Origin of the sequence: Acinetobacter variabilis (genome assembly GCF_000369625.1) — a bacterium.
GTDB classification, from domain to species: domain Bacteria; phylum Pseudomonadota; class Gammaproteobacteria; order Pseudomonadales; family Moraxellaceae; genus Acinetobacter; species Acinetobacter variabilis.
In genome coordinates this window covers 416,394-474,064 of the sequence record NZ_KB850111.1, presented here as the reverse complement: position 1 = coordinate 474,064, position 57,671 = coordinate 416,394, and the positions used below count along the sequence as shown (strand labels likewise).

Below are 57,671 nucleotides of genomic sequence, written 5' to 3'. Positions count from 1 at the left end.
AATATGAGCAGCAAGAAAAAGAACAATCTAAATAATAAGAAAAATAAAAATTTGGGAATGATAGAAAGAGAAAACCCGCATTTAATCATCCTGATCATGCGGGTCTCGATCCAACGTCCAATGTCACATCCATGCAAAACAAACTAAATCTGATAGTTTGTTTTATTTTCTTCCTACGGCGTCCTGTCCTTATGTTGTCGTCCTGACATGTCCTTGTGCCGTAGCGCTATAATGCTATGTTATTACATTGAGATAAACCCAAAAAATACGTCATGTCATGTAAGAGATAAGCCTTAATTGAGTGAACAAATGTTCACTCAATCTTTAGGTCAGTTTTAGATTTTATAGTCAATAATTACGGGTGCATGGTCACTAAACCATTCATCTCTATAGACCCAGGCATTTACAGTACGGTCTTTCCAGTCCGGGGAACAGGCCTGATAGTCAATCCGCCAGCCCACGTTCTTGGCGCGTGCTTGTCCACGGTTTGACCACCAGGAGTATAATTCGGCTTCTTTGCGGACTTCACGGAAAGTATCCACGTAACCGAGTTCATCGTAGATATGATCTAGCCAGGCACGTTCGTGCGGTAAACAGCCCGAGGCTTTCTGGTTGCCCGACCAGTTTTTAATATCAATACGTTTATGCACAATATTATAGTCACCGCAGACAATCACCGATTTATTTTCATCGCGCCACTGTTTCAGGATTTTTGCATATTCTTCCAGAAAGTGATCTTTACGTGCCTGCGCTTCATCGCCCGAAGAACCTGAAGGTAAATACAGGGAACAGATATGCGCTGTTTTTTCCAGACCCAAGTCAAATTCTGCCGAGATAAAACGGCCTTGAGAATCAGCTAGTTCAAAACCCAGCCCATCGGTAATCGAAACAAAAGGCAGACGGCTGTAAATCGCTGTACCGGCATAACCTGGACGCTCGGCAGGGAACAGGTGAGTATACCAGCCTTCAGGCTTGAATTTGTCAGTCCACTGCGCATGGGTAATCCGGCTTTCCTGCATGCAGATCACATCGGCATCAGACTGTTCGATCCACTCTAGCAAGCCCTTGCTGACAGAGGAACGTAAACCGTTGACATTAATTGAAACGACACGAAGAATTTTTTGATCACCTGGATAGCTACTCTTTGGTATCATGCGCAAGTCTTACCCTTAATTAATGGATTTAGGAGCACCTCATGTCAACGCCAGCTCATTTTAACCCGCAAGCTTTTATCGAACTCGCATTATCACGTGGTGTGCTTAAATTTGGTGAGTTTACTTTAAAATCAGGACGTGTGAGTCCTTATTTTTTTAATGCTGGCTTGCTCAATGACGGTGAAGCCTTGTCATTACTGGCTTCTGGCTATGCTGCAAAATTAACTGGATGTGACAATGTTGAAGTGATTTTTGGACCAGCATACAAAGGCATTCCTTTTGTAGCAGCTACAGCAGTGGCACTGTCTCAAAATCATGGCGTAAGCGTGCCGTGGGGCTTTAACCGTAAAGAAGCCAAAGATCACGGTGAAGGTGGTGTGCTGGTAGGTGCTTCAGTGGAAGGGAAAAAAGTCTGGATCATTGATGATGTGATCACAGCTGGTACTGCGATTCGTGAAGTGGTCACTATCCTGAAAAATGCTGGTGCACAAATTGCAGGTGTACTGGTTGCTCTTGACCGTCAGGAAAAAGGCCAAGGTGAATTATCCGCCATTCAGGAAGTGCAAAAAGAACTAGAAATCCCAGTACATGCACTGATTACCATGAAAGATTTAATGAATTACCTAGATGCAAAAGGCGATAATGATGCATTGGCGAAGATGGAAGCTTATCGTGTGAAATACGGAATCTAAGACCTGATTCACCAGATAAAAAGTAAAGTCTTAGTAATCTAAGGCTTTACTTTTTATGGGAAGAAAAATTCTGTTCAGGCGACTGTATTTGAAAGAAATAATAAGATAGAAATTTTGATCTAGATAAACTTTAAATTCGATAAGTTATATTAGACCTCTTGCGAAAGTATCGTTTTACCTAATTTTTGAATTGGCTAAAACCTTATAAAAATGTAGCTTTGGGCTGTTTAAATTTTGACTAACGCAAGAAGTCTAATATATAAATCTTGATCAAAATTTTTCTATCAAAAAGAACAATATTTTTAGGGTCTGTTGACATTTACTGTTCATAATTAAACCTATAAAGGTAGCCATAAAAATATACAGGCTAAGGCAACAGCACTTTGATAATTTCTTTTGAGCTTGTCATATCGAGTAGCTATTCCTCTAAACTGCTTTAATCTACAAAACATATTTTCAACTAAATGCCTGATTTTATATAAATACCAGTCCATATGATCATTGTTCGATTGGCTATTTATTTTCTTTGGTATATTCGCTTTTGTCCCTGTTTTTCTGATCTGTTCACGCAGTGGTTCTGAATCGTAGCCTTTATCTGCGCAGACCACTTTTGTCTCTTTTAAGTCTAATGTTGATATTAAATCAGGTGCAACTTTGACGTCATGTGTGGTTCCATCGGTAATCATGAAATCAACAGGATTGCCATTTGCATCAACAATCAAATATATTTTTGAGGAGTTTCCTCCTACACTTTTAGAAATGGATTGATTCGCTATACCGGCAGAATGTTGATGAGCACGTACGTGAGAGCCATCAATAAAAATCCACTCCATATCGGGGCATGATGCTAATAATTTGAATAATCTAAGCAACTTACCACTGCTTGACCAACGATTAAAACGTTTGAAAATAGAGTTTGATTGACCGAAATAGGAAGGAATATCTCGCCACGGACAGCCTGTTCTAATTCTATAGAGAATAGCTTCAATAAAATTACGTAAGTTTGAGTTGTGATGAATAGATAAATTACGCAAAATAGTTTTCAACTTTTGCCAGTGTTGATCTGTCAGCATGGTACGAGGCATAGCGAATAGTAAAATTGGGTTTGGCGATTTGATTTTACTACTTCGCTATTTTTTAAGCTAAAAGTGTCAACACACCCTAAAAGAAACTCATTAAAGCATGAATTAAACCTCATAAAGCCTCTTTACAAATAAAATGAATAAGATAGTTATGATCATTGTTTACAAATTGTAATCCGTCTATATTAAAATAAACATTAAGTAATTAATTATAAGAATTTCATAATTTTAATTAATTTAAAATAAGAGTGTTAGGAATGGATTACTGGAACAGTGTTTTATTTGTATCGATTATAATGGTGGTAGGTTTAGCCATTATTGTCATGCTAGTGGGCTACAAGATGTGGAAAAACCTAGTGGTGACTTTACTAATCTCTACAACAATTGGTTTTCTGATTATATGTACTATTAACTTTATCTTTGGGGAAAATTTGCATTTGCCTTGGATTCCTGATCAGAGCTGGCATCATAAAATCACCTTGGAAATTGCCCTGATGAGTTTACTGATTGGTGGGGTCAGTACCTTTATTATTATGCTGGGAACCATGATTTCGAAAAATAATCGTTAAATTATAAAATTAGATGCATTTTCAAACAAGGTATTATTATTTTTTATTCAGGTTTTTAATCAATTTTATATCAAGATAAAATACTCAGGGTGAGTATATATACTGATTTGATTTAGAAGATATTAATCTTCGTGTATTTCACATTTTTTGCAGTCCAATAAGACGCCCAGTTTTTCTTTACGGCCTTGTTCGGTCATGACCCAAGGACGGTTTTGCCAAGGTGGATCATGCCGCACATGCTGACCATGACCACAGGTCAGTTCAGCGACCCAATGATTTTCTTCATCCAGATGAAAGCCGACAATTGCCTGCTGCATGATAAATGCTCTTGTTGATTAAAGTCTTTAAGCATTTATACAAAATTAGTCATGCAAAATCACCATAAACAAAAGAAACTGCACAGGCTATACTCCTTGCTAATGTATTTTTAAGAAAGAGCACACAGACATGCGCATACTTGTTGTGATGGATCCCATCGAAAATGTAAACCTGAAAAAAGATTCAACCATGGCCATGTTATGGGCAGCTGCACGCCGTGGACATGAACTCGGTTATGCATTACAGCAAGATTTATATATCGATCAAGGGAAGGCCTTTGGTCTGATCTCGCCTTTGCAGGTATTTGAAGACTATAACCATTACTACGAACTGGGTGAAAAGAAAAAAGAATCGATTGCGGCTTATGATGTGGTGCTGATGCGTAAAGATCCGCCATTCGACATGAACTTTGTCTATACCACTTATATTCTGGAACAGGCAGAACGTGAAGGAGCATGGATTATCAACAAACCGCAAAGCCTGCGTGACTGCAATGAAAAGCTGTTTGCTACTCAGTTCCCGCACCTGCAAGTTCCGACTTTGGTAACGTCGCAACAAAGCCTGATCCGTGAATTTTTAAAAGAACATGTTGATGTGATTGTAAAACCATTGGATGGTATGGGCGGCACCGGAATTTTCCGTATCTATCAGGATGGTATTAATATCGGCTCAACCATTGAAGTTCTGACCAACAATGGTAACCAGCCGATTATGGCACAGCGTTATATTCCTGAAATTGTAGAAGGGGATAAGCGTATTCTGATGATCAATGGCGAACCAGTACCATATTGTCTGGCCCGTATTCCGCAAAATGGTGAAGTGCGTGGCAATCTGGCAGCAGGTGGCTTAGGTCAAGCGCGTCCATTAACTGAGAATGATAGAGCCATTGCAGCGCAAGTGGGTCCTTATCTCAGAGAAAAAGGCTTGGTATTTGTTGGTCTGGATGTGATTGGTAATTATGTCACTGAGATTAACGTCACCAGTCCAACCTGTATCCGTGAAATTGATACCCAGTTTGGTACCTCCATTGCAGATGATCTGTTTGATGTACTGGAAGCCGGTCTGGATCAAGCCTAAGCTTTCAATAATAAAAAAGATCCTCATCCGAGGCTCTTTTTTATTGGGCATAACGCTTGAATAAAAACAAGGTCATTAAGATTCCTAATATGGAGAGGCTGGCGGTAACTGCCGCGATATAAGCCCAATTCTGTGTGGTCGAAACCAGTGCTGCGCTCAAAGGCGGCCCAAAAAATTGAGCACAGGCTGAAAGCTGTAAAACCAGACCCATACTGGCTGCTACGGCATTGGCGCGTGGGGCATGCTGCAAAGTAATAGCAAAAACAGTGGTCGGGATGATTCCACCAATGATAATCTGCCAGAATGAAGTATTTGATGGTGCTGGTTGAGTCGTCCTGTTGGGTGCACATGCTGCTGAATCTATTTGTAGATATCGTTTAATGATGCCTGCAATAATCAAGCATAGACTGCCGAGAATGGCCCAAATATTTTGCCAGTTCAGGTATTCGAGTAAAACAGGAATAATAAAAACAGCCAGACTGACACCCACGCCCATATAGGAACTCCAGAGTCCCATTTTAAAATTCAGTGTTTCAGGCTGGCTGATCCGTTTTACAATTGCAGCGCACACAAGGAAATAGTTAAAAATCCGATACTTTCGGTAAAGCGGAAGAAATATAAGGCTGTGGCATGCTGAATCCAGAGGCCAGCGATACTGCTCAGTCCTAAAATGATTAACGCCAGAATCAGGCAGCGCTTTAAACTCACTTTTTCCGAAAAAGCACCAATACAAAGGGCAAACAGCATCCCAGCCCCTTGCACTAAAGATAGAGAAAACCCGGTTTGTGTAAAACTTAAGCCTAAATCCTGTTGCAGAATGGGAATAACAGCAGACAGTTTACCGACATGCATGGCCGCCAGATAACCGGCTAAAATAATCCATAAGTCACGAATTGATATTTTTGACATCTATAATGCTTGAATCCATTTAAGGAATATGCAGATCAATTTGAAAAAATTTATTTAGATATAGGGATAACATAAAATTTTATTCAGATTTATATGATTTAGGCATAAGTTAATAGGATGAATTAAATGGAAAAACGGACAGTAAATAGTGAAAAATATATAGATTTAGGGGATAGCTAAAAAAAGATCAAATGAAAAATATTCAAAAATTATGCTGATATTTCACTTAAGTCTAAGGAAAAATGCAGACCTTATAATAAAACTAGTTTAAACTTCAAATTAGTATGAAAAAAACAATGAAACGCTTGTTGAAATAAGGTAAATAAACTTTCAAGGGCAAGCGTTTGTGATTACAATTGATGACTTAAATTAGACCTCCTGTTTCATTTTTAAAATTGAAGAATTAGACCGTGACCGACGCTCAGCAAAAACAGCCTAAACATGTCATGATGATGGCCGCAGGTACGGGTGGACATGTGTTTCCAGCGTTAGCCGTTGCAAAAGATTTACAACAACAAGGAATCGAAGTGTCCTGGTTGGCAACACCAGCAGGCATGGAAAACCGATTATTAAAAAACCATAATATTCCAATTTATCAAATCGATATTCAAGGTGTGCGTGGCAATGGTTTTGTGCGTAAAGCCTTGGCCCCCTTTAAAATTCTAAAAGCCACTCTTAGTGCCATGAAGCATATGAAACAGCTCAAAGTCGAAGCTGTTGCAGGCTTTGGCGGTTATGTGGCAGGACCGGGTGGTCTGGCAGCGCGGATCTTGGGTATTCCTGTGATTATTCACGAGCAGAATGCAGTCGCGGGTTTTACCAATACCCAGTTGTCACGGGTCGCTAAAATAGTATGTCAGGCTTTTCCTGATACTTTTCCGGCACAAAATAAAGTGGTGACCACTGGGAATCCGGTACGTAAAGAAATTACAGAAATTTTAAATCCGTCCTGGCGTTATCAGGAGCGGGAAAAAGCTGGCCAGCCGTTACGAATTCTGATTGTTGGTGGTTCACTTGGGGCACAAGCCTTAAATGAACGTGTGCCGGAAGCCTTGAAACAGTTGAATGTGCCGTTAAATGTTTATCACCAGTGTGGTCAAAATCATGCTGAAGCAACGCGCGCACGTTATGCAGACAAACCAGCCTCCTTGCAGGTTGAAGTTCAGCCTTTTATTGAAGATATGGCTCAAGCTTATAGCGATGCCGATCTGGTCATTTGCCGTGCCGGTGCACTAACGGTTACTGAAATTGCAACTGCTGGCGTAGCTGCAATTTTTGTACCGCTACCAAGTGCGGTTGATGACCATCAGACTGCGAATGCCAAATTCCTGGCCAATCAGCAGGCAGCCAAAATCTGCCCACAGCCCACCTTGACGCCAGACAGTTTAAAAACCTTATTAGAGCCGATGCTTGACCGTCAGGTATTGATGGAAATGGCGGTAAAAGCACGCCGTCAGGCTCAACCCGATGCGACCCAGCATGTGGTCCGTTTAATTCAAGAATTGTAATCCGAGTAAATTATGTCTCCAGTAACCCCAGCAGACCAAGCAAAGAAATTAATTAAAGTCCCGGAAATGCGCCGGATCAAGCATATCCATTTTGTAGGGATTGGTGGTGCAGGGATGTGTGGGATTGCAGAAGTACTGAAAAACCAGGGGTATAAAGTTTCTGGTTCAGACATCAAAGCCTCTAAAACTACGGCTCAATTAGAAGAAAATGGTATCAAGGTCTATATCGGCCATGCAGCCAGCAACATCAAAGGTGCCAATGTCATCGTGGTATCTACCGCGATTGATAAGGAAAACCCGGAAATCAAGGCAGCCCTTGAAACCCGTACACCGGTAGTCCGCCGTGCAGAAATGCTGGGTGAGCTGATGCGCTACCGTCACGGAATCGCGGTTGCAGGCACTCACGGTAAAACCACAACCACCAGTCTGATCACTTGTATGTTAGCAGAAGAAAATCTGGATCCAACTTATGTGATCGGCGGCTTGCTGAACCGTACTGGTGTGAATGCCGCTTTGGGTGCGAGCCGTTATATCGTGGCAGAAGCCGATGAGTCAGATGCATCATTCCTGTATCTAGAACCAATGGCTGCCGTGGTAACCAATATTGATGCTGACCATATGGATACTTATGGGGGTAGCTTCGATGTCTTGAAAGACACCTTTATCCAGTTCCTGCAAAAACTGCCATTCTATGGTTTGGCGGTTGTGTGTGGTGATGATGCCAATATCCGTGAAATCATGCCGCGTATTGGTCGTCCATTACTGACTTATGGTTTTAATGAAGACAATGACATTCGTGCTGTCGATGTTGTACAAGAAGGTATGCGCAGCCACTTTACCGTATTACGTAAAGATCGTGAGCCGCTACGTGTTACTGTAAATCAACCGGGTCTGCACAATGTACTCAATGCCTTGGCTGCAATTGGTATTGCGACAGATGAAGGCGTATCCGATGCAGCTATTTGCCGCGCACTGGAAGGCTTTAGTGGTGTAGGTCGTCGTTTCCAGGTACAAGGCCAATTCGAGCTTGAAGGCGGTGATGTGAAACTGGTCGATGACTATGGTCACCATCCAAAAGAAGTAGAAGCCACTATTAAAGCCGCTCGTGCCAGCCATCCAGATCGCCGTCTGGTGATGATGTTCCAGCCGCACCGTTTTAGCCGTACCCGTGACTGTTTTGATGACTTCGTAGAAGTGCTTTCACAAGTCGATCAACTGCTCTTACTTGAAGTGTATCCGGCAGGGGAAAAGCCAATTGTAGGTGCAGATAGCCGTGCATTGGCTCGTAGTATTCGTTTACGTGGGGAAGTTGAACCAATTCTGATTGATCCGGTCGAGGGGAACCTGAGCCAGGTGATGAAAAAGGTATTGCAAGCAAATGACTTGTTATTAACCCAAGGCGCAGGTAATGTTGGAGCAATCTCAATCGAACTTGCTCAAAATCATTTATATGTAAAGTAAAATAGTCATGTTATGACTAATTGAACAGATTCAAAAAGTTTAAGGATATAAACGTGTCAAATGCTTCAAAATTCGGAAAAGTTGCCGTATTGCTGGGTGGTAAATCTGCAGAGCGTGAGGTTTCGCTAGATAGTGGAACCGCCGTACTTGAGGCATTAGTGCGTTCTGGGATCAATGCAGAAGCGTTTGATCCACAAGAGCGTAGTGTTACCGAGCTGGTAAATTATGATCGTGCGTTTGTGGTATTGCATGGCCGTGGCGGTGAAGACGGCCAGATTCAGGGCGCGCTGGAATGGTTGAATATTCCATATACCGGTACAGGCGTACAGGGTTCTGCCATTGGTATGGATAAAGTCAAAACCAAACAGGTTTGGCAGGGTTCAGAATTACCTACTGCGCCATACCGGATCGTGACCAAAAACTCGAATGCTCAAGAAATTGTATCTGCTCTAGATTTGCCGCTGATCATTAAGCCTGTACACGAAGGCTCAAGTATTGGCATGAGTAAAGTTGAAAAAGTAGAAGACTTTGCCGATGCGATTGCCAAAGCGACTGAACATGATGCCGTGGTTATGGCAGAGAAATGGATCACAGGCCGTGAATTTACCATTGTGATTCTGAATGGTCAGGCTTTACCTGTCATTCGTCTGCAACCGCCAGAAGATGTGGCTTTCTATGACTATGAAGCTAAATATCAGCGTAATGATGTGGAATATGGCATTCCATGTGGCTTGAGCGAATCTGAAGAGAAAGAATTGCAAGCCTTGGCCCTACGTGCTTTCCAGGCAGTGGGTGCAAGTGGTTGGGGCCGTATTGATGCAATGCAGGATGAGCAGGGCAAGTTCTGGTTACTGGAAGTGAATACAGTTCCGGGTATGACCAGTCACTCTCTGGTACCAAAAGCGGCTGCAGCAATTGGCTATAGTTTTGATACGCTCTGTGTAGCGATTCTGGAACAAACATTAAACGGTGCGGCATACTAAGTTATGGCTCAACTCCCAGCAACCATGCGCCGTAAACGTGCTGCGATTACCTCAATTCACGACAAGCCGCCGACACGCAAAGAGAAACTGACCAACCTGGGTGGTTGGGCCTTGTTGTGTGTCGCGCTGGTGGTGCTGGCTTTTGGGATTTTTGGCCTGTACAAGGTGATGACTGATGCTCAGGTAGCAGAGCTGAAAGTGGCAGGAACGCGTTCAGCAGCTGAAGAGCGTCAGGTCATGCAGTACGTATCACCGATTGTGACTGAAAACTATTTCACTTCGGACCTGGAATCGATTCGTGACCGCGCACTGGAATTGTCCTGGGTGGACCGTGTGGTGGTATCTCGTGCCTGGCCAGACAAGATTCATGTCCGGGTAATGCCGCATCATGCTATTGCCCGATGGGGTACAGGACGACTGCTGAGTGATAGTGGCATTATTTTCACTGAAGTCAGTTCTAAAGATTATTCAGCTTTACCGTTGCTGCATGGACCCTCTACTCATGCAAATACCATGATGCGACGTTATAATGAAATCAATCAGTTATTTTTACCACAAGGTATTCGTTTAAAAGAATTATATTTAACTGAACGAATGACGTGGTTTATGCAGTTTGATTCAGGTTTGCGTGTAATTGTCGATAAAGACCAGACCATGAGCAAATTGCAACGTTTGAGTCATCTGTCCTATAGCGAACTAAAACCGGTATGGTCAAAAATTTCAGCGATTGACCTGCGTTATCGTAATGGATTGGCGATTCAATGGAAAAATTCAATTCCGCCTAAAATTGTAAATGGTCAATTTATTGTAACCATTAATGACACGGGCGTTGAGAATAATGTGACAGTAAAGCCATAATGACCGGCTTTAAAAACTAGAGGCCTTATAAAGCCATAAATCTAACAAACACGTAATGGTAGTAGTTAATAATGAGTGAAGCTGTTCCCTCGGTTGTGGCGATTGACATTGGGACACACAAAGTTTCAGTTTTGATTGGTAAGGTACACGCGCCAGACAATATCCAAGTGATTGGGATGGCGACCGCTCGTAACCGAGGCATGAATAAAGGAAAAATTGTCAGTCTCGATAAAGTCATTACCGCCATTAAAAACGCCGTACAAGAAGCGGAAGATATGGCTGAATGTCGTGTGCATTCTGCGTGGATTTCGATCCCAAGTGCTGAATTAAAAAGCTTTTATGCCTCGGGTAGTACCACCATTGATAATAGTGAACATTCAATTACGACCAGTGAAGTGGTGCGGGCACTTGAGCTGGCCAAGGCCAGTCATGTCACCTCAGATCACTATCTGGTCAGTGCGGTACCTTTAGGCTTCGAGCTGGATGATGCACCGGAATGGGTACTCAACCCGATCCGTATGTCGGCACATAGCATGACCGGGCATTATCATTTGATGATGTTACCGATCAGCACCATGCAGAATATTGACCGCGCTTTAAAAGGGGCCAATATCGGTGTGGAGAAAATGGTGGTGTCCTGTCTGGCTACCGCTGAAGCCAGCCTGCTCAAAGATGAAAAAGAATATGGCGTGTGTCTGGTGGATATCGGTGCGGGAACCACCAATGTCGCTGTTTATCTGGATGGCCGTCTGGCGCTAACCCATACCATCCAGCGTGGTGGTGAACATGTCACCCGTGATATTGCAGCGGTTTTACAGACGACCACAGAAGAAGCAGAACGTCTGAAATTGCTCTATGGCTGTGTTGATCTGAAAGTGGTTAAACCAGAGCATATGATTCAGTTCCAGGGCATTGATGGACCACAAACTATCAGCCGGATTGAACTGACTGAAATTATCATGGCACGTTATGAAGAAATCATGGGTCTGGTGCGTGATGAACTGGTGAACCATGGCGCAATGCAAGGCCTTTATCATGGTGTGGTGCTGACTGGTGATGCCAGTCAGATTGAAGGTATGGTCAGCTTTGTACGTCGTACCTTGGGTGTGTCCGCGCATCTGGGCAATCCGCCGGTACAGGTCTATGCGGATGAACAGCACCAAGCAGCTTTACGTCGTTCCCAGTACGCAACAGTGGCTGGTTTGCTGATGTTTAGCCAGAGTGATACCCAGGAAACCCTCGTTGAAACTGAAGACGGGGATAAGTTATCAGTTACACAGCGCATTAAACGGGCATGGTCAGGTTTTAACGAAACGTTAAAAGCGATCTTTTAAGCGATTTTTATTGTGAATATTGTTGGGAAGTTGTAGTTAATTGGGCTTGTACTTGACAAGTGCCTGCTTGAGCAGCATTCTTAAAAACAATTTTTATCAAGATTAAGGCAGTATACGGGCTTAGTGACTGCCAATTATGAATTAGGAATTTTATAGGTCATGGCCTCATTTGAATTTTTCGAAGAAGATCATAGCGATAGCAATGGTCAAGCCCGTTTCACTGTATTTGGTGTAGGTGGTGCGGGTGGTAATGCTGTACAGCATATGTTGCAGTCCGATATCCAGGGCGTAAAGTTCGTCTGTGCCAATACAGACAAACAGGCACTGGATCGCATGGAAGCCGAATTTAAAATTCAGCTGGGTGAGCAAAGTACACGTGGTCTGGGTGCTGGAGCAAATCCACAGGTCGGTCAAGCGGCAGCAGAAGAAAGCCGTGAACTGATCCGCCAGCAGCTTGAAGGTACCGATATGGTATTCGTTACTGCCGGTATGGGTGGCGGTACAGGTACCGGTGCTGCGCCAGTCGTTGCTGAAATTGCCAAAGAAATGGGCATCCTGACTGTTGGTGTCGTGACTACGCCATTCAACTTTGAAGGTAAACGCCGTTTGCAATCTGCCGAGAAGGGGATTGAAGCGCTAGAACAGCACGTAGATTCTCTGATCATCATTCCAAACCAGCGTCTATTGAAAGTCTTTCGTGATATTTCAATGAAGGATGCGTATAAAAAAGCGGATGATGTACTGTTGAATGCAGTACGTAGTATCTTTGATCTGGTGGTACGTCCTGGTCACATTAACCTTGACTTCGCCGATCTGAAAACTGCAATGAGTACGCGTGGTTATGCCATGATGGGTGTAGGCTTGGGGCGTGGTGAAAACCGTGCACGTCAGGCAGCAGAGCAGGCGATTCGCAGCCCATTATTGGATAATGTCACCATCATGAATGCTAAAGGTATTCTGATTAACGTGACTGGCGGTGATGACGTAACCTTCGGTGAAATTGAAGAAATTACTGATGTTGTAAACCAGATCGTGGATCTGGACGAAGGTCAGGTCTTCTACGGTACAGTATTTGATCCGGATGCTCGTGATGAAATTAGTGTAACGGTGATTGCGACTGGTTTGACTCGCCATGCTGCAGATTCGGTTGAGCCAACTAAACGCGCGAATGTACAGGCAGCACGTCCATCATCTCCGGCAGTAGTTGAAGATGATGATGTACCGGCAATTCAGCGTCAGCAAAATGAAGCAGGTGCAGCAGCTAATCCTGCAGCTTCAGTTTCTAGCCCACGCCCAACACCAATGAGCATCCAAGATTACCTTAAAAATCAACAGCGTAAGTAATATGTAACAGCATGTGTTTACTATGATTGCACAGAAAAGGTGGCTTTAGAGCCACCTTTTGTTTTTTATCAATGGCCAAATATGCTAACGTATAGCGGTTTTATTGGTGAACAGATGATAAAAAGCATGTTGAAACAACGTACCCTGCAACGTATCGTGAAAGCGAGCGGAATCGGTCTTCATAGTGGGCAGAAGGTTATGATTAACTTTGTGCCACACCACGCCGATGGGGGCATTGTGTTTCGTCGTATTGATCTGGCGCCACCTGTCGATATTCCTGCGGATGCCCTATTGATCCAGGAAGCCTTCATGTGTTCAAATCTGGTTCAGTCAAATGCCAAAGTCGGTACGATCGAGCATGTGATGAGCGCCATTGCGGGATTAGGTATTGATAACCTGATTATTGAAGTGTCAGCTTCAGAAGTTCCCATTATGGATGGTAGTGCCGGACCTTTCATTTATCTGCTCATGCAGGGCGGCTTGCAAGAACTAGATGCACCAAAGAAATTTATTAAAATTATTAAACCTGTTGAAGCCCTGATCGATGATAAACGGGCAATTTTTAGCCCACATGACGGCTTTCAGCTAAATTTCACTATTGATTTTGATCATCCTGCCTTCAAAAAAGAGCATCAGTCTGCCAGCATCGATTTTTCTACAGAAACCTTTGTTTATGAAGTCAGTGAAGCGCGTACATTTGGCTTTATGAAAGACCTTGACTACTTGAAAGCCAATAATCTGGCTTTGGGTGCAAGCTTGGAAAATGCGATCGGTGTAGATGAAACCGGCGTGGTCAATGAAGAAGGTTTGCGTTTCTCGGATGAGTTTGTACGTCACAAGATTCTGGATGCAGTAGGTGATTTATACCTGCTAGGCCACCAGATTATTGCCAAATTTGATGGCTACAAATCAGGGCATGCTTTGAATAACCAACTATTGCGTAACGTGAAAAGTGACCCAAGCAGCTATGAAATTGTAACATTTGATGACGTAACTCAATGTCCAATTAGTTATGTAACTGTGACATAAGTCCTTGTCTTTGTGTCTTTGTGTTATAACTTAGCCGCATCTAATGTGATACCTGTCACATAAAAACAACATTGGAATTTATTACATCTCATTGCAATGTTACTTTTTATTGCTTGCCAAACGTAGTAAAGCTTGGCTAAGCTTAGGGTCGCTTATAAAGTCAGCAGCACCGCGGAGTAATTCCTGTGTTTCTGGACTCAAGGCTCTTTCAGATTTTTCTGGAACCGGTTGAACAGGGGATGGATTCCTTAAGCAAACTTGGATTTTAGTGAGATCTTTTAATTCGTTTATTTGAGAGAGTTGTGAGATGTATTGCTTTTGAAGATAGGCCAATTGAGAAATCATGGCTTGGTTTTCACCGGTAATCGTTAACACACCATTTTGATAGCAGGCAACTTGCCATTGTTCGGGTTGAGGCAATAGCGGTTGTACGAGTTTCGTAAGCTTCTGCCATGCAGAAACTTGTGATGAGAGAAACGAAAAGTTTCCTGTTTTTATCTGTTTTCTTGTTTTTTGAAAAACGTTGACAGGTTCCGACATACATAATTCCTACATGTTTATGTCTTAATCTTATGCGCTTCTTAAAGTGGATATCAAGGAAGAGATCTTCAAGAAACTCGATTAGCAGTTTAGAGAGGTTTTTTATGCATATGCCTATGCGACGTATCCTATTGGCATTTTCTATTTCGGTTTCAGCTGCTTCAGTAGCTTTTGCAGATTTAGTGGATCTGAATCAACAAGATGCTACACCTGACCGTCTTGAGCAGTTAACACGTACTTTATCGCAGGGTTCTTATACCCATCCTGAAGATATTGATATTCCCGCACAAACCAAATTAAATGTTCAGCTATTTGAAAAACCGGTTGAACTGAATAATCAGACCATTGCCCAAAAATATGGCAATTCTTCATCCAGCAAAGTTGCATCTTCAAATAACCCTTATTCATGGCTAGTGGCTCATCCATTACCAGACATGAAACGTGTCAGCTCAAGTTTCGGTGGTCGTACCATGGGTGGCCGTGCTGAAAATCACTCAGGCCTGGATCTGGCTGCTGCAAGCGGTACACCGATCTACGCAACTGGTCCTGGTATCGTAACCAAATCGGGTTGGGGTACAGGTTATGGTCAGTATGTCGAAATTAACCATGGTAATGGATACCTTACTCGTTATGCCCATGCTTCACGCTTGATTGCACGTGTGGGAGATCAGGTGCAAGCCGGTGATCATATTGCGAATGTAGGTTGTACAGGTCGTTGTACAGGTCCTCATCTACACTATGAAGTAGTAAAAGACGGTCAACGTAAAAATCCTTCAACTTATTTAGCAATGTTACCTTAAACGTAGCTTTGCTCAAAATAACTGAAATACTTTAATGCGTCTGATACTTGATACTCATAAAATATCAATCAAACCGCTTTTAAGGCAATTAGGCTGAACATTTCTTCCAGGGAGTAGAGAAGGAGTTCGGTCTAATTGCTTTTAGATATTATATTATCACCGAGAATTATAACTGTCGTATAAAAAATCGCCATCATTGACTTCTTTTTGTTACTTTGTGTAATAAAGTGTCAATGGATATTTAGATAATAAATAGTACTCCAGAACCGCATTCAGCCAGAGCCATACCTGCATAAGCCGTAAATATGATACATATAAGTGATCAATTTGGCTTTCAGGAACTGTAGATTATGGCGTTTTATGGAGATACCGACGCTCAAGAAACCCAAGAATGGCAAGACGCTTTTGACTCCGTTTTGCAGCACATGGGAACCGAGCGCGCCGCCTTTTTACTTGAAAAACTTTATCAACGCGCAATTGCCAAACATGTTCCTATTCAGCGTTTAAATACTCCCTACTTAAACACTATTTCTGTAGAAGAACAACCTGCGATGCCGGGCGACCAGGATATGGAGCGCCGTATTCGCGCGCTGATACGCTGGAATGCTTTGGCAATGGTGCTTCGCGCAAATAAATCCGGTGATGACCTGGGTGGTCATTTGGCCAGCTTTGCTTCATCTGCCACTTTATATGATGTGGGTTTTAACCATTTCTTCCGTGCCAATAACGACAGCTTCGGTGGCGACCTGATTTACTATCAAGGTCACTGTGCACCGGGGATTTATGCCCGCTCATTTTTAGAAGGCCGCTTAACTGAAGAGCATCTCAATAATTTCCGTCGTGAAGTCGGCGGTAAAGGCCTGCCTTCTTATCCTCATCCTTACTTGATGGCAGACTATTGGCAGTTCCCGACGGTATCGATGGGTCTCGGTCCAATCATGTCGATCTATCAGGCTCATATTCAAAAGTACCTGATGAACCGTGGCCTGATTAAGGAAGAAGACCGTAAAGTCTGGGCGTACCTGGGCGATGGCGAAATGGATGAGCCGGAAAGCTTGGGTGCGATCTCACTGGCGGGTCGTGAGAAGCTGGACAACCTGATCTGGGTGGTGAACTGTAACTTGCAGCGTCTGGATGGTCCGGTACGTGGTAATGGCAAGATCATTCAGGAACTTGAGTCATTATTCCGTGGTGCTGGCTGGCGCGTGATTAAAGTTGTCTGGGGTCGTCACTGGGATCCGCTACTGGATAAAGACAAATCTGGTGCACTCAAAGCGATTATGGAAGAAGCAGTGGATGGTGATTACCAGCGCTATCAGGTGAAAGGTGGTGCCTACGCACGCGCACATTTCTTTGGTAAATATCCAGAAGCAGAAGCTTTGGTCAAAGACCTGAGCGATGAAGATATCGATAATCTGAACCGTGGTGGTCATGATCCATACAAAGTCTTTGCTGCCTATGCAGAAGCGACCAAGGCCAAAGGTCAGCCAACGGTGATTCTGGCGAAAACCGTAAAAGGTTATGGTCTGTCTGATGAAATTGAAGCGGTGAACAAGACGCACCAAATCAAGAAAATGCAGCTAGAATCATTGAAATACGTACGTAATCGTTTCAACTTGCCTTTTACTGATGAACAACTGGAAGAAATTCCATTCTACCGCCCAAGCGAAAACTCGCCTGAAATTAAATATATGAAGGCACGCCGTGAGGCACTGGGTGGTTATCTGCCAGCACGTCGCAAAGAAAGCGAATCTTTACCGATTCCTGAGCTCTCTGTTTTTGATGCTGTGCTTAAAGGTTCAAACGGTAAAGAACAGTCCACCACCATGGTCATGGTCCGCTTAATCTCTGCCTTATTAAAAGAGAAAGCAATCAAGGACCGTGTGGTCCCGATTGTTCCGGATGAAGCACGTACCTTTGGTCTGGAAGGGATGTTCCGTCAATTGGGGATCTATGCAGCGCATGGTCAACAATATACCCCTGAAGATCAGGAACAGTTGATGCATTACCGTGAAGCCAAAGACGGTCATATGTTACAGGAAGGGATTAACGAAGCCGGTGCAATGAGTGCATGGGCAGCCTTGGCGACCAGTTATTCAACCAATAACTTGCCAATGATCCCGATGTACATGTACTACTCAATGTTCGGCTTCCAGCGTATCGGCGATATTGCTTGGGCAGCAGGTGATGCACAGGCGCAAGGTTTCTTGCTAGGTGCAACCGCTGGCCGTACTACCTTAAATGGTGAGGGCTTGCAGCATCAGGATGGTCATTCGCATATTCTGGCCAACACCATTCCAAACTGTGTCTCTTATGACCCGTGCTTTGGCTATGAGCTTGGCGTAATCGTGCATGATGGTCTGCAACGTATGTATGTGAATCAGGAGCGTGTGTTCTATTACCTGACTCTGATGAACGAAAACTATGAACATCCACCAATGCCACAAGGTGCAGAAGAAGGCATCAAGCGTGGTATGTATCTGCTGGAAGAAGACGAAAAGGCGACGGTTCAGTTGATGGGTTCAGGCGTTATTCTGCGTGAAGTCATCAAGGCCGCAAAAATCCTGCGTGAGGAATATCAGATTCATGCCAATGTCTGGAGCGTGACCAGCTTTAACGAACTGGCTCGCGATGGTATGGCATGTGAAGAATATAACCGCCTGCATCCATTGGCTGAAGAAGCGAAAGAGCCATGGGTATCTCAGCAGTTACGTGACAAGGACGGTATTGTGGTATCGGCCACCGATCACATGCGCGCCTATAGTGAACAGATTCGTGCCTATCTTCCAGACAGTCGTCCGTTCGTAGCCTTGGGTACCGATGGTTATGGCCGTTCAGATACACGTGGCAATCTGCGTAGCTACTTTGGTGTCGATGCTGCGCATATTGTCGTGGCAACCCTGAAAAAACTGGCAGATGAAGGTGAAGTCGATGCACGTTTAGTGAAAGACGCGATCTCTAGCTTTGAGTTAGATACTGATCGTCCGGTGGCTTGGGCACCTCAGGCGACTCCTGAATTGCATCCAGTTGCTGACTACAAAGAGGAGAACTAATCATGCAAATTACGACTCCAGATATTGGTGTAGATAAGGCAACTGTGGCAGAAATCCTGGTGAAGGTGGGTGACACCATCGCTGTAGATGAAAGTATTGTGCTGCTGGAATCAGATAAAGCCTCTGTTGAAGTGCCAAGCACTTCAGCAGGTGTAGTTAAAAGCATCCTGATCAATCAGGGTGATGAAGTATCTGAAGGTATTGTCCTGATCGAACTGCAGGCTGAAGATGATGCCGGTACGGTAGAAAGTCAGGAAGCTGATGCTGCTGACAAAACTTCGGAAAATACCCCAACTGAATTGCCTGATGAGGAAATCCTGCAGGAAGTGGCGACACATCAGCCCAAAGCCTCTAGTCAAAATGAACAGTCCTCTCAATCGACTTCTACATCTACTGTAGAAGTGAAATTGCCGGATATTGGTGTAGAAAAGGCCCTGGTGGGTGAAATTCTGGTTCAGGTTGGCGATGAAGTTGAAGTTGATCAAAGCCTGGTCGTGGTTGAATCTGATAAAGCGACAGTTGAAGTACCAAGTACAGTTGCTGGTACTGTAGAGGCGATTCATATTCAGGAGGGCGATTCAGTCAAAGAAGGAGTGCTGATTCTGACAGTGAAAACTACAGATTCGGCACCAGCTGCTGAGCAAGCAGCGCCTCAAGCGGAAGAAAAGCCAAAAGCTCAAGCAACACCTGAAGTCAAAACTGAAACAGCACCACAACAGGCGGCATCCCCTGCAGGCGATATTGAAGTAAAAGTACCTGACTTGGGTGTAGACAAGGCAGCTGTAGCAGAAATTCTGGTACAGGTCGGTGATACGGTTGAAAAAGATCAGAGCATCATTGTGGTCGAGTCAGATAAAGCGACAGTAGAAGTGCCAAGCACGACTGCCGGAGTGATTAAGGCGATTCATGTTGAGCTGGGCCAGAATGTTTCTGAAGGCGTGGCACTGATTACGATTGAAGCTGAAGGACAAGCAGCACCTGCTGCTCCAGCGGAAAAATCAGAAGCACCTGCAGCTAAAGCTACGCCTGCACCAGCCGCAGCGCCAAAAGCTGACACTGCTGCTGTGACGCCTGAAATGCATAGTGCAGACAAGCTTAGCAAAGAGCAGAATGCTGCCAATGCCAAAGTTTATGCCGGTCCTGCTGTGCGTAAACTGGCTCGTGAACTGGGTGTGGTATTGGCAGAAGTGAAAGCTTCTGGCCCGCATGAGCGTCTAATGAAAGAAGACCTGTTTGCGTATGTGAAAGATCGTCTGACTGCACCGCAAACAACAGCTGCACCTGCGGCAGCTGCAGCTCCTGCAGGCTTGCCAAAACTGCCTGATTTCAGTGCTTTTGGTGGGGTAGAAGAGAAAGCTTTGACGCGTCTGCAACAGGTTTCGATTCCGCAGTTATCGCTAAATAACTACATCCCACAAGTGACCCAGTTTGATGCAGCAGACATCACTGAGCTGGAAGCTTGGCGTAATGAGCTGAAAGGCAACTTCAAGAAAGAAGGTATTGGCCTGACCATTATGGCTTTCATTATCAAGGCTGTGGCTTATCTGCTTAAAGAAGAGCGCGAGTTTGCCGGTCACCTGTCTGATGATGGTAAATCAGTTTTGCTACGTAATGAGATCCATATGGGCATTGCGGTTGCGACGCCAGATGGCTTGACTGTTCCTGTATTACGTAACCCGGACCAGAAGTCGATTAAGCAGATTGCTATTGAGCTGGGTGAGTTAAGCCAGAAAGCGCGTGACAAGAAATTGTCACCTAAAGATCTGCAAGGGGCGAATTTTACCATTACCAGCTTGGGTTCAATTGGTGGTACAGCATTTACGCCGTTGGTGAACTGGCCACAAGTGGCGATCCTGGGTATTTCTCCAGCAACTATGCAACCGGTATGGAATGGTGAGGGCTTTGATCCACGTCTGATGCTGCCATTGTCGTTATCTTATGATCATCGGGTAATTAATGGCGCAGATGCTGCACGCTTTACCAATAAGCTGACCAAGTTATTAAAGGATATTCGTACGCTCTTGATCTGATTCATGAATGTTTAAAAATAAAGACCCTGCTTCGGCAGGGTTTTTTAATATGACAATTTGTAAATATAAACACGGTTGGCTATAATGAGCGCACTTCATTGGGGAGTAGCCGCCTTTTGCGCAAAGCAGAAGGGTGATGGTCAACATATTTGCTCAACAGGGCATGGTCATCATAGCAAAGAACCAAATGAGCTTCTCGAAGCTTTCTTTTGTTGGCAAGACCTTTGATTTACCACTCTGCAGATATGGCTGGCAGGAGGGGTGAGTCATAGGTATGTAAATTGCTGGCCAGAGAAACACATCATGCTTTCTGCTTTTCTGATCTCATTAGCTGTTGTTGCCTTATCTGAAATGGGCGATAAAACGCAACTGCTTGCTCTATTACTTGCCGCACGTTTTCGTAAACCTGTTCCAATTCTCTTCGCAATCTTTTTGGCGACAGTCGTCAACCATGGCGTTTCCGCAGTCTTAGGTCAATGGATCACCACAGTGCTTAGCCCAACAGTCTTGCTGTGGATTGTATCGCTTGGTTTTATTGCGATGGCGGTGTGGATGTTAATTCCCGATGAATTGGATGATGAATCAGAAAGTATCAATAAATGGCAAAAATATGGGGTATTCGGTGCCACATTTGTGTTGTTTTTCTTGGCAGAAATCGGCGATAAAACTCAAATTGCAACAGTCGCTTTAGCCGCGCGCTTTGACAGTATTGGTTGGGTCACTTTGGGTACTACGATCGGTATTATGTTGGTAAATGCACCAGCGGTATTTATTGGTAATAAATTGGCAGAAAAATTACCAATTTCGCTCATTCATAAAATTGGCGCTTTGGTTTTCTTAATAATTGGTCTGGCAGCATTGGCACAACACTATTTATTTTGAGTGTTAAAGATATCGTAAATCCTGAGCTAATTGCTCGGGATTTTTTGCCTAAAAATGTGACTTAATTAACTGATATTATAGATAATATTGATCTGATTTTTATTGTAAGTTTCTCTAAATAAATATATGTTATTCACCTATAGAATATACATTTTTTACATAAAAATTTTGGGGAATGGGCATGGCTTTTGAACGTACTACATCACAAGTACTTTATGATGATGGAACGCATAAATGCATCAGTTTTACCAGCTTGGTAAAAGGTGAAGGTGTACAGGCAAACCAATTCCTGATTATTGATAATGAGCGTGCTGCAGTACTTGATCCGGGTGGTGATTTGACCTATGTACCGTTGACCATGGAACTGAACCGCTATACCCGGTTAAGCAATCTGGATTATGTGATGGCATCGCATCAGGATCCGGACATTATTACGTCCATGCCGCGCTGGCTGGTCTATACCGAAGCCAAAGTCGTAGCTTCCAAGCTCTGGGCGCGTTTCTTACCGCATCTGAATTCAGCCTTTATGAGTGACCGTATGAAAGGTAACTGGCTGGATCGTCTGGTTGAATTGCCGGATCATGGTCAGATCATTCCACTCGGTCAATCCAGCATTATTGCCATTCCAGCACACTTTTTACATTCAGTCGGTAATTTCCAGTTTTATGACCCGATTGCCAAGATCCTGTTTTCTGGTGATATGGGCGCGTCAATGGTCGAGGATGCTTCAAAGCCACTGGAAAATTTTGCGGCGCACATTCCGAAAATGAAGGGATTTCACCAACGCTACATGTGCAATAACAAGGTGATTCGTTTATGGGTGCAGATGGTACGTACCATGGATGTCGACATGATTGTGCCGCAGCATGGAACACCATTTGTGGGTAAAGAACAGATTAACCAGTTTCTGGACTGGATTGAAACACTGGAATGTGGCACTGATTTAATGGATGAAACTGTTTTTACTTGTCCTGAATAGTTCAAGAAAATTTTAAATTTTTTCTTGAGTAGAAAAACAACATTTTTTATATTTTCCGCCTGCAAAAAATTGTTTTTGATGACGAGAATTTATAAGAAATGTTGTCTCAAGTTCCTACACAAGATGCATGTTTAAGTTGTGGCGCATGTTGCGCCTATTTCAGGGTTTCATTTTATTGGGCAGAGGGGATTCCCATGCCTGAGCACTATACTGAACCTGTCACTTCCGTCTATTCATGCATGGCGGGAACCAATCAAAAAAATCCGCGTTGTATTGCGCTCGAAGGTAGCATTGGCGAACAGGTGAGTTGTGGCATGTACGAACTACGTAGCTCATCCTGTAAAGAAGTTCAGATTGCTGATGCCCAGTGCAATAAGGCACGGATGGCACACAATATGATTCCATTCATCCAGATTGAGCCGGATGAAGCCGAAAATGATGATAATTTCGAACGGGTGAGCTAAATCCAAACTCAAGATTTAAAAAGCAGGGTATGGACTCTGCTTTTTATGGGAGAAAAAATTAGTAGGGGATTTTGTAAACCGAATAAATATGATGACCGCTCTGGCATATTTAAATTGTTGATTGAATAGTCAAATTTACAGGTTTAGATATTCGGATTAAATCTAAGTCCAGATTTAGACAAAATAAATTTTGCAATTGCAATGAAATTTAGAGCTAAATTTGTTTATAATAGCGCACGGAAATTACCAGTGAGACTGTTATGTTGACCATCGTTCAAGACGCGTTAACCTTCGATGATGTCCTATTACTCCCTGCCTACTCTACTGTTCTCCCAAAAGATGTCTCTCTAAAGACACGCCTGACTCGCGGCATTAACCTGAATATCCCACTTGTTTCAGCAGCTATGGATACTGTGACTGAGTCACGTATGGCAATTGCGATGGCACAAAATGGTGGTATCGGTATTTTGCACAAGAACATGGATATTGCTGCCCAGGCCGCAGAAGTACGCCGTGTGAAAAAATTTGAAGCCGGTATGGTGAAAGATCCGATCACAGTTACCCCAGAAACTACAGTACGTGAACTGATCGCTGTGACTCAAGCGAATAACATCAGCGGTGTGCCCGTAGTTAAAGACGGTAAAGTGGTGGGTATCGTGACAGGCCGTGATACACGCTTTGAAACCAATCTGGAACAGCCGGTCAGTAATATCATGACAGGTCAAGACCGTCTGGTGACTGTGCGTGAAGGCGAATCGAAAGAAAACATTCAGGCCTTATTGCAAAAAAACCGTATTGAAAAAGTGATCGTTGTTGGCGAAAACAACGAATTAAAAGGCTTGATCACGGTGACTGATTTCCGTAAAGCGGAACTTTATCCAAATAGCTGTAAAGATGATTTAGGTCGTCTACGTGTAGGTGCAGCAGTCGGTACTGGCGCTGAAACACCAAGCCGTGTAGAAGCACTGGTTGATGCTGGTGTAGATGTGATTGTTGTGGACACTGCACATGGTCACTCTGCGGGTGTGATCGAGCGTGTACGCTGGGTGAAACAGAACTACCCACAAGTTCAAGTGATCGGCGGTAACATCGCCACTGGTGATGCTGCGCTTGCATTACTTGATGCGGGTGCGGACGCAGTGAAAGTAGGGATCGGTCCTGGCTCAATCTGTACGACTCGTATCGTGGCTGGTATTGGTATGCCACAAATCTCTGCAATTGATTCTGTTGCACGTGCATTGAAAGAACAGATTCCATTGATTGCTGATGGTGGTATCCGTTTCTCTGGCGATATGGCCAAAGCGATTGGCGCTGGTGCAAGTACCATCATGGTAGGTTCATTAATGGCGGGTACTGAAGAAGCACCGGGCGAAGTTGAATTCTTCCAGGGCCGTTACTACAAGGCTTACCGTGGTATGGGTTCTTTGGGTGCGATGGCTGGTGCGACTGGTTCTGCTGACCGTTACTTCCAGGACTCTAAAGCCGGTGCTGAAAAACTGGTTCCTGAAGGTATTGAAGGTCGCGTACCGTACAAAGGCCCAATGGGCAATATCGTGCATCAGATGATGGGCGGTCTGCGTTCTTCTATGGGCTATACCGGTTCTACAACCATTGATGATCTGCGTCAAAATGCCAAGTTTGTGAAAATCACATCTGCCGGTATGTCTGAGTCTCACGTGCATGATGTAACCATCACTAAAGAAGCGCCAAACTACCGTATGGGCTAACTTTCGCTGATTGTTTACTCTAAAAAAGCCGTCATCCTCATGACGGCTTTTTTGTTTTGGTGTACAGTGTTGCACAATGAAAAAGGATGATGTAAATCACCCGCTAAGAAGTGAGACAAAGCATGAGTTATTTTGGTACCGATGGTATTCGTGGAAAATTTGGTGAGTTACCGATTACACCTGAATTTGCCCTGAAATTAGGTTTTGCGGCAGGAAAAGTATTAAAACGAAATAGCAAAAAAAACAAACCATTGGTGGTACTGGGTAAAGATACCCGTTTATCGGGTTATATTCTGGAATCTGCGCTACAGGCAGGACTCAATGCGGCAGGTGTTTATGTGCATCTGCTTGGACCTTTGCCAACGCCGGCCATTGCCCATTTGACCCGTGCTTTGCATGCCAGCCTCGGCATTGTCATTTCTGCGTCACATAACCCATATTTTGATAACGGGATTAAGTTTTTCTCGAGTGAAGGCAAAAAACTGCCTGATGCTTTGCAGGATGAGATCAACCAGGAGCTGGAAAAAGAACTGGTGATAGAAGATAACGCGAACTTGGGTAAAAGTTTCCGCGTGAAAGATGCCAATGGCCGTTATATCGAATTCTGTAAATCAACCTTCCCATACCATTTAGACCTGAATGATTTAACCATTGTTGTTGACTGTGCCAATGGTGCAGCTTACAGCGTTGGCCCTGCGGTTTTCCGTGAGTTGGGTGCAAAAGTCATTTCCATCTATGACGAACCGACTGGTCTGAATATCAATGAGAACTGTGGTTCGACTCATCCAGAAAATCTGCAAAAAGCAGTGGTTGAGCATGGGGCTGATTTAGGCATAGCCTTCGATGGTGATGCAGACCGTGTGATCATGGTCGATAAAAACGGTGAGCAAATTACCGGCGATCATATTTTGTATATCCTCGCGACTCAGGCAAAAAACAAGCCGGCGGGTATCGTCGGTACCTTGATGAGCAATATGGCGCTGGAACTGGCGCTGGAAAAAGCCGGAGTAGAGCTGCTACGTGCTAAAGTCGGTGACCGTTATGTACTGCAAGGTCTGGAAGAAAAAGGCTGGTCGATTGGTGGTGAGCCATCAGGCCATATCCTGACTTTAGACAAGAGCACCACAGGCGATGCGATTATTGCTGCGCTGCAAGTCTTAACCGTGATGGTCGAGCAGAAGAAAGCACTGCACGAGTTAGTGGCTGATTTTAAATTATTGCCAAATGTCTTGGTGAATGTACGTCTGAATACCATGTTTGACCCGTACTCAGTGCCTGCTTTGACCGCAGAATTTAACAAAGCTGAAGAGCAGCTCAAAGGCCGTGGCCGTTTACTGATCCGTAAATCAGGGACTGAACCGGTGATCCGTGTCATGGTTGAGGGTGAGGATCTTGCAGAGGTGACCACACTGGCAAATTCATTGGCTGATGCGGTACGTGCCAACGCCGCTTAAATGGGGGAAGAGTAAATGAGCGATCTGATTAAGGATCTAAGCGAACTGCGTCTGAACTATCAAAAAGGCGAGCTACACGAAGATCAGGTCAATCCCAACCCGCATATGCAGTTTTTGCAGTGGTTTAACCATGCACTTGCTGCACAGCTGCATGAACCCTATGCCATGTCATTGGCAACCGCAAATGCACAGGGTCGTCCGCATGTGCGCACAGTGTTGCTGCGTGGTGCCACTGAAGCGGGTTATGATTTCTATACCAATTATGATAGTCAGAAAGGTCTGGATCTGGCCGAAAACCCGTATGCAGAATTACTGTTTTACTGGCAGGAACAGGAACGTCAGATCCGGATTAGCGGAAAGGTAGTTAAAATTTCGGAAGAAGAATCAACTGACTATTATCATAAACGTCCACGTGAAAGTCAGATCGCTGCTCATATCAGTACCCCGCAAAGCGGTATGGTTGCGAGTCGTGAAGAACTACAGCAACGTTTCTGGGATCTGCATCAGCAGGTCGCCAATCAGGAAGAGCTGGATAAACCGGGATTTTGGGGCGGCTATCGTTTGCAGCCAGATTATTATGAATTCTGGCAGGGCCGTCCAAACCGTTTACATGACCGCCTGAGTTATGAAAAAATCGATGGGGCGTGGAAACTACAACGATTGATGCCATAACAATGCCTAAACTTGAAATCAAGCAAAGACCTTTACTGACACGCCCTGAATCTTTTCAGGGCGTGCCTTCATTTGTAGCTGACATTCTGGCACGCCGTGGTGTGGAATCTGAACAGGAGCTGGAGCTTAAACTCAAGCATCTGTTGGCTCCGACCATGAAAGGCTTGCCGGAAGCAATTCAGCTAATTGATCAGGCTATAGATACTGGCCAGAAAATCGTAATTGTCGGTGACTATGATGCTGATGGGGCGACCAGTACAACACTGATGGTTTTAGCCCTGCGTGATATGGGTGCCCATGTTGAGTATCTGGTTCCTGATAGGTTTAAGTATGGTTATGGCCTGACACCTGCGATTGCAGATCTGGCTTTTGCCAATTTTACGCCGGATCTTTTAATTACGGTGGATAACGGGATTTCCAGTCATGAAGGTGTGAAGCAGGCGCAGGATCATGGTATGCAGGTGATTATTACCGATCACCACTTAACCACCAAGCCTACACCTGCAGCAGAAGCTGTAGTCAATCCCAATCAGTTAGGTTGTGATTTTCCAAGTAAGGCCTTGGCGGGAGTGGGGGTAGCTTTTTATGTCTTGGCGAATCTATCGACTCATCGTAAAAAGCTCGGTAAATCTTCAACGGTTATTACCAATTATCTGGATCTAGTGGCTTTAGGCACTTATGCAGATGTTGCAAGTCTGGACTATAACAACCGTATTCTGGTGGATGCTGGCTTAAAACGGATTCAGCAGCATCTTTGCCGACCTGGTATCAGTGCTTTGCTGGAAATTGCTGGTCGTGATGCTGCCACGCTCAAAGCGCAGGATCTGGGTTTTGTACTTGGTCCACGTATTAATGCAGCGGGTCGTATGGAAACCATGGATATCGGGATTGAGTGTTTGCTCGCTTCGGATCTGGCAACCGCTTATCCACTCGCAGAACAGCTGAATAAACTGAATGTCGAACGTCGTCAGGTAGAAGGCAAAATCAAGCAGGAAGCTTTGACTGAACTGGAAAAAATCCAGCTCGATGAGAATACTTTGCCTGCCGCACTGATCATGTTTGAACAGCACTGGCATCAGGGTGTGATCGGGATTGTAGCAGGGCGTTTAAAAGAACAGTTCCATCGTCCAAGTATAGTCTTTGCTGCTGATGAAGATGGTATTCATATCAAAGGTTCAGCACGTTCCATTGAAGGGATTCATATCCGGGATAGCATTGAACGGATAGCAGAGCAGTATCCGCATCTGGTCAGCCATTTCGGTGGACATGCGGCCGCAGCGGGATTAACCATTAAAAAGCAGCATTTTGCTGAATTTAAACAGGTCTTTGAACAGCTGATTGCAGAGATGGATGAAAGCCTATTTACTGCTACGCTGTGGACTGATGGGGAACTACCGGCATCAGCTTTCCAAATTGAAACAGTCGATTTACTGCAAAACTTAAGTCCATGGGGGCAAAAGTTTCCTCAACCAATTTTTGAAGGCATCTTTAAGATTCTGGATTACCGCTGGCTCAAGGATGTACATCTGAAATTACGTGTTGCTTTAGAGAGTGGACAGGTTATGGATGCGATTGCCTTTAATGCTATCGATAAATACAAATTTGATCCAATGAAGCAGCATGTACGTCTGGTCTATGAACTGGATAAAAATGTCTTTAATGGCAATGTCAGCCTGCAAATGCGAATTGCTCATCTGGAGCAATAAATTATTCAAATAAAAAAACCGCCCAATTGAGCGGTTTTTTTAACTTTTAATCTTGCAGATTAGAAGCGGTATGCGCCACGTACACCAAAGATATTGCCTTCGTCAGCAAAATCAATTGAACCTTCTAGGCTAACTTGCTGATTGAAGAATTTCTTCGCGCGAATAGTGAAGACATCACTATTATCAATATCGGAATCAGAGTAACCCAGACCAACGCTGAAGGTTTTGTCTAAATATAAATCTGCGCCGAGGCTATAAGCATCAAGATCACCGAAGCTTGCACCACCTTCAAAGTTCATGTCATATTGACCGACTTGAGTAACATATTTGGCACGTAAGGTTGGATCTACATCATCGCCTGCGTCATTGTTATAACCAGCTAGGCCAACAGCCAGTAATAGACCAGGAACCGGTAAATAACCTAATTCTGCTGAGTATATAGTTGTGTCATCATCACCAATTGGTGTATCAGTAGATGATTGACCAATATTACCACTTACATAAAAATCTGAATTTGGAACAAAATATTCAACACCTACATTAAATGTAGTCACATCAAATAAATCATAATCAATATAAGAAACCGCTGCATTAATATTGCTTGCACGATTTAAAAATGCTGCTTCATTAAGAGGCGAGTTCTTAACTTGAACTGGATTGAAGTAGTAAGTTCCATCAATTGCGAAACCAGTAGAAGTATCCCCATTGTCTGGATCAACCAGAGCAATCGTACCGCCTACTTCAGCTTGATAAGCGTGAGCAGTTCCTAGGCTAGCAATAAGTGCTGTAGCAAGAGTAAGTTTCTTAAGCATTTAGAGTCCTCTCTTTGTTATAAAAATATGACTGTTTGATGAACAGTTGTAACAAATTGTACAGATAATAATCGCCCCGTCAATGTGCAAAAACTACCTAAATGCTTGTTTAAAGTGCAATAAAAAACCCATCCGAAGATGGGTTTTTTATAATGAAATTTCTTAGTTTGGATTAGAAGCGGTATTTCGCAGCTAGACCAAATTTGTTGTAGTCTTGGTTACCAATTTCACCAAAACCTACACGACCTTCCAAGCTTACTTGTTCATTAAAGAATTTACGTGCACTTACACCAAATTCATTTGAGTCATAAGGGCCATTGTCTTTGCTTTGATAATCAGCACCAACACTTAAAGTTTTGTCGATGAAGTAGTCAGCTTTTAAGTTGTACTCATCTAGGTCGCCAAAGGCAGCGCCAGCTTCAAGGTTAATGTCTTTACCATTGCTTAAGGTAGTCACATATTTAGCACGTAAAGTTGGATCTACACCGTCATCATAGTCATTGTCATAACCTTTCACACCTGCTGCAATTAACAGACCTGGTGCAGGTAAATAACCGACTTCAGCACTATAAACGGTTTCGTCAAAATCAGGTGCATTGTCGTATTTAGAATCATCACGACCTACGCTACCACTCAAATAAAAATCTGAGTTTGGTACGAAGTATTCAGCACCTACACCATAACGGTGACGTTCTGAAGAGTCGTAATCATCATATTGATATTGAGCTTTCACATTACTTGCACGATCAAGGAAGGCTGCTTCGGCTAATGGTGCATTACGTGTTTCAACTGGATTAAAGTAGTATGTGCCATCAACACCAAAAGAGCCGCTTGAGCTACCATTATCCGGGTCTGTTAGGCCTGCAGATGCACCCACTTCTACTTGATAAGCATGAGCTGCTGTACCTGTAAGAGCTACGGCTGAAAGTAATGCTGAAGCGATTGCTAGTTTTTTCATGCGGATACTCCCCTCTGAAAATATGGCTAAAATTAATACACTTTTTGTTACAACTTTAAGTCTAGACCAATTCCAATAATCGTCAATCAAAGGAAAGTTACTACATTGTGAGTAAGGTAATATTATGTAATTTTCATTTAATAACTAATTGAATTTAAAAACTAAAAATGAAATGTTTTGTTTTATTAAAAATGTGTAGATATTGTGGAATGTATTGAAAATGCTATTTTTTATCTTGTTTTGTATGGGTTTTAGGGTTTTAAAATGAATCAAAAACCGAGTATAAAAATACAGCGAAATATATTTAAGAATAGAATGAGAAAGTATTAAAAATAATATTTAGCTATTTTATCAAGCTGACAAATTTTGTAATTAAAAAATGTGCGATTAATATTTTCTTACTTAGCTTTAAAGATGGATTTATCGCTATAAATTGGCGAAATAGACTGTGATATAATATTGACCTAAGAATTTATACCTAATTTTGATTGAGAGAAATTCACGTGGAAATTAATCCGTATCTAAACCAATTAAAAGACTTAAACGAACGTGGTCAAACACTACGGGGGTATCTTTGACTACGATCTGAAAAAAGAGCGTTTAGAAGAAGTCCTGCGTGAATTAGAAGACCCGGCGATCTGGAATGACCAAAGTCGTGCTCAGGCCATGGCCAAAGAAAAAGGCGAGCTTGAAAATGTACTGAATGTACTGGACGGATTAACGACCCAGCTCGAAGATGCCCAGGCAATGCTCGACCTTGCGGTTGAAGCAGATGAAGAGGCCATGCTTGAAGATGTGCAGGCTGAGCTGAATGCGGCTGAAGAAGAACTGGCGAAGCTTGAGTTCCGTCGTATGTTCAGCAACCCGATGGATCCAAACCCTTGCTATGTAGAAATTCAGGCAGGTTCAGGTGGTACCGAAGCACAGGACTGGGCGTCTATGCTGCTACGTATGTACATGCGCTGGATCGAACGTCATGGTTTTAAAGCTGAATTAATGGAAGAATCTGACGGGGATGTCGCTGGGATTAAATCTGCGACGATTCGTGTCGAAGGTGAGTATGCCTATGGCTGGTTACGTACCGAATCTGGTGTACACCGTTTAGTACGTAAATCACCCTTTGACTCGGGCAACCGTCGTCATACGTCATTCTCTGCCGTGTTTGTCTCACCTGAAGTGGATGACAATATCGAAATTGAAATCAATCCTTCAGATGTCCGTACCGATACTTACCGTGCGTCAGGCGCGGGTGGTCAGCACATTAACAAAACTGACTCTGCAGTGCGTTTAACCCATATTCCAACCGGTATTGTGGTGGCATGTCAGAACCAGCGTTCACAACATGCCAACCGTGACCATGCCTGGAAGCAATTACGTGCCAAGTTATATGAGCTGGAAATGAATAAACGTAATGAAGCTGCACAGGCATTGGAAGATTCCAAGTCTGATATCGGCTGGGGTAGCCAGATCCGTTCTTATGTCCTTGATGACTCACGTATCAAGGATTTGCGTACAGGGGTAGAAACCTCCAATACTGGCGCAGTTCTGGACGGTGATCTGGACAAATTTATCGAAGCAAGCCTGAAACAGGGCCTGTAAGAAATCGTTTAAAAGCTGGCGTAACAAAGCTTTAACAGACTGTGACTCTTATATCTAAATTATTCGATATATAAATCGAAAAAATACGATATAATGGTCGCAGATGCTGAATGAAGTTTCGTTGCGCCACTGATTGTGATGTGCCTATGGACCTTGATCTAATTTTTAAAGCCTTAGCCAATCCGACCCGTCGACAAATTCTGGAGTGGTTAAAATCTCCGGAGCAATATCTGTCTGCGGAAGAGTGTGGTGGCTTTCAACGTGGGGTCTGTGCAGGTCAAATTGAATGTTTGGGCCAGGTTTCCCAGTCCACCATGTCCAATCACCTGTCGGTATTACAGCAGGCTGGCCTGATCACTGCGACCAAGCATGGACAGTGGTCATATTTCTCCCGCAATGAAACTTTGATTCAGCAATTTATCGAACACCTACAACAACACCTTTAACAGGTGGGAGTAACGATGGCTGAATTAAATTCTCCTTTAACGCTCGGTGCGTTAGAGCTTAAAAACCGTGTCATCATGGCGCCGCTGACCCGTAGCCGCGCAACTGCTGATCGCGTTCCAACCCCAATGATGGTTGAATACTATGCGCAACGTGCAAGTGCTGGCCTGATCATTTCTGAAGCTACAGTGATTTCTGAAGAAGCCAATGGCTATTTAAATACTCCAGGACTGTTTACCGATGCTCAGGTCGAAGGCTGGAAAAAGGTCACTCAAGCGGTTCATGAGAAGGGCGGTTTAATCATTGCCCAGCTTTGGCATGTTGGCCGTGTATCGCATCCGGATCTGTTAAATGGTGAAACACCAGTCTCTGCAAGTGCAGTACAACAGGCGGGTCATGTCAGCTTGTTACGTCCAAAACGTCCATACGTTACGCCGCGTCCTTTGGAAGTTTCTGAAATTCACACGATTACCGAGCAATACAAGCAAGCTGCGATTCGTGCTAAAGACGCCGGTTTTGATGGTGTTGAATTACATGCTGCCAATGGTTATCTGATTGATCAGTTCCTGCAAAGTAAAACCAATCAGCGTGAAGATGAATACGGTGGTTCAGTGGAAAACCGTACACGGTTCCTGCTAGAAGCAACTGATGCACTGATTGAAGTATGGGGTGCGGATCGTGTAGGGGTGCATTTTGCGCCGCGTGGCGATGATCATGACATGGGTGATAATGATCCACGTGAAACATTTGGCTATGCCATGGAGCAGCTGGGCAAGCGCAAGATTGCCTTCTTCTTTACTCGTGAATATCTGGCTGAAGACAGTATTTCTGAATATATGAAGGAGCGTTCAGGTGGAGTACCTTATATTGCTAATATGCAGCTGAGTCGTGAAGATGCGATTGAGCTACTGGCAGCTGAAAAGGCAGATGCAGTCGCATTTGGTAAAGCCTACATTGCGAATCCTGATCTATACGAGCGTCTGCTTCAGAATGCACCGCTGAATGAGCTGAAAATGGAAAATATGATCGGTAGTCAGGTGGCTGAAGGTTATATTGATTATCCAACTTTGGCAGAAGTTAAGGTATTAAGCACCATAGAATAATTCGAAATAAGAGCCACATCGATTAACATGTCGATGTGGCTCTGTTATATTTTGCCGATTGAATCTGTTTTGGGGCGCAATGTGGCTACTCCATTCTGGTATAACGCAGCCTTGGCGCTAGCGAAACCGCTTTATCAATCCCGTATACGTAAACGTGCGACCAGTCCGGAACAATTACAACAAGAACTGCTGGAACGTTTTGGTCCTTTCCAGTCCCCTAAAAACCTGCAGGCGATTTGGTTTCATGTGGTATCCGTAGGGGAAACCAATGCCGCTCAACCTTTAATTGAACACTATTTAAAACTTGGGCATCCAGTTCTAGTGACCAATACCACCAAGACCGGGCAGGCACGTGCCAAATCTCTCTTCTTGAAAGAACCTTATTTAGACTTATTCCAGGCTGTATATTTACCAGCTGACCAGAAAACCCTGATTCGTGATTTTTATCAAAAATATCAGCCTAAATTGCTGTTATTGATGGAGACCGAGCTCTGGCCAAATCTGATTGATCAGGCACCGAATTTTAATGTGCCTTGCCTATTACTGAATGCCCGTCTTTCTGAAAAATCCGCCAAAGGCTATGGCAAAGTCAAAGGCCTAACCCGTGGCATGCTTAAGAATTTAACGGCTCTTTTGGCTCAGGATACAGCAACCCAGCAGCGTTATATTGACCTAGGTATCGCTTCAGAAAAAACTCAGGTCTTGGGCAATATCAAGTTTGATATCATGGCACCCCGGCAATTTATTGATCATGCGGCAGGGTTGAGACAGGAATGGTCTTTGCAAGGCCGGAAGATTATTACTCTCGCCAGTACGCATGCACCTGAAGAACAGCAATTGATGTCTGAGCTTAAAGCTGCGTTAGATGCAAATCCAGCATTAGTTTGTATCGTGGTGCCACGCCATCCGGAACGTTTCGATGAGGTGTTCCAAGCTGCACAGTCCTTAGGTTTAAGGACCCAGCGCCGTAGCTTGGGACAGCGCATTGAAGCTGATACTCAGGTTTATCTGGCGGATTCTATGGGCGAGATGTGGCTCTGGTATGCCTTGAGCCAAGCCTGTTATGTTGGTGGTTCTCTAAATGAACCAGGTGGTGGGCATAATATTCTGGAGCCGATTGCGCTAAATGTTCCAACGATTCTGGGTAAAAACTATTTTAACTTTCAGACAATTGTAGATGAGTTTGCGCAGGCGCATGCGGTAGAAGTGGTGCAGGATGCCACGCAGGCGGCTGAGACTTTACTAGAGATTTTGAATAATTCAGCTAAAGCTGAAAGCTTGAATATTGCTGCTCAAAAGATGATGCAGCAAAATCAGGGTTCACTTGAAAAGCATATTCAGGTGATTGATCAATATCTTTGATTATATTCTGATTTGTGAAGAAGCTGATTTTCATGGATTGACTGTATAAGGTTAAAACTAAGCCTTATCTTTATAGATTTAATGCTAGGAACTCTTCTTTCTTTTACTTTTGTTTCGGCAAAAGTAACAAAACCATTTGTCATCCACAAAACTCGTCATATACCATCTTTTTGCAGAGATATCGCAGAACCTATATCAGGCAAAAAGAGTCCTGCCTCGCACAGTTGTGGATGACGTTTCCGCGTATCCAGTGATGGATTTGTTGAGTTAATTTTTTATGAATATCGTCCTGCTTGATCCCCGCCAAACCGAATCTGATCTATGGTCAATTACGTCAAAGCGGCAGCTGGAACATTTGCAACAGCATCTTGAGGTTCAGGTCGGTGACACATTAAAAGTCGGAATTCGGGAAGGGAAACGGTATGTAACTGAAGTTGTCGAAACTTCTGAAAAAGCAGTTTTATTGAAACCGATTCAAGAAGAAGCAGTTCCTGCAAAGCTGCCTGTTACTCTAATTGTAGCTTTACCACGTCCTAAAGTTTTGCGTCGTCTGATCATGGATGCTGTGACCATGGGCGTAGAGAAAATCATTTTATTGCATAGCTATCGGGTGGATAAAAGCTATTGGCAGACACCATTTTTGCAGCAGCTGAATCATTATGTAGATCTTGGTTTAGAACAGGCAGGGGATACGCTTGCTCCGAAAATTGAGCTGTATAAACGCTTTAAACCTTTTGTCGAAGATATCTTACCGGGACTTATTACAGCTGACCGTCCAGCCTTTGTTGCACATCCTTATGCGGAACAGCCGATGCCATACGCACTTCAGCATCCTTGCACGATTGTCATTGGCCCGGAAGGTGGCTTTATTCCTTATGAGGTCGATTTGTTCATAAAAAACGGCTGCCAGGCAGTGAGCCTTGGCAACCGTATTCTCCGTACTGAAACGGCAATTTCGTATGTTTTAGGTCGACTGTTTAGCGCGAGCTGAAGCATCTTCATGGCCATCGCCACGATAGATTTTCACTTCCTGCACCGGATATGGAATCGAAATGTTATGTTCAGCAAAGGCTTGAATTACCCGTTCCTGAACTGCACTGATTGAGGTACCTATGCCTGTTTCAGTGGTATTGACCCACCATAATGCTTTGAGGGTAATCGAGAAGTCTGCCAGTGCAATCACATTGACGCTAAATGCAGGTTGACTCAGGATGGTCGGATCTTTATCCAGAATTGCAGTAATAATATCCTTGGCTTTCTGGATATCATCTTCATAACCAATACCGACCGAAAATTCACAGCGGCGACGGGTATAAGCAGTATTCACCGTGACTGCACTGGTATAGACCGTAGCATTTGGAATTACGATACGACGACCATCTGGCGAGCGTAAAAAGGTTGCACGAATCTGGATATCTTCTACGGTACCCTCCAGACCATTCACGATAATGTCATCGCCAATCTTGAAGGGTTCCCCCAGCAAAATCAGTACGCCTGAGAGCAGGTTCTGGAAAATATCCTTAAATGCGAAACCGATCGCCACCGAACCAATCCCAAGCGCACTCATCAGCTGACCTGGGGTGAAGCCTGGAATTGCAATCACCAGCCCGATTAATACGCCAAAGAAAACAATCACGGTACTACCGACACGGTTCAGCACCAGCACCAGATTCTGTCGGGTATAAGTACGGTTTTCTAAAGTCTTACGGACAAAAAACTTAAATAGTTTTGACAGTAACCAGAAAATGACAATGACTATTAGCGCAATACAGAAATAAGGCACACGCTCCCAGAAACCTTCCATGATCTTATCAATGGTGCTATAGGCATCATTGTACTTGGAGGTATGTTCGATCACGGTTTGGGCAGTTTTTTCAGTCGCTTGATGCAGGAGCTCAGTCGTCCCTTCAGTTACCTGGCTTAAAGTATTTTCTTGCTCAGCCACAAAAACTCCACAATTTAAATTTCGCTTATTTTGCCTCAACTACAGCAAAAAATTAATAACAACGAAATTTATACACAATATATTTATGTAAAACAGACACAACTGTCTTAAAAGAACTCAGTCGTTTTTTGTTTCACTTCACTTGGGATTCTTGAAGGCTCACCTTCACTCATATAAGAGAATAACGCAGTCGTCGCCAACAGGCTCAGTACGGTAAAAATGATTACCAGCCAGGCCACAATTTTTTCCCAGACGGGGCTTGTACGTATCGGGCCATACTGATTGCTGCCTCTTGTTCCCGGAAAAAGCAGGATATAAATCCAGACAAACAGATTGATCAAAGGCACGAAGAATAGCAGCATCCACCAGCCACTGCGTTCTAGATCGTGTAAGCGCCGTACCGTAATCACAATACCGAAATACAGGTAGACCAGCATGATCGCCAAGGCAAACAGGCTGGATAAGCCATGCAGGGAAATTTGCCAGTTTGAATCTACCGATAGGCTGGCAATGTTCACAATATCAATACTTAAACCTAGCGCAATACTGCTGCATAAGAAAATAAACTGTAAAAATGCAGACCAGGCAATAAAACTCAAACGTCCAAATCGGCCCCTGATCGATAAGGGATGATCTGCTGCAGGAAAAGGAGGAGGGAAATAGGAAGGTTCAGTTGAATTCATGGGCAAGATCCTAAGCCTGTATAAAATACAGCGAGAGTGGGCGACTCATTTTATTTAACGATAGCAATATCTAGCTGACTTTGGCCATAGCTGAGCATTATCCGAAGTTATTCTGATTGAATTTGAATAAATAATCTACGACGAAAGCATGATTGTAGGATTTGAAATATGCAGTACATACTGCCATTATGCATAAAAAACAATCAACAAAATGCCATCAAGCTCTCGTGATGAGATAGAACAAGATCAAGGAAGCGAACAATGAAAGAAATCTATCCAGTACCAGCAGAATTTAAGAAAACCGCACGTACCACTGATACAGAGTATTTTGAGCGTTATCAGCAATCCATTGAACAACCGGATCAGTTCTGGGCTGAACAGGCACAGCGCCTGGACTGGATCAAACCTTTTACCCAGGTTAAAAATACCAGTTTTGATAAAGATAATTTTAAAATTGAATGGTTTGCAGATGGCCAGCTCAATGTCAGTGCCAACTGTCTGGATCGCCATCTTAAGGAACATCCTTATAAACCGGCGATTATCTGGGAAGGGGACCATCCGTCCCGTCACAAGATTATTTCTTTTCATGAGCTTTATGATGAAACCTGCCGTTTCGCCAATGTTCTGAAAAAAAACGGGATTAAAAAAGGCGACCGGGTGGTGCTGTATATGCCAATGGTCTCGGAAGCCGCAATTGCCATGCTGGCCTGTGCCCGGATTGGTGCAGTGCATTGTGTGGTGTTTGGTGGTTTCTCACCTGATTCTCTGGCTAGCCGGATTGAGGACAGTCAGGCCAAAATGGTGATTACCGCAGATTCGGGTATGCGTGGTGGTAAAGCCATTCCATTGAAAGCCAATGTGGATGAAGCGCTGAAAATTGCTGGCACCGAATCGGTTGAACATGTCATCGTTGTACATCGCACTGGCAATCCGGTGGAAATGCAACAGGGACGTGATCTCTGGTATCACATGGAAATTATGACCGTGAATGAGATCTGTCCGCCTGAGCCGATGAATGCGGAAGATCCACTGTTTATCCTGTATACCTCGGGTTCAACCGGAAAACCTAAGGGCGTACTGCATACCACAGGCGGTTATCTGACTTATGTGAATTGCACCTTCCGCGAAGTTTTTGACATCAAACAGGATGATGTGTTCTGGTGTACTGCCGATGTCGGCTGGATTACCGGGCATTCCTATGTGCTGTATGGTCCGCTTTCTAATGGTACAACCACGGTCATGTTTGAGGGGGTACCACAATATCCAAGCTGGGCACGTACCGGACATATCGTCGACAAGCACAATGTGACCATTCTCTATACCGCACCAACTGCCATTCGTGCCATGATGCGTGAGGGGGATGCCTATGTGCGGGAAAGTGATCGTAGCAGCCTGAGAATTTTAGGTTCGGTCGGTGAGCCGATTAACCCGGAAGCTTGGAACTGGTATTACTCGGTAGTTGGTGAAAGCCGCTGTCCAGTGATTGATACCTGGTGGCAAACCGAAACCGGTGGTTTTATGATTACGCCTTTACCGGGCGCGACTGACCTGAAACCGGGTTCTGCAACCCGACCATTTTTTGGTATACAACCAGCCATTGTCGATGCAGAAGGCAAGGAAATTGAAGGGGTGGCAGAAGGCAATCTGGTAATTAAAGATTCCTGGCCAGGTCAGATGCGCACCATTTGGGGTGACCCGGGTCGCTTTATTGAAGCTTATTTCTCGACCTATCCGGGAACGTACTTTACGGGTGACGGCGCACGTCGTGATGAAGATGGCTATTACTGGATTACTGGTCGTGTCGATGACGTACTCAATGTCTCAGGCCATCGTCTGGGTACGGCAGAAATTGAAAGTGCACTGGTGGCCCATGAAGCTGTTGCCGAAGCGGCTGTGGTGGGTATGCCGCATGACATCAAAGGTCAGGGGATTTGTGCCTTTGTCACCTTGCAGGCAGGGACTGAAAGTACTGAACAGCTGCGCGGTGAACTGGTAGCTTGGGTACGTAAAATTTTAGGGCCAGTGGCAACGCCAGATGCCTTGTACTGGGCACCCGCTTTACCTAAAACGCGTTCAGGAAAAATTATGCGCCGGATCTTAAGAAAGATTGCTGCCAATGAACTGGATAGTCTGGGTGATACTTCAACATTGGCGGAGCCACAGGTGGTAGATCAATTGATTGCTGAAGTGCAGCGCAATCAAGCATAAGTTTGGGACGTTCAAATACCGGCATTATTTGCCGGTATTTTTGTCTCAGGAATAAGCTCTGCATGCTTTCGAATATAGTGCCAAGCTGCAATCTGCTAAGCTAAAACCATGCTGAACTTAGGTCAAAAGAATGAATGTACGACAACAATATTTAGATCAATCTCCCCTGCAAATTGCCCAGCAGCTGGCAGAAACTTTTGCCCAAACGGCCGCAGTTCGTGACAAGCAGGGCGGTAATCCTAAAGCCGAGCGTGATCTGATTCGCCAGAGTGGCTTGCTGGGCCTGTCCATTCCAAAACAGTATGGTGGTCAGGAAGCAGACTGGCAGACGATTTTTAAAACCATTCAAATCATTGCCCAAGTCGATAGTTCATTGGCACATGTTTATGGGTTTCATCATTTGCTGATTGCAACGGTTCAATTATTTTCCCAACCGGAACAATATGGTCCATGGTTTGAGCAGACTGCTCGGGAAAACCTGTTCTGGGGCAATACCTTAAATCCACTGGACCGTCGTACTACCGCAACAAAAGTTGCTGAAAAAGAATATATTTTTGATGGAAATAAAAGTTTCTGTTCTGGCTCTATTGATTCCGATATTTTACTGTGCTCAGGCTATAACGACGCTGGAAAATTACTCATTGGGGTAATTCCAACAGCACGTAAGGGCGTAAGTTTTCTCGGTGACTGGAATAATATGGGTCAACGTCAGACTGATAGCGGCACCAGTCATTTCGAGCAGGTCAAAATTCATGAAGATGAATTGCTTTTAAATCCGGGTCCACTCAGTACGCCGTATTCAAGCTTACGTCCTTTAATTGCCCAATTGATTTTTGTGCATCTGTTCCTCGGTGTAGCAGAAGGTGCATTTGAAGTGGCCAAACAAACCGTACAAACCCAAAAAGCCTGGTCAAAATCATTGGTAGAAGATGCAGTGAATGACCCCTTTATCCAGAAGCATTTTGCCGATTTTTATGTGCAGCTGGAAAGCGTGCGTTTGCTAGCTGATAAAGCGATTCAAACCTTACAAGCTGCTTGGGATCTGGGCAATGATCTCACTGCTGAACAGCGTGGTGAAGTTTCAGTTGCGATTGCCATAGCCAAAATCGCGGCCACCAATACATCTCTCTATATCACCCAGAATATTTTTCAGGTGATGGGCGCGCGTGCGACCACGGCCAAACTGAATCTGGACCGTTTCTGGCGTAATGTTCGCACCCAGACCTTACATGATCCGGTAGATTATAAATATCAGGAAGTTGGGGAGTGGATCCTGACCGGGAAAGTGCCTGATCCAAGTTTTTATTCTTGATATGAAAATAAAAAGCCTCTGATACTGGAGGCTTTTCATATTAGATGAAGTGATAGTTTCTTCTAAATCTGCTTAAAGGCTTCTATGGCTCGTACACGAGAGGCTTTTAAATCGACAATCGGTTTTGGATAATCCAGTTCCAGATCAGGATTTTTGGCATAAGGTTCATGAATGGATTTGACATCCAGATGCGCCAGTTCAGGCACCCACTCGCGGATATAGTCTCCATTGGGATCAAACTTCAGGGACTGGCTGACCGGATTAAAAATCCGGAAGTAGGGCACGGCATCCATGCCAGTTGACGCACACCATTGCCAGCCACCGTTATTCGCAGCCAGATCGCCATCAATCAGATGCTGCATAAACCAGCTTTCACCCAGTCGCCAGTCGATCAGCAAGTTCTTACACAGGAACATCGCAGTGATCATCCTGACCCGGTTATGCATCCAGCCTGTCGCCAGCATTTGCCGCATGCCGGCATCCACAATCGGAATTCCGGTCTGGCCTTGCTGCCAGGCAACTAGGTCTTCGGGAGCATTGCGCCACTGGATCTTATGGGTATTTTGCTTAAATGGTTGGTGTTTGGAGACACGTGGAAAATCAAACAGAGTCTGTAGATAGAATTCTCGCCACAAGAGTTCATCCAACCAAGTCTGTTGACCCACATCCTCAATCTGGAAATAGCCATCCTGAAAAAGTGCCTGCACACATTGACGAACTGAAACGATACCGATATTCAGATAAGGGGAGAGACGGCTGGTGCCATCAACTGCAGGCAGATCACGGTCGGTTTTGTAATGAGCCATTTTGTCTTCGATAAAATCATCGAGCAGGTCCAAGGCAGTTCGATCTTCCGCAGACCAAAGTTGGGCAGCATGCTCTACTACATAATCTGCCGAGAATTTTTCCAGATCAACATTGATGAAATCAGTAGGTAATTGGATTGGATCTTGAGTTTCAATCTCAGGATAGCAGGCGGGTACATCCAGAATTAGCCGCTCATAGCATTTTTTCTTAAAGGCACTATAGACCTGATACGGTTGATTGGACTGGTTCCGGATACTGCCGAGGGGAAACAGGGTGCGGTCATGATAGACCTCGACCCTGATTTGCTGCTGTTGCAGCAATTGCTGTACGTGAGCATCACGTTCCAGCTCATTGACGCCGACTTCTATATTGGTATGCAGGTTTTCAATCTTCAGGTTTTGACATAGATTCAATATTTCTGGCGCCAAATCTTCCCACAAAGGAATATTCAATATGATAAGTGGGATATTCAGTTGCTGTAGCTGCTGTTTTAAATATTTGAGCCGTCGCAGATAAAAATCAGTTTTGATCCGGGCATCCTGATGCAGTTGCCATTGTTCGGGAGAGAGGACTGCTAATGCAATGCAAGGACCTTGCTGGGTCGCATGCCAGAGTGCGGCATGGTCATGAATACGGAGGTCTTGGCGGAACCAGATCAACTGCATGGGAATAACGTTCTGAATTGGAATTAGATTATTTTATTCATTCCACCTGAAAATTCTGTATAGAAACGTAGACGTAGGCAGAATGATCAGTTAAAAAAACCGCCTATGGTATAAGCGGCTCTTTCATTTTAACGCTGGTGAATATTTTCTAAGGTATCTACCAAGGTACGCGTGGTCTGGTCAATTTCATAATTGACTTCATCACCTACTTTGGCATTTTTCCAGGTGGTCAGACGCAAAGTTTCGGGAATCAGATCAATCGAGATTTCACTATTGGCACGATCGACGCGATTGACGGTCAGGCTGCAGCCGTTCAGACCAATAAACCCTTTTAAGAAAAAGTATTTGATATTGCCATCCGGGATCTGAATGTCGATATGGTAGGTTTCACCGCGATATTCCAGATTTTTAATGATCGCTGTACCTTCGATGTGTCCATACAGATTATGCCCGCCATTTTCTGCACCGACTTTGGCAGAGCGTTCGACATTCACTTCATCACCCACTTGAAGAGATTTTAAGGTAGTGAGAGCAAGGGTTACATCGGAGATATCAAAGTGAATCTGATTTAGCTTCTGATCAATGGTCGTTACGGTGAGGCAGACGCCGTCGATCGCAACACTGGCGCCAATAAAGACATCCTGAAAAAACTGATTTTCGTTGCTCACAACAATAGTAATGAAGCCATTGTCCTGGCGAATATCCACGACTTTTTCCAAGCCTTGTACGATACCGGTATACATAATTTAAATTTCTATCTCATCGAGTTTGGCTTCATTCTAGTCAAGAATAAAGCAGGCGGCTATCTTTATGCCGAGAACACTGTGTTGCATAAAAAAAATCCCTCAAGCCGAGCCTTGAGGGAATGAATCGTTATGCTGAGCATTATTATAGTTTAAACGAGCTCAGCTTCTTGTTCTTTTTGTTGCTGTTCAGCTTGCTGCGCTTCGAGTTCACGCACGAGTGGCAAGACTTTTTTACCGAAGTATTCCACTTCTTCAATAAAGTGCAGGAAGCCTGAAAGAACCAGATCAACACCGACTTTTTTCAGTTCGATGATACGTTCCGCAATCTGCTGTGGCGTCCCGATCAGGTTGGTACGGAAGCCATCGTTATATTGCACCAGATCTTCAAACGTAGATTTGGCCCAGTTACCTTCACCTTCCTTACTGGCTGCACCCGCTTCACGCGTTGCCTCACCGAAAGATTTCACCGCCTGAACATTGGCTTTGGCCACGATTTCTCGCAGTACTGCTTGCGCTTCCTCTTCGGTATCACGTGCAATCACAAACGCATTCACGCCAATCTTTACAGAGTGGTTGTTCGCTTTGGCTTTTTCACGAATATCATCGATCTGTTTTTTCAGCTCTTCCGGCGTATTGCCATTGGTGAAGTACCAGTCAGACACGCGAGATGCCATATCACGTGCTGCCCGAGAATTTCCCCCCTGGAAGATTTCAATATGCGGTTTCTGTAGCGGTCTTGGACTCAAGGTATAGTCTTTGAACTGGTAGTATTTACCATCAAAACTGAAATTATTTTGAGTCCAGACCCCTTTTAGGCTGCGAATAAATTCTTCTGAACGTGCATAACGTTCGTCATGTTCCGGCCATTCTTCACCAATTGCATCAAACTCGCCACGGAACCAGCCACTTACGACATTAATCGCAATTCGGCCGTTGGTGAGATGGTCAATGGTGGCCAGCTGCTTCGCTGCCAGCGCAGGCTTCCATGGGCCCGGCAAGATCGCGGCAATCACTTTTAAGCGTTCAGTTATTGCCAGGATGCCGTGACTGAAGCTGACTGATTCATGCTGGTTTTCAGCGTTATAGCCCGCAGTAAAACGGATCTGGGTCAGGGCATAATCAAAACCTGCTTTCTCAGCAGTTTGCGCCAGACGGACATTATAGTCATATCTCCAGTCAGTACGCTGTTCGATGTCGCTGACCACCAGACCGCCGCTGACATTTGGAACCCAGTAAGCAAATACAATATTTTTATCTTGAGACATTATTCTTACCCTCTGAATGAAGCGGCTATTAAGCCACTTGAGTCTTTGGCGCTTTCTTGCTGTGCAAACGGGATTCTGCGGCATCCAGACTTGGCACTGCAGCTGAAGGTAAAACTTCTTCCTGTTCGATTTGCTTGTTGATGCCTAGGTTCTGGTTGGCTTGCTGAGATTTTTCTTTAATGACCTCAGCACGCTGCCCCTTTGCTGGTGCCCATTCAAGGATTGGTAGGGCACGAGCCACTGCCAGAGTAATACGGGCACGAAGTAATTCACTGTGAATGGTGTATTCAGGCGTAAAGTCACGATCTGTGGCATATACCCCGATTGGTAAGGTTTGTGCCTGGAAGAAGCTGAATAATGGGCGTAATTGGTGCTCAAGAACGAGCGCATGACGGTCACTACCACCAGAAGCTGCTAAAAGAACCGGTACATCTACCAGCGCCGTTTGTTCTACGAAGTCAAAGAAATGCTTGAACAGGCCCGTAAATGAAGCGCGGTAAACAGGCGTACCAACAATCAGGGCATCTGCTGCTTCAACGGCTGCCAGATCATCCTGCACGCGTTGCGGTAACTGGTTACGGTAAATTGCACCACCTAAAAGCTGGCCGATTTCGCTAAATTTAATGAAATGTACATTGATTGGCGTCGCTTCACCCAGTTCATCCAGAATGGCTTGAACCAATGCTTCGGTTTTAGATGGGTGATTCAGGCCGCCAGAAACAGCCACGATGTTTAAAGGTTTTTGCTCGGAAAAATGGGACATGTGAAGTACCTAAAAATGGTTAAGCTCGGAATGACCCTATTAATCCCGATTGCCGCAGTAGGTGTAAAATAACGAAATGCTGAAAAGTTATCTGATTTTTCTATATAAGCGGAAAATGTGCTTCTGAAACGGATAGAGCTGGATAAATGGCTGATAACTATATTTATATTGAATAAAGATAAGCTATGCAGAATAGAAATAAATCATATATAAAAAAGTGATGAGAATTAAAGGATTATTGAAATAAGCCAAAATTTAAAAAAATTAAAGAAAAACTCCACATTATTTAAAAAATTGGCGATCTTGCATATCCATAAACTGGCTTGTGTGGTTAGAATAGGAGCTACTGTGCACAAGATCTCTCTCACGTCCTATGAATATTTTAATCGTTGATGATCATCCACTGTTTCGTCATGCTCTGATCCAAGCTGTTCGTTATAGTCTGCCACAAGCGCAGATTCATGAAACTGCAGCAGTCAATGAATTTTATGAACGTCTAGAAAATGGTCCTGAGCCTGATCTTGTCCTTCTGGATTTAAACCTGCCAGGTGCATCGGGCTTTTCTGCTCTGGTCCACGTTCGCGCACAATATCCTTCGATTCCAATTATTGTCGTTTCTGCTCACGAAGAAGCTAGCATTATCCAGCGTGCGATTGCACATGGTGCGATGGGCTATATTCCAAAATCGGCACATCCAAGCCATATTGGTGAAGCAATTCGCGAAGTCCTCGAAGGAGAAATCTGGTTACCACCCAATCTGCCAGCCAACATGAACTTCGATCCGCGTGCTGCAGATGAAACTGCATTGGCAGAACGGATTCAGTCTTTAACACCACAACAGTTCCGTGTCTTGATGATGGTAGCCGAAGGCTTGCTGAACAAACAGATTGCTTATGAACTGGATGTTTCAGAAGCCACCATTAAAGCGCACGTGACAGCAATCTTCCGTAAGCTGGGTGTACAAAACCGTACCCAAGCTGTGCTTGCTATTAATGCCTTGAATATTGAAGAAAAGAAAATGTAAGTGATGCAGCTTACATAATAAAAAAGACCTCAGAAGAGGTCTTTTTTATTGAGAGAATATTGCGGATTAAGCAATATAATCCTGTTTTTGGGTAACATCAGTACAGAACATGGGATTCAGTGCGGATTGCAATTCATCAATTTGTTCTTGAGTGACATAGCCTTTGGAGATCAGATATTCTGCCACGCGGTCATCACGCAGACTCAGGAAAGTCGCATCATAAACACCAAGATCAACAAACAGGGCAGCGGTTTCCAGACTATTGAAACGGTCCAGATAAACTTCATCCTCATACATCAGGAACACATGCTCGTCTGTGCTATTCGGATCGACCTGTAGGTGCTCTGCCAGTTCATGCGGGCAAGTTTTGATAAAGAGCAGATCAGAGAGTTCATCAAATTGGGTCGTGTCCAGACAATCTTCTTCATTCTTTACTTTACCGAGCCACGCTTTAAAGACCAGAACAGCGCCACCACGCAGCAGCATACTCCAGATCTGATGACGGGTTTTTGCTGGTAAATCTTCGGCTTCCGCTTCCAGAGATTCAATCAACTTGTTTTCCTGTTCAGCCAGACGTTCAAATAAACCTAAACCTTGCGGTTTATAGGCATAAGGTTCAAAGACATCAAAATGCAGTTCATCAAAAACTTGCAGGGCTAAAGGAACTGCATGCTGATACAGGGTTTCAAGTGCCTGAATCTGGGTATCGTCGAGTTTGCTGTATTTAAACATTTGTGCCCAGTCGATGCTGGGTAATAAGGCATTAGCACCATATTGGCGATGGAATTGCTGAGTCTGTGCGGGAAGCTGAGCAATTGATTCATCGAGTTTCATTTTTATAACTCCTATCTAGCAGTGCAAATAGACCAGCTGCCAAAAGGATTTAGGCATTGTCAGATGGAAACTGATCGTTTCTTATATTGTCTATTTTTAGAGCTAAGCCTGTTGTATTAAAAATACGACCAAAGTTCTATCTGCCATAAAATAGGATTAAAAATTAATTTAAACAGTAACTTAAATAATTGTAACTAGTTGTACACATGTATATTAATAGATTTGGTGGCTTTTGCCATAGAGAATGCTGAAATGATAATTTTGAGCAATTTATCAGCAGGAATTATGTGAAATTTGGTGCTTTTAGCACATTGGCCTGATTTTTTTGCCAGCCAGGTAAAGAAAGGTATTTATTCAGTATAAAAAATGCCCATTTTTAAATCATTAAAATAGGCATTGAGATGGAAATAAAAAGTTCTAGTTACCGGAGATTTTCAGACCGGATAACCAGGAACGGAGTGAAGCAGGCTTTAACGGTTTTTTCAGCAGGACAATATTTAAATCCTTCAGGCGCTGTGGCAGTTCCGGATCAGAATCTGCGGTAATCAATGCCACCGGAATATCACTACTACGATGTTCCAGAATAAAGTCCAGACCGATCTTGTCCTGGTTTAAATGCTGATCGACCAGCCAGACCTGAATATTTTCCTGCTGGATCATTTCGGCTGCCTGTTCTGGTTCGGTGGCTTTAAAGACCTGATAGCCCCATTTGGTCAATAAGGTCGACATGCCTTCCAGAATGGTTTCATCATTGTCCAGACATAGAATCTTAAAGGCCTTGGACTTCAATGGCACAGCCTGAACAGGGGCGGCAACGACTTTCGGTGCTGCGGTCAACGGTACTTCAATCATGAAGCAGGAACCTTTGCCCAGTTCGGAAGAAACATGAACTGGATAATCCAGTAGTCCGGTCATACGTTGCACGATAGCGAGGCCAAGCCCCAGACCCTGTTCACCCCAAGGCGAAGTATGGCCACAACGCTCGAATTCCTGGAACAGCTTGATGCGCTGTTCTTCAGCAATACCGGGACCGGTATCCCAAACCCCGATCCGGATATGATTTGGCCGGTTGCTAGAACGCAGTACACCGACCACGACCTTACCTTTGGCGGTATAACGTAGGGCATTGCTGACAAAGTTCTGGATAATCCGGCGAATCCATTGTGGATCGGTGTCAATCCAGAACTGGGCATCATGCACTCGCAGTTTGATGCCACGCTGTGCCGCAATGGATTTGAATTGCAGTTCCAGATCACTTAATAAATCATGCAGTGGATAAGCCTGGCGTTTCGGCTGAATCGTACCGCCCTCCAGTCGGGCAATATCCAGCAGGGCTGAGAGCATGCTTTCTGCACCATGCAAAGCACGATCTAGTTGCTGCAGGGTCTTGCGATCTTCTTCGCTTTGTACGCTTTGCTCCAGCGCCGTACTGAACAGACGTGCAGCATGCATTGGCTGTAACAGGTCATGACTGGCGGCAGCAATAAAGCGGCTCTTGGACATATTGGCTTTATCGGCCTGTTCACGCGCCAGTTGCTGTTCAGACAGGGCATCGGCGAGCTGCTGGGTACGATCCTGAACCCGGGCTTCTAGTACCGCTTCATTTTCGCGGAAGGCAGTAATGTCGGCAAAGGTCGTCACGAAACCACCACCTTCAATCGGATTACCCCGCATCTGAATCACGCGGCCATCTTTACGGATCCGTTCAAATTCATGCGCGCTACCGACCTGCATCCAGTGAATCCGTTTACGCACATGTTCTTCAACCGAACCTGGACCACATTCACCGCGTTCAGCGTTATAACGGATCAGATCAGCGATTGGACAACCGACATAAACAATATCTTTTGGGTAGTCGAACAGTTTCAGATACTGGTTGTTCCAGGCGACCAGACACATGTTTTCATCAACCACACTCACCCCTTGGGTCATATGGTCGATCATGGTCATGATCAGGTTCTGGTTAAAACGCTGCCATTGTGATGCCTGATCCAGAATATTGGCGACCTGACCAAGCGCCAGGCCATTATTGACCATCGCTGTAGTCAGCAAGGTACGTGCCGATGCTGCACCAATGGTACCGGCCAGATACTGCTCGGTGAAACGCCACCACATGCCATTGGCACTGCTATTTTCATTCAGTTCCACACTGTTTTGAGCACAGAACTGCTGGAAGGCCTGCATGGTCGGGCCTTCACCGGTAATGCGCTTGGCCAGCGTAATCAGGTCACCAACTTTTAAACGGGCCACATCCTGATGCGAGTAGCTGACATCAGTCGATGGACTTTGTGATGGAAGTGGCTTGGTTTCATAGTAGAAGAAACTTTCCGCCTGAATCTGTTCAGCCACACTTGGGCGGAACATCCGGGAGACCCAGATATATAGGAATGTGTTCAGGCCTAGTGCCCAGACCACACCATGCGTCAGAGGATCAAAAGATTCGAAACCGATCAGGGCTTCAGGGCGTAACCAGTTCAAGCCCAAAGGCCCTTGTTCCAGAAAACTCTGGCTGAACTGCTGATAGGCTTCTGGCAGACTGCGCAAAATCGTTGGTAATAGCAGGGTATAAGACCACAAAGCAAAACCGGTCAACAGACCCGCATACACGCCTTGCTTACTCCCACCACGCCAATACAGACCACCAATCAGAGCAGGGGCGAACTGTGCCACAGCACTAAAAGCCAGCAGACCAAAGACTGAGAGCTGGTCAATATCATTAAAAAAGTTGAAGAACAGAAAGCCCATCAACATCACGGCCAGAATACAGATCCGGCGGGTAAATTTGAGTACCAGTGGTAAACGCTTGTCATGCCGTGAGATCAGGTTTAAACGCCAGAGCGCTGGCATGATCAGGTCATTACTTAGCATGATGGATAAAGCGACTGAAGATACCAGCAGCATGCCGGTCGAGGCCGAGAAGCCCCCTAGGAAGGCCAATAAAGTCAGCCAGTCCTGATTATAGCTAAGCGGTAAAGACAGCACTGCGACATCAGGAATCGCTAGGTATTGAGGTGCCGCATGCAGTGCCCAGCTGGCAATCGGGATAATTGCTAGTGTGGTCAGAATCAGATAAATGGCAAACCAGCGACGTGCACCACGGATATGTTTTTCATCCCGTAATTCAACTACGGCGACATGAAACTGACGCGGTAAACAGATAATCGCCAGTGCAGCCAGCAAAGTCTGTACCCAGAAGCTTTCCGGTACACCAAACAGCTGTACATCATGGAAGGTAGACTGAATATCGCTACTGATCTGAGGCAGATTTTCTGGTGCTTCAAAAATGAAGAAACAGGCTACGGCCAGCAGGGCAAATAGCTTGACGAAGGACTCAAAGGCGACAGCCAGCATCAGACCGCCATGCTGTTCAGTGTTGGCAATCTGCCGGGTACCGAAAATCATCGCCAAGATTGCCAGGACGCCAGTCAGGAACAGTACGCTATTGGTGGTACTGGCAATCCCTGCGGAGGGTTCCAGAATGACCGCCGCACTCAAGGCAATTGCACGTAACTGTAAGGCCAGATAAGGAATGATGGCAATCACCGCCAGAATGGTGACTAGCGAAGCCAGAGGCCCACTTTTACCATAACGTGCAGCGACAAAGTCCGCGATTGAAGAAATGGCATGGTGCTGGCGTACCCGTCCCAGACGGCGCCAGATATCGTAACCAATCGCGACAAAGAGCAGGGGACCAAGATAGATCGGCAGGAAAATAATCCCTTCACGAACCGCAGCACCGGTCGCGCCATAAAATGTCCAGGAAGAACAGTAGACGCCTAAAGTTAAACTAAACAATAGCATGCGGCCACGGGTACTGAGCCGACTGGCATGTTTTTCCCCATAGAAAGCGCAAGTAAAGAGTAAAGTGATATAGAGGGCGAGCACCCCTATGATGAGCCAACTGTTCATATAGCCTGATGTGTACTGTGCATGATGCTATGATACCGCATCATGCACTCAGCAGTTTAAATTGATCATTTTTTAACGACCAAAGTCTAAATTACAAGTCATTCTAAATGTTGTTATTTTGCAACAGTGATAATTCGAATTAAAAAATAGTAAGCCCATGGTGGGGCTACAGGAGTGTAACTATGGATGAGGCACAAGTAGAAAGAATTCTACAGAATCCCAAATTCAAAGAAATGGTACGTAGAAAAAGTACGCTGAGCTGGACCTTAACCGGCATCATGCTATTTGTCTATGTCGGTTTCATGTTGCTTGTTGGCTACAACAAAGAATTTCTATTGTCTTCAATTTCTGGCGGTGTAACGACCTGGGGTGTACCTCTAGGTATCGGTATCATTATTTTGTCTTTTATATTGTGCTGGGTGTATTCCTACATTGCCAATAATAAACTTGATCAGCTGAACAGAGAAGCAATTCAGGAAGTGGAAGCGATTACAAAAGAAAAGGGGCAACACTAAGATGAAAGGGATTTCATATCAAGCGCTTGCAGCGGCAGCGCTGACCTTGCTCAGCTCGGCAATGGTATTTGCTGGACCAGATCTGGGTGCTGCGGAGCAGCAAGCGACCAACTGGCACGCAATTATCATGTTTGTGATTTTCGTTGGAGCAACCTTATTTATTACCAAATGGGCTGCCAAACAAACCACGAATACCAATGATTTCTATACTGCCGGCGGCGGGATTTCTGGTTTCCAGAACGGTCTGGCTATTGCTGGTGACTTCATGTCTGCAGCATCTTTCCTCGGTATTTCCGCGATGGTGTTCCTGTCCGGTTTTGACGGATTGCTGTACTCATTAGGCTTTATGGTGGGTTGGCCAATCGTTTTATTCCTGGTGGCAGAACGTTTGCGTAACCTGGGTAAATTTAACCTGTCTGATGTAGTGTCGTTCCGTCTGGAAGAAAAACCGGTGCGTACTTTAGCAGCATTAAGTTCACTGGTTGTGGTGGCGTTCTACCTGATCGCACAGATGGTGGGTGCAGGTCAGTTGATCAAGTTGCTCTTCGGTCTGAACTACAACATTGCTGTGGTGATTGTTGGCCTGCTGATGATGGCTTACGTAATGTTCGGTGGCATGCTGGCAACGACCTGGGTACAGATTATTAAAGCAGTAATGCTGCTGTCTGGTGCGACGTTTATGGCTTTCATGGTCATGAAAGGCGTAGGTTTTAGTTTCACCAATATGTTTGAACAATCGATTCAGGTTTTCTCTAAAGTACATGACCTGAGCCTTGCAGATGCAACCAAGATTATGGGTCCAGGTAACCTGGCTTCGAATCCGGTCGATGCGATTTCTCTTGGTCTGGCGCTGATGTTTGGTACAGCAGGTCTGCCACATATCCTGATGCGTTTCTTCACGGTAAAAGATGCCAAAGAAGCACGTAAATCAGTGGTTGTTGCAACAGGCTTTATCGGTTATTTCTACCTATTAACCTTCATTATCGGTTTCGGCGCGATTCTATATGTAGCGAATAACCCGCAGTTCCTGGACATTGCGAAAATGGCAATTACAGGCAAGCTAGAGCTGGTGGGTGGTAACAACATGGCTGCGGTTCACCTGGCAGATGCTGTTGGTGGTGACCTGTTCATGGGCTTCATTTCTGCAGTAGCATTCGCAACGATTCTTGCGGTAGTTGCAGGTTTGACCCTATCAGGTGCTTCAGCAATTTCACATGACTTGTATGCAAACGTATTCAAGAAAGGCCGTACTACACCTGAATCTGAACTGCGCATGTCTAAAATTGCGACTCTTGGTCTTGCGATCTTTGCGATGATCCTGGGAATCCTGTTCGAGAAGCAAAACGTGGCTTTCATGGTAGGTCTGGCATTCTCGGTAGCCGCATGTGCCAACTTCCCGGTACTGGTACTGTCTATGTTCTGGAAAGGCCTGACCACACGTGGCGCTGTCATTGGTGGTGTGGTTGGTCTAGTGACTGCGGTAGTACTGATCGTACTGTCTAAAGCCGTTTGGGTAGATACTTTCGCGATTTCAGATACACCAGTCGTTCCTTTTAATGGTCCCGCATTATTTGCGATGCCACTGTCTTTCTTCTGCTGCTGGTTCTTCTCCATTACAGACCGCTCAGTGAAAGCACAAGCAGAACGCAAAGCTTTCGATGCACAGTTTGTTCGTTCACAAACAGGTATTGGTATCTCAGGTGCATCTGATCACTAAGATCTGATGTCCTAAAAAAGCCTCCTGATGGGGGCTTTTTTTATAGCGATAGAATACTTGAGCTACTCAATGAAGAAGACTTTAGGATAGTTTATCTAAAATTAAATACGGCCATTTTTGACTAAGATTTCAATAATTTTTATACAATCCTGTTTCTAACCATTGGCTAGATCATGCTATGTTAAGCCAGCGATAACAATAATGATGTGCGATAGGACATCAAGACAAATCTCATGAAGCACTCTCTGCTACGATTCTGGACCCATTTTAAGTATCTGCCTTCTGCGTGGCTGCTATGCCTACAATTACTGATTCTGACCCTGTCGATGCTGAGTTATGACAGTGTGTCTTATCGCGCGGGTACATGGATGCTAGGGGTGGTGGTCTTGCTGGTAATTGCCAAGGTGATTCGTCAGACTCCGATGTTTACCATTCTGGGACTCATCTTTGTCGCAGGCGCCATCTTCTTTTCGTCATTGATTGTGCTGGGGCTACGCTATACCTGGATCATGATCGTTGCTCATCTGTTTGAAGCCAGCGCCTATTTCAGTGCAGCATATGGCTTGTTACGTTATATGTTTCATGACCGTTATCTGACCAAGGATGAGCTGTTTGCAGCAGGAGCAGTCTTTACACTACTGGCTTGGGGATTCGCTTTTCTCTATAGCATTTGCCAGTTATGGGTGCCTTACAGCTTTTCAGATCCTGAGTTGCAGGCTTATCAGCCGTGGCTGGATCTGCTCTTTCTGAGCTTTAGTGTACAGTCTGCTACAGGATTATCTGATGTGATGCCGGTCAGCCCGGTCGCACGGATGTTGGCCATTATCCAGATGTTTGTCGGGGTGATGTATCTGGCCTTAATAGTCTCGCGTCTGATTGCCTTACAGTATATTTCCCATCTTCCTAAACAGACTCATATACAACATAAGCATAGAAAGCCTGAGGAATAGAACGTACAGAGCTGTATAGCTTGGTTACAGTAACTTAACGGCTTTATTTTCCTGAATATTTTAAAATCTTAAGGTCCAAAACGTATCTTTGATCGTAATTCTCTCGATCAGAATGTTTTTACTTATCAATAATGATTCAAGCCTCCCGGCATTCAATCTATTAAAAAAATGGGGGATCTATGCCTTCCAAACCTTCATCCTGGTTTGCCAATATCAATCCGAATGTCTTCATTAGTACAGTGGTGATTATCGCCATTTTTTTGGGACTGGTAATACTGGCACCTGATTCATTTGACCTGTTGACCAAGCAAATGAATGCGTGGATTACCACTTCATTTAGCTGGTTTTACGTCCTCTCCGTGGCGATCTTTCTGATTGTCCTGATTTATATTGCCCTGTCTGATATGGGGAAAATCAAACTCGGGCCCGACCATAGTCAGCCAAAATACAGCCAGGCATCCTGGTTTGCCATGCTGTTTACCGCAGGCATGGGGATCGGCCTGATGTTTTTCGGTGTTGCAGAACCGGTTATGCATTATGTCACACCGCCTGCTGGTGAACCAGAAACTGTACTGGCCGCGCAGCAAGCTATTCGCGTGACTTTCTTCCACTGGGGCCTGCATGCCTGGGCGATTTACACCATTGTGGGTCTGTCATTGGCCTATTTTGCGTATCGACATAATCTGCCTTTAAAAGTTCGCTCCGCCTTATATCCACTGATCGGCAACCGGATTCATGGCCCAATCGGAGACGGGGTAGATACTTTTGCCACCTTAGGGACAGTATTTGGGGTTGCGACAACTTTAGGTTTTGGGGTGACTCAGATTAATTCGGGTCTGAATTACCTATTTGGAGTTGAGCAGACCCCCAGTACTCAGGTCATTTTGATTATTGCCGTCACTGTAATGGCATCAATGTCCGTATTTTTTGGTTTGGATAAGGGCATCAAACGCCTAGCTGAACTGAATCTGCTGCTTGCCTTACTGCTACTCATCTTTGTTTTTGTTGCCGGTCCAAGCATCTATCTTCTGCAGACCACCATCCAAAATGCCGGCCAGTATGTCTCTAATCTGTTTAGCATGACCTTTAATCTGTATGCCTATCAGCCTAGTGGCTGGATTGGTGGCTGGACCATTATGTATTGGGCCTGGTGGATTTCCTGGTCGCCATTTGTCGGGATGTTTATTGCCCGAGTATCCGAAGGCCGCAGTATCCGCGAGTTTATTGTTGGGGTTCTACTGATTCCTACCGGATTTACCCTGATCTGGATGGGCTTTATGGGTAATGCTGCATTATTCAGCATCATGCATGAAGCCAATACCAATCTGCTTGAAGCAGTACAACGTGACTCCTCTGTAGCGCTGTTCGAATTTTTAGGTAATCTGCCATTTAATTCAGTCACCAGTATTATCGCTACGGTATTGGTTATTCTGTTCTTTGTCACTTCAGCAGATTCAGGATCATTAGTCACGGATTATCTCACTGCTAAAACCGAGAATTCACCGACCTGGCAGCGTCTGTTCTGGACCGTGTTAATGGCTTTATTGGCCATCATTCTGTTGCTGGCAGGCGGGCTGGAAGCCTTGCAGTCGGCTACGATTATGAGTGCCTTACCGTTCACATTCATTATGCTGCTGATTTGCTGGGGACTGATTAAGGCCCTGCATCTGGATGTAACGAAAATGCATGCGCTACAAGCTGCACGCATTACCCCACGAGCCATTCAGAACCCGCGTAGCTGGCAACAGCGACTCGGTTTAATTATGCATTATCCGCATACGCATGATGAAGTACGTGATTATATTGATACGGTGGTCAGCAAAGCCTATAACAGTTTTCAGGCTGAACTGAAACGTCGTCACATCCAGGTGAAAATCTTTAAACTGGAAGATGGGATCGAGTTACGTGTCGATCATCAGAATGAAATGAACTTCATTTATCAGGTCATTGCTACCCAAACTTTAGCACCGAGCTTTATGCCGGATGCAGATTCTCCGCAGTCTTATCAGGCAGAAGTCTTTTTAAGGGAAGGAGGACAAAACTATGATGTGATGGAATGGACTCAGGAAGATTTAATCCAGGACATCATTGACCAATATGAACGTCATCTGCACTTTTTAAGTCTGGTCCGTTCTCCAGAATAAATATTTGATCCAATAAAAAAGGACGCTGATGCGTCCTTTTTTTATTCAATCACTAATTCAGAAATTAGAAACGGAATTTAGCATTTAAGCCTACAGTTTGTGTATCACGAACTACAGCATTTTGAGCAAGATTTGCTTCGTAGTTTGAGTTCACATAACTAGCACCTACAGCAACTGCTGGAGTGATGAAGTAGTTTACGTTTGCGCCCCAAGCTTTGTCTGGAGAATTAGCGTAGCTAGATTCCATATAAGATGCACCAACGCTTAATTTAGGGTTGATGTACAAAGTAGTACCTAGGTTGTAAGCAGTATCTTCACCATAAACCAAGCCGCTTTCGAAGCCAAGTGACATGTTAGTGCCGTCAATTGCGCCTACATATTTAGTACGAGCAGTGATTGCATCTTGGTCTTCATCGATTGTGCGAGACTCAAGAGCAGCTTTAGCAACGCCGTTGTTGAACATGTTGAAAGCGTCATAAGAAGTTTGGTCTGCAACGCTTGTGTAACCTACAGCTACCAGGAAGTTAGGAATAGGGAGTACACCTACTTCTAATGCATAACGGTCGCCATTGTCATCATTTTGGCCACCTTTACCATCAGTAATTGTATGGCTATAAGAAGCGCTTGCATAAGCAGGAACAACTTTAGTTGGGATGTAAGCTTCACCTTTCACACCGAAAGTATGAGAAGTCTGGTCTCTATCATCAGCATCTACATCATATTCGCCATATGTATAAGCAGCAGAAACGTTAGATGCCTGGTTGATGAAAGCAGCTTCAGCTAAAGGACCTTTAGAAGCGTCTACATCTTTGAAGTAGTAAGTACCTTGAACAGCACCAGTGAAATCTTTGTCATTTACAGTGTTGTCGATGAACTCTGATTGACCTTGAACTTCGAATTGATATGCTTGAGCACCGGTCATGGCTAATAATAAAGCAGTGGCTAAACCGAGTTTTTTCATGATATTTACCATTTTGTTACAAAAGATGTACAACAGGAACGTATTGTATTGTGACAATTTATTAAGTCAATCCAATTCGAAATCGCTATTTTTTTAAGCTAAATCATTGTATTAATTTTGTATAAAATTCAAGTATCACGCTCGGAAGCCATTTTAGATAAAAACTCTTGTATAACAAAAAGCTAGAATTTAAATATAGATTTTGACTAAAAATTAAGGAGAAATTGTGTGATTATTTAAATCACTTAGTACGATCAATTTTAATTTAATAATCTATTAAAACAATTAATAATCAGTGAGCTAATTCATAAATGTGTCAA

General features: G+C 44.4%; 47 protein-coding genes, 1 pseudogene and 1 riboswitch. Of the genes and pseudogenes, 32 read left to right on the top strand and 16 right to left on the bottom strand.

Annotation, left to right across the window (positions count from 1 at the left end; genetic code table 11):
* Nucleotides 1-335 precede the first annotated feature (335 nt).
* Nucleotides 336-1,154 carry an exodeoxyribonuclease III gene (locus tag F897_RS02215; protein ID WP_005232705.1) on the bottom strand — a complete coding sequence of 273 codons (819 nt, stop codon included), beginning with the start codon at nt 1,152-1,154 and terminating at the stop codon, nt 336-338.
* A 41-nt stretch (nt 1,155-1,195) separates the two neighbouring features.
* Between F897_RS02215 and pyrE the strand changes: the two genes are divergently transcribed.
* The gene (gene pyrE, locus F897_RS02210) at nt 1,196-1,846 is read left to right on the top strand and encodes an orotate phosphoribosyltransferase (RefSeq protein WP_005232704.1); all 651 of its coding nucleotides are present in this window, start codon (nt 1,196-1,198) and stop codon (nt 1,844-1,846) included.
* A 338-nt stretch (nt 1,847-2,184) separates the two neighbouring features.
* Here pyrE and F897_RS02205 read toward each other — a convergent pair whose 3' ends face one another.
* Entirely contained in the window at nt 2,185-2,931 is a 747-nt protein-coding gene (locus tag F897_RS02205; protein ID WP_005232703.1) for an IS5 family transposase, read from the bottom strand.
* A gap of 254 nt (nt 2,932-3,185) precedes the next feature.
* On the opposite strand from F897_RS02205, the gene F897_RS02200 reads away from it, so the two are divergent.
* Nucleotides 3,186-3,497 carry a hypothetical protein gene (locus F897_RS02200; RefSeq protein WP_004781472.1) on the top strand — a complete coding sequence of 104 codons (312 nt, stop codon included), beginning with the start codon at nt 3,186-3,188 and terminating at the stop codon, nt 3,495-3,497.
* Nucleotides 3,498-3,619: 122 nt separating this feature from the next.
* Here the strand turns inward: F897_RS02200 and F897_RS02195 are convergent, their stop codons facing one another.
* Nucleotides 3,620-3,814, bottom strand: coding sequence for a DUF3565 domain-containing protein (locus F897_RS02195; protein WP_005232702.1), 195 nt, complete (start codon nt 3,812-3,814; stop codon nt 3,620-3,622).
* Between the two features lie 130 nt (nt 3,815-3,944).
* On the opposite strand from F897_RS02195, the gene gshB reads away from it, so the two are divergent.
* A complete protein-coding gene (gene gshB, locus F897_RS02190; RefSeq protein ID WP_005232700.1) occupies nt 3,945-4,892 on the top strand; it encodes a glutathione synthase in 948 nt (315 codons plus the stop codon).
* Nucleotides 4,893-4,932: 40 nt separating this feature from the next.
* Here the strand turns inward: gshB and F897_RS02185 are convergent.
* Nucleotides 4,933-5,801 (bottom strand): annotated as a pseudogene (locus tag F897_RS02185) (MFS transporter).
* 410 nt (nt 5,802-6,211) lie between these two features.
* On the opposite strand from F897_RS02185, the gene murG reads away from it, so the two are divergent.
* From murG to lpxC, 7 genes are all read left to right on the top strand, one after another.
* Nucleotides 6,212-7,309: an undecaprenyldiphospho-muramoylpentapeptide beta-N-acetylglucosaminyltransferase gene (gene murG / locus F897_RS02180; RefSeq protein WP_005232694.1), complete on the top strand. Its 1,098-nt coding sequence runs from the start codon at nt 6,212-6,214 to the stop codon at nt 7,307-7,309.
* A 12-nt stretch (nt 7,310-7,321) separates the two neighbouring features.
* Complete coding sequence (gene murC / locus F897_RS02175) at nt 7,322-8,770, top strand: UDP-N-acetylmuramate--L-alanine ligase (protein ID WP_005232692.1); 1,449 nt, start codon at nt 7,322-7,324, stop codon at nt 8,768-8,770.
* 53 nt (nt 8,771-8,823) lie between these two features.
* Entirely contained in the window at nt 8,824-9,753 is a 930-nt protein-coding gene (locus tag F897_RS02170) for a D-alanine--D-alanine ligase (protein ID WP_005232690.1), read from the top strand.
* A gap of 3 nt (nt 9,754-9,756) precedes the next feature.
* Nucleotides 9,757-10,611: a cell division protein FtsQ/DivIB gene (locus tag F897_RS02165; protein ID WP_005232689.1), complete on the top strand. Its 855-nt coding sequence runs from the start codon at nt 9,757-9,759 to the stop codon at nt 10,609-10,611.
* A 71-nt stretch (nt 10,612-10,682) separates the two neighbouring features.
* Nucleotides 10,683-11,945 carry a cell division protein FtsA gene (gene ftsA, locus F897_RS02160; protein ID WP_004781486.1) on the top strand — a complete coding sequence of 421 codons (1,263 nt, stop codon included), beginning with the start codon at nt 10,683-10,685 and terminating at the stop codon, nt 11,943-11,945.
* Between the two features lie 159 nt (nt 11,946-12,104).
* A complete protein-coding gene (ftsZ, locus tag F897_RS02155) occupies nt 12,105-13,289 on the top strand; it encodes a cell division protein FtsZ (RefSeq protein ID WP_005232687.1) in 1,185 nt (394 codons plus the stop codon).
* A gap of 126 nt (nt 13,290-13,415) precedes the next feature.
* The gene (lpxC, locus tag F897_RS02150; RefSeq protein ID WP_034580446.1) at nt 13,416-14,318 is read left to right on the top strand and encodes a UDP-3-O-acyl-N-acetylglucosamine deacetylase; all 903 of its coding nucleotides are present in this window, start codon (nt 13,416-13,418) and stop codon (nt 14,316-14,318) included.
* A 99-nt stretch (nt 14,319-14,417) separates the two neighbouring features.
* Here the strand turns inward: lpxC and F897_RS02145 are convergent, their stop codons facing one another.
* Nucleotides 14,418-14,858 (bottom strand): DciA family protein, encoded by a 441-nt coding sequence (locus F897_RS02145; protein ID WP_004781492.1) that lies wholly within the window; start codon nt 14,856-14,858, stop codon nt 14,418-14,420.
* A gap of 110 nt (nt 14,859-14,968) precedes the next feature.
* Between F897_RS02145 and F897_RS02140 the strand changes: the two genes are divergently transcribed.
* The 10 genes from F897_RS02140 to recJ all read left to right on the top strand — a co-directional run bounded on the left by F897_RS02140 (nt 14,969) and on the right by recJ (nt 28,625).
* A complete protein-coding gene (locus F897_RS02140) occupies nt 14,969-15,658 on the top strand; it encodes a M23 family metallopeptidase (RefSeq protein WP_034580443.1) in 690 nt (229 codons plus the stop codon).
* Nucleotides 15,659-16,008: 350 nt separating this feature from the next.
* On the top strand, nt 16,009-18,711 hold the full coding sequence (aceE, locus tag F897_RS02135) for a pyruvate dehydrogenase (acetyl-transferring), homodimeric type (RefSeq protein WP_005232683.1): 2,703 nt from the start codon (nt 16,009-16,011) through the stop codon (nt 18,709-18,711).
* 2 nt (nt 18,712-18,713) lie between these two features.
* A complete protein-coding gene (locus F897_RS02130; RefSeq protein ID WP_005232681.1) occupies nt 18,714-20,741 on the top strand; it encodes a 2-oxo acid dehydrogenase subunit E2 in 2,028 nt (675 codons plus the stop codon).
* A gap of 88 nt (nt 20,742-20,829) precedes the next feature.
* Nucleotides 20,830-20,971, top strand: a riboswitch (yybP-ykoY riboswitch).
* A gap of 73 nt (nt 20,972-21,044) precedes the next feature.
* A complete protein-coding gene (locus tag F897_RS02125; RefSeq protein ID WP_004781499.1) occupies nt 21,045-21,623 on the top strand; it encodes a TMEM165/GDT1 family protein in 579 nt (192 codons plus the stop codon).
* 181 nt (nt 21,624-21,804) lie between these two features.
* The gene (locus F897_RS02120; protein ID WP_005232678.1) at nt 21,805-22,602 is read left to right on the top strand and encodes an oxygen-binding di-iron domain-containing protein; all 798 of its coding nucleotides are present in this window, start codon (nt 21,805-21,807) and stop codon (nt 22,600-22,602) included.
* Between the two features lie 98 nt (nt 22,603-22,700).
* Entirely contained in the window at nt 22,701-23,066 is a 366-nt protein-coding gene (locus tag F897_RS02115; RefSeq protein ID WP_082188697.1) for a YkgJ family cysteine cluster protein, read from the top strand.
* Nucleotides 23,067-23,326: 260 nt separating this feature from the next.
* Nucleotides 23,327-24,793, top strand: coding sequence for an IMP dehydrogenase (gene guaB / locus F897_RS02110; protein WP_004781504.1), 1,467 nt, complete (start codon nt 23,327-23,329; stop codon nt 24,791-24,793).
* Nucleotides 24,794-24,915: 122 nt separating this feature from the next.
* Complete coding sequence (glmM, locus tag F897_RS02105) at nt 24,916-26,247, top strand: phosphoglucosamine mutase (RefSeq protein ID WP_004781506.1); 1,332 nt, start codon at nt 24,916-24,918, stop codon at nt 26,245-26,247.
* 15 nt (nt 26,248-26,262) lie between these two features.
* Nucleotides 26,263-26,919, top strand: a complete 657-nt coding sequence (pdxH, locus tag F897_RS02100) for a pyridoxamine 5'-phosphate oxidase (protein WP_004781507.1) — start codon at nt 26,263-26,265, stop codon at nt 26,917-26,919.
* A 2-nt stretch (nt 26,920-26,921) separates the two neighbouring features.
* A complete protein-coding gene (gene recJ, locus F897_RS02095) occupies nt 26,922-28,625 on the top strand; it encodes a single-stranded-DNA-specific exonuclease RecJ (protein WP_005232665.1) in 1,704 nt (567 codons plus the stop codon).
* 59 nt (nt 28,626-28,684) lie between these two features.
* Here recJ and F897_RS02090 read toward each other — a convergent pair whose 3' ends face one another.
* Nucleotides 28,685-29,437, bottom strand: coding sequence for a putative porin (locus F897_RS02090; protein ID WP_004781510.1), 753 nt, complete (start codon nt 29,435-29,437; stop codon nt 28,685-28,687).
* 172 nt (nt 29,438-29,609) lie between these two features.
* The gene (locus tag F897_RS02085) at nt 29,610-30,395 is read right to left on the bottom strand and encodes a putative porin (protein ID WP_004781512.1); all 786 of its coding nucleotides are present in this window, start codon (nt 30,393-30,395) and stop codon (nt 29,610-29,612) included.
* Nucleotides 30,396-30,898: 503 nt separating this feature from the next.
* Here F897_RS02085 and prfB point away from each other — a divergent pair.
* The 5 genes from prfB (at nt 30,899) to F897_RS02060 (ending at nt 35,894) form a co-directional block, all read left to right on the top strand.
* Nucleotides 30,899-31,994, top strand: a protein-coding gene (gene prfB / locus F897_RS02080; protein ID WP_122959107.1) for a peptide chain release factor 2 whose coding sequence is annotated in 2 segments (ribosomal slippage) — nt 30,899-30,970 and nt 30,972-31,994 — 1,095 coding nt in all. Because the reading frame shifts where the segments join, the coding sequence is not laid out codon by codon here.
* Nucleotides 31,995-32,140: 146 nt separating this feature from the next.
* Entirely contained in the window at nt 32,141-32,440 is a 300-nt protein-coding gene (locus F897_RS02075) for an ArsR/SmtB family transcription factor (RefSeq protein ID WP_034170237.1), read from the top strand.
* A gap of 15 nt (nt 32,441-32,455) precedes the next feature.
* Entirely contained in the window at nt 32,456-33,541 is a 1,086-nt protein-coding gene (locus F897_RS02070) for an alkene reductase (RefSeq protein WP_004781517.1), read from the top strand.
* Between the two features lie 81 nt (nt 33,542-33,622).
* The gene (locus tag F897_RS02065; RefSeq protein WP_034580439.1) at nt 33,623-34,903 is read left to right on the top strand and encodes a 3-deoxy-D-manno-octulosonic acid transferase; all 1,281 of its coding nucleotides are present in this window, start codon (nt 33,623-33,625) and stop codon (nt 34,901-34,903) included.
* 277 nt (nt 34,904-35,180) lie between these two features.
* Nucleotides 35,181-35,894: a 16S rRNA (uracil(1498)-N(3))-methyltransferase gene (locus F897_RS02060; RefSeq protein ID WP_005232660.1), complete on the top strand. Its 714-nt coding sequence runs from the start codon at nt 35,181-35,183 to the stop codon at nt 35,892-35,894.
* Here F897_RS02060 and F897_RS02055 read toward each other — a convergent pair.
* Together F897_RS02055 and F897_RS02050 are read right to left on the bottom strand one after the other, a co-directional pair.
* Nucleotides 35,868-36,848 (bottom strand): mechanosensitive ion channel family protein, encoded by a 981-nt coding sequence (locus F897_RS02055; protein ID WP_004781520.1) that lies wholly within the window; start codon nt 36,846-36,848, stop codon nt 35,868-35,870. The two genes, F897_RS02060 and F897_RS02055, sit on opposite strands and share 27 nt — an antisense overlap.
* 107 nt (nt 36,849-36,955) lie before the next feature.
* Nucleotides 36,956-37,531: a DUF805 domain-containing protein gene (locus tag F897_RS02050; protein ID WP_005232658.1), complete on the bottom strand. Its 576-nt coding sequence runs from the start codon at nt 37,529-37,531 to the stop codon at nt 36,956-36,958.
* Between the two features lie 261 nt (nt 37,532-37,792).
* On the opposite strand from F897_RS02050, the gene acs reads away from it, so the two are divergent.
* Both acs and F897_RS02040 read left to right on the top strand, forming a co-directional pair.
* On the top strand, nt 37,793-39,739 hold the full coding sequence (gene acs / locus F897_RS02045) for an acetate--CoA ligase (RefSeq protein ID WP_005232656.1): 1,947 nt from the start codon (nt 37,793-37,795) through the stop codon (nt 39,737-39,739).
* Between the two features lie 130 nt (nt 39,740-39,869).
* Entirely contained in the window at nt 39,870-41,051 is a 1,182-nt protein-coding gene (locus tag F897_RS02040; protein WP_005232654.1) for an acyl-CoA dehydrogenase family protein, read from the top strand.
* 62 nt (nt 41,052-41,113) lie between these two features.
* Here the strand turns inward: F897_RS02040 and F897_RS02035 are convergent, their stop codons facing one another.
* The 4 genes from F897_RS02035 to msuE all read right to left on the bottom strand — a co-directional run bounded on the left by F897_RS02035 (nt 41,114) and on the right by msuE (nt 45,297).
* Nucleotides 41,114-42,523, bottom strand: coding sequence for a cryptochrome/photolyase family protein (locus tag F897_RS02035; RefSeq protein WP_005232652.1), 1,410 nt, complete (start codon nt 42,521-42,523; stop codon nt 41,114-41,116).
* A gap of 128 nt (nt 42,524-42,651) precedes the next feature.
* The gene (locus tag F897_RS02030) at nt 42,652-43,266 is read right to left on the bottom strand and encodes a riboflavin synthase (RefSeq protein WP_005232650.1); all 615 of its coding nucleotides are present in this window, start codon (nt 43,264-43,266) and stop codon (nt 42,652-42,654) included.
* Between the two features lie 152 nt (nt 43,267-43,418).
* Entirely contained in the window at nt 43,419-44,534 is a 1,116-nt protein-coding gene (gene sfnG, locus F897_RS02025) for a dimethylsulfone monooxygenase SfnG (RefSeq protein WP_005232649.1), read from the bottom strand.
* Nucleotides 44,535-44,562: 28 nt separating this feature from the next.
* The gene (gene msuE / locus F897_RS02020) at nt 44,563-45,297 is read right to left on the bottom strand and encodes an FMN reductase (protein WP_005232646.1); all 735 of its coding nucleotides are present in this window, start codon (nt 45,295-45,297) and stop codon (nt 44,563-44,565) included.
* A gap of 373 nt (nt 45,298-45,670) precedes the next feature.
* Between msuE and F897_RS02015 the strand changes: the two genes are divergently transcribed.
* The gene (locus F897_RS02015) at nt 45,671-46,321 is read left to right on the top strand and encodes a response regulator (RefSeq protein WP_004781530.1); all 651 of its coding nucleotides are present in this window, start codon (nt 45,671-45,673) and stop codon (nt 46,319-46,321) included.
* Between the two features lie 66 nt (nt 46,322-46,387).
* On the opposite strand, the gene F897_RS02010 is transcribed toward F897_RS02015, so the two are convergent.
* Together F897_RS02010 and F897_RS02005 are read right to left on the bottom strand one after the other, a co-directional pair.
* Complete coding sequence (locus F897_RS02010; protein ID WP_005232645.1) at nt 46,388-47,155, bottom strand: hypothetical protein; 768 nt, start codon at nt 47,153-47,155, stop codon at nt 46,388-46,390.
* A gap of 417 nt (nt 47,156-47,572) precedes the next feature.
* Entirely contained in the window at nt 47,573-51,064 is a 3,492-nt protein-coding gene (locus F897_RS02005; protein ID WP_005232644.1) for a PAS domain-containing hybrid sensor histidine kinase/response regulator, read from the bottom strand.
* Nucleotides 51,065-51,246: 182 nt separating this feature from the next.
* On the opposite strand from F897_RS02005, the gene F897_RS02000 reads away from it, so the two are divergent.
* From F897_RS02000 to F897_RS01985, 4 genes are all read left to right on the top strand, one after another.
* On the top strand, nt 51,247-51,579 hold the full coding sequence (locus F897_RS02000; RefSeq protein WP_004781535.1) for a DUF485 domain-containing protein: 333 nt from the start codon (nt 51,247-51,249) through the stop codon (nt 51,577-51,579).
* A 1-nt stretch (nt 51,580) separates the two neighbouring features.
* Complete coding sequence (locus tag F897_RS01995; protein ID WP_005232642.1) at nt 51,581-53,296, top strand: cation acetate symporter; 1,716 nt, start codon at nt 51,581-51,583, stop codon at nt 53,294-53,296.
* A gap of 233 nt (nt 53,297-53,529) precedes the next feature.
* The gene (locus tag F897_RS01990) at nt 53,530-54,246 is read left to right on the top strand and encodes an ion channel (RefSeq protein ID WP_004781539.1); all 717 of its coding nucleotides are present in this window, start codon (nt 53,530-53,532) and stop codon (nt 54,244-54,246) included.
* Between the two features lie 179 nt (nt 54,247-54,425).
* Nucleotides 54,426-56,390 (top strand): BCCT family transporter, encoded by a 1,965-nt coding sequence (locus F897_RS01985; protein WP_005232640.1) that lies wholly within the window; start codon nt 54,426-54,428, stop codon nt 56,388-56,390.
* A 64-nt stretch (nt 56,391-56,454) separates the two neighbouring features.
* Here F897_RS01985 and omp33-36 read toward each other — a convergent pair whose 3' ends face one another.
* Nucleotides 56,455-57,351, bottom strand: a complete 897-nt coding sequence (gene omp33-36, locus F897_RS01980) for a porin Omp33-36 (protein WP_005232638.1) — start codon at nt 57,349-57,351, stop codon at nt 56,455-56,457.
* Nucleotides 57,352-57,671 lie beyond the last annotated feature (320 nt).

Coding starts and splice junctions, on each gene's coding strand:
- F897_RS02215 (WP_005232705.1), bottom strand. CDS start 1,154: ATGATACCAAAGAGTAGCTATCCAGGTGATCAAAAAATTCTTCGTGTC.
- pyrE (WP_005232704.1), top strand. CDS start 1,196: ATGTCAACGCCAGCTCATTTTAACCCGCAAGCTTTTATCGAACTCGCA.
- F897_RS02205 (WP_005232703.1), bottom strand. CDS start 2,931: ATGCCTCGTACCATGCTGACAGATCAACACTGGCAAAAGTTGAAAACT.
- F897_RS02200 (WP_004781472.1), top strand. CDS start 3,186: ATGGATTACTGGAACAGTGTTTTATTTGTATCGATTATAATGGTGGTA.
- F897_RS02195 (WP_005232702.1), bottom strand. CDS start 3,814: ATGCAGCAGGCAATTGTCGGCTTTCATCTGGATGAAGAAAATCATTGG.
- gshB (WP_005232700.1), top strand. CDS start 3,945: ATGCGCATACTTGTTGTGATGGATCCCATCGAAAATGTAAACCTGAAA.
- murC (WP_005232692.1), top strand. CDS start 7,322: ATGTCTCCAGTAACCCCAGCAGACCAAGCAAAGAAATTAATTAAAGTC.
- F897_RS02165 (WP_005232689.1), top strand. CDS start 9,757: ATGGCTCAACTCCCAGCAACCATGCGCCGTAAACGTGCTGCGATTACC.
- ftsA (WP_004781486.1), top strand. CDS start 10,683: ATGAGTGAAGCTGTTCCCTCGGTTGTGGCGATTGACATTGGGACACAC.
- ftsZ (WP_005232687.1), top strand. CDS start 12,105: ATGGCCTCATTTGAATTTTTCGAAGAAGATCATAGCGATAGCAATGGT.
- lpxC (WP_034580446.1), top strand. CDS start 13,416: ATGTTGAAACAACGTACCCTGCAACGTATCGTGAAAGCGAGCGGAATC.
- F897_RS02145 (WP_004781492.1), bottom strand. CDS start 14,858: ATGTCGGAACCTGTCAACGTTTTTCAAAAAACAAGAAAACAGATAAAA.
- F897_RS02140 (WP_034580443.1), top strand. CDS start 14,969: ATGCCTATGCGACGTATCCTATTGGCATTTTCTATTTCGGTTTCAGCT.
- aceE (WP_005232683.1), top strand. CDS start 16,009: ATGGCGTTTTATGGAGATACCGACGCTCAAGAAACCCAAGAATGGCAA.
- F897_RS02130 (WP_005232681.1), top strand. CDS start 18,714: ATGCAAATTACGACTCCAGATATTGGTGTAGATAAGGCAACTGTGGCA.
- F897_RS02125 (WP_004781499.1), top strand. CDS start 21,045: ATGCTTTCTGCTTTTCTGATCTCATTAGCTGTTGTTGCCTTATCTGAA.
- F897_RS02120 (WP_005232678.1), top strand. CDS start 21,805: ATGGCTTTTGAACGTACTACATCACAAGTACTTTATGATGATGGAACG.
- F897_RS02115 (WP_082188697.1), top strand. CDS start 22,701: ATGTTGTCTCAAGTTCCTACACAAGATGCATGTTTAAGTTGTGGCGCA.
- guaB (WP_004781504.1), top strand. CDS start 23,327: ATGTTGACCATCGTTCAAGACGCGTTAACCTTCGATGATGTCCTATTA.
- glmM (WP_004781506.1), top strand. CDS start 24,916: ATGAGTTATTTTGGTACCGATGGTATTCGTGGAAAATTTGGTGAGTTA.
- pdxH (WP_004781507.1), top strand. CDS start 26,263: ATGAGCGATCTGATTAAGGATCTAAGCGAACTGCGTCTGAACTATCAA.
- recJ (WP_005232665.1), top strand. CDS start 26,922: ATGCCTAAACTTGAAATCAAGCAAAGACCTTTACTGACACGCCCTGAA.
- F897_RS02090 (WP_004781510.1), bottom strand. CDS start 29,437: ATGCTTAAGAAACTTACTCTTGCTACAGCACTTATTGCTAGCCTAGGA.
- F897_RS02085 (WP_004781512.1), bottom strand. CDS start 30,395: ATGAAAAAACTAGCAATCGCTTCAGCATTACTTTCAGCCGTAGCTCTT.
- F897_RS02075 (WP_034170237.1), top strand. CDS start 32,141: ATGGACCTTGATCTAATTTTTAAAGCCTTAGCCAATCCGACCCGTCGA.
- F897_RS02070 (WP_004781517.1), top strand. CDS start 32,456: ATGGCTGAATTAAATTCTCCTTTAACGCTCGGTGCGTTAGAGCTTAAA.
- F897_RS02060 (WP_005232660.1), top strand. CDS start 35,181: ATGAATATCGTCCTGCTTGATCCCCGCCAAACCGAATCTGATCTATGG.
- F897_RS02050 (WP_005232658.1), bottom strand. CDS start 37,531: ATGAATTCAACTGAACCTTCCTATTTCCCTCCTCCTTTTCCTGCAGCA.
- acs (WP_005232656.1), top strand. CDS start 37,793: ATGAAAGAAATCTATCCAGTACCAGCAGAATTTAAGAAAACCGCACGT.
- F897_RS02040 (WP_005232654.1), top strand. CDS start 39,870: ATGAATGTACGACAACAATATTTAGATCAATCTCCCCTGCAAATTGCC.
- F897_RS02035 (WP_005232652.1), bottom strand. CDS start 42,523: ATGCAGTTGATCTGGTTCCGCCAAGACCTCCGTATTCATGACCATGCC.
- F897_RS02030 (WP_005232650.1), bottom strand. CDS start 43,266: ATGTATACCGGTATCGTACAAGGCTTGGAAAAAGTCGTGGATATTCGC.
- sfnG (WP_005232649.1), bottom strand. CDS start 44,534: ATGTCTCAAGATAAAAATATTGTATTTGCTTACTGGGTTCCAAATGTC.
- msuE (WP_005232646.1), bottom strand. CDS start 45,297: ATGTCCCATTTTTCCGAGCAAAAACCTTTAAACATCGTGGCTGTTTCT.
- F897_RS02015 (WP_004781530.1), top strand. CDS start 45,671: ATGAATATTTTAATCGTTGATGATCATCCACTGTTTCGTCATGCTCTG.
- F897_RS02010 (WP_005232645.1), bottom strand. CDS start 47,155: ATGAAACTCGATGAATCAATTGCTCAGCTTCCCGCACAGACTCAGCAA.
- F897_RS02005 (WP_005232644.1), bottom strand. CDS start 51,064: ATGAACAGTTGGCTCATCATAGGGGTGCTCGCCCTCTATATCACTTTA.
- F897_RS02000 (WP_004781535.1), top strand. CDS start 51,247: ATGGATGAGGCACAAGTAGAAAGAATTCTACAGAATCCCAAATTCAAA.
- F897_RS01995 (WP_005232642.1), top strand. CDS start 51,581: ATGAAAGGGATTTCATATCAAGCGCTTGCAGCGGCAGCGCTGACCTTG.
- F897_RS01990 (WP_004781539.1), top strand. CDS start 53,530: ATGAAGCACTCTCTGCTACGATTCTGGACCCATTTTAAGTATCTGCCT.
- F897_RS01985 (WP_005232640.1), top strand. CDS start 54,426: ATGCCTTCCAAACCTTCATCCTGGTTTGCCAATATCAATCCGAATGTC.
- omp33-36 (WP_005232638.1), bottom strand. CDS start 57,351: ATGAAAAAACTCGGTTTAGCCACTGCTTTATTATTAGCCATGACCGGT.